Genomic DNA, 54,902 nt, shown 5'->3' on the forward strand with positions numbered 1-54,902 from the left:
GGCCGCGGCCGGCCACCGGTCACCCCCGCCGGCCGTGGCCGGCGCCGCTAGCGCGCGTCCGCCGGGAACGCGATGCCCGCGGACTCGCGGGCCCGCGTCTGCACCCTGCTCACCGCCAGGCCGAGCTCCGCCATGCGCCAGCAGTCCTCGAGCCCCTCGTCGCCGCCCTCGGCAAACGCGCGCAGCGCGTCGAACTCGCCCCGGTACTGGTCCTGCTCCGGCGGAACGTACGTCTGGACGGAGCCGTCGTGCAGGCGAAGCTCCACCGTGCCCAGGCCGTTGGGCTTGCCGTCCACGCGGATGTAGCCCGCGGTGCCCTGCACGATCTGGTAGCTGGGCGCGTCGCAGTCCTTTGCCGCGATGGACATCGCCTTGAAGTTGCCGTAATCCAAAAGCGCCACGCCCGACGTGTCGATGCCGCGCTCCACGTTCGCCGCGTACGTGACGCCGCGCGGCTCGCCAAACATGCGGCACAGCCACGACACGCAGTAGTGGCCCAGGTCCATGAGCGCGCCGCCTGCGTGCGCTGGGTCGAACGCAGGGGCGATGTCGCCGCGCTTGAAGCGGTCGTAGCGGCTGGAGTACTGGCTGTAGTTCGCCACCGCGAGCTTCACGTCTCCCACGAGCGGCAGCCACTCCGCCACCTTGCGCGTGGTGGGCAGGTAGAACGTGGTGGTGGCGTCAAACAGCAGGAGGCCGCGCTCGCGCGCCAGGTCCAGGATCTGCTGCGCCTCCCCGCTGTTCGAGGCCATCGGCTTCTCTAGGATCACGTGCTTGCCGGCCCTAAGCGCGCGCATGGCGTAGTCGTGGTGAAGGTCGTTGGGGACCCCCAGGTACACGGCGTCCACGTCCTCGCGCGCGAGCACGGCGTCGTAGTCGCAGCCCGCGCGGGCGCCAAGCGGCCCCGCAAGCTCCTTCGCCTTCGCAAGCGAGCGCGGCGTCGACACCACGTCCGTCACCGTGTAGCCCCACCGCGCGATCTTGGGCGCCACCAGCGTGCTTATGAAACCCGTACCGACTACCGCGACCCTCATGCGTGCCTCCCCGTCCGGAGCGTCTCCTGCCGATGCCGTCGATTCTACGCCATGCGGGCCGGGGTTTTGCGCGTGCCCCCGACCGGGGGCGCGGCCCTTCTCGCCAGGCGACCCGCGCGGTTGCGGCGGGGCGCCGGGCGGCCGCGCGCGGGATTTTCCCAGCGGCAAAACGGGCATACTCCGTGGCAGGGCACACGTCACTTGGAGGCATCATGGAACTGAGAGAGGCACTGAACCGCCGTCGGTCCATCCGCAGCTACACGGGCGAGCTCGCAGACCCGGACCAGTTGGAGGCGATCTTCGCGGCCGCGTACGAGGCGCCCGTGGGCATGGGCAGGTACGAGGGCATCCACCTGACCGTCGTCACGCGGCCCGGCCTGCTTGCGGCCATCGACGCCGCGGCGGCGCGCATGTTTGGCAACCCGGACGCGCACCCGCTGTACGGCGCGCCCATGCTGGTGGTGGTATCGAGCGACGCGGAGGGCAACGTCGCGAGCGCGAACGCGGCGGCCGTGATCCAGAACATGTCGCTCGCGGCCGTGGAGCAGGGCGTCGGCAGCTGCTACATCTATGGGGCGACGCGCGCGCTGGCGCAGGACGCAGACCTCCTGGCCCAGCTCGACCTGCCGGAGGGCTTCGCGCCGCTGGGCTCCATCGTCCTGGGCAAGACGGACGAGAAGTACGGCCCGCGCCAGGTGCCGGCCGACCACCACTTCGCGCAGAACGACGTGGCGTAGTCCCGGGTGCGCGGCGGAGGTGCCGGATCCGTGCCGAGCAGGACGTCCCGAAGCGGGTGAGGCTGGGCTGACAACGCAAAGGCGCCAGCCACCAAAAGCGGACGGCCGGCACCTCTCGTGCTCACCACATCGATTGGTAGGCTACGCCACCTGGCGCTGCCGCTGCATCACCTACCAGGACAGCAGCTCGTAGCCCGTGTCCGTCACGACGAGCTGGACCTCCCACTGCGCGGAGTCGCTGCCGTCGACCGTGCGCACGACCCAGCCGTTGCCGCGGTCGATGTAGATGTCCGGGTCGCCCGCGTTCACCATGGGCTCGATGGTGAAGCACATGCCCGGCATGAGGATGGGGCCCGTGCCCGCCTCGCTCGTGAAGCTCACGAACGGGTCCTCGTGGAACTCGCAGCCGATGCCGTGGCCGCCGTACTCCTCCACGACGGAGAAGCCCGCGTCCAGCGCGACCTGGTGGACGGCAGCGCCCACGTCTCCCAGGTGACCCCACGGCTTCACGGCGGCAAGGCCCGCCTTGACGGACTCGTGGCATACGTCCACAAGACGCTTGCGCTCCGGGCTCACCTCGCCGATGCAGTACATGCGGCTGGAGTCCGAGAAGTACCCGCCCTTTATGGTCGACATGTCCACGTTGATGATGTCGCCGTCCTTCAGCACGGCGTTCTCGTCCGGAAAGCCGTGACAGACGACGTCGTTGATGGAGGTGCACACGCTGAACGGGTACCCCTCGAAGTTGAGGTCGGCGGAGACGGCGTCGTGGGCGGAGAGGTACTCCTCCACCCAGCGGTTGATGTCCATGGTCGTGGTGCCGTCGCAGATGTGCTCGCCCACGTAGTCGAGCACGCCCATGTTCACCGCGGCCGAGGCCTTGATGCCCTCGACGTCCGCCGCCGTCTTGATGAGCGAGCGCGGGAGGACCTCCTCGCCCGCGTGGTACAGCTGGTCGAGGCGGTCGTCCTCCGCCGCGTGGCACTTCTTGTACTTCCTGCCGCTGCCGCACCAGCAGGCATCGTTGCGTCCGGGGACCGGAAGCTTGTCATACATGAGGAGTCTCCTTATAAGGCCGTGCGTTTTTCTCAACCTCACAATAGCGGTTAGGCAGAATCACTGCTCGCGAAAGACGATCCTGCCCGTCTTCGGGTCCATCTCGTCCACGATCGCCAGCGACCGGAGGTCGTACCCGCGCTCGCGGAGGCTCTTGCCGCCCGGCTGGAAGCCCTTCTCGATCGCGATGCCGATGCCGGTGACCGAGACTCCCGCCGCGTCGCAGATCTCGAGCAGGCCGTCGAGGGCGCAGCCGTTTGCGAGGAAGTCGTCTATCACGAGCACGTGCTCGCCCGGGATGAGGAAGCGCTTCGCCACGATCACGTGGTAGTCGCGGCCATGCGTGTACGAGTGAATCTGTGTGCGGTACTGCGAGCCGTCGAGGTTGATGGACTCCGTCTTGCGCGCGAAGACCACGGGCACGTTGCCGAAGTGACGGGCGGCGACGCAGGCGATGCCGATGCCCGAGGCCTCGATCGTCAGGATCTTGTCGACCGGCTTGCCGGCAAACAGGCGCGCCCACTCCGCGCCCATGTGGTCGTACAGGGCGACGTCGCACTTGTGGTTCAGGAAGCTGTCGACCTTGAGCACCTCGCCCTCGCGGACAATGCCCTCCTGGATGATGCGCTCCTCTAGTTCCCTCATGAGTTCCTCCCGTTACATGTACCTGTCGAGCAGGGCGTCGACTTCTGCGTAGCGCCTGACGCGCGGGTGGCGCTGGAGCCTGCCGCGCAGCGCGACCATGCGCACGTCGCGCAGGGCCGACAGGTCCTCGAGCGGGTTGGAGCCGACCACCAGGAGGTCCGCGCTCTTGCCGGGCTCGAGGCTTCCCGTCACGTCCGACACGCCCGCGATCGCGGCGTTGCCGAGCGTGGCCAGGTGGAGCGTCTGCGCGTTGGAGGCGCCCACGTACCTGTGGAAGTAGCAAAGCTCTCGCCAGAAATTGTAATGGGTCACGAACGGGCAGCTCACGTCGTTGCCAAGGCCCACGGGAATTCCCTCCGCGAGGCAGGTCCTCGCGCACGCCACGATGCCGTCCATCACGATGCGCCCGTTGCGCTTTGCGACGGGCTGCGCGTGCGACTCGCCCAGGTCGAACTCCGCGTACGGGAGCGCGGGCGATATGGTGCAGACGTCCGCGGCCCCACGCCTCTTGAACAGCGCGATGGCATGGGCGTCCAGGGGTGCGCCGTGCTCGATGGTGTCCACGCCGCCCTCCAGCGCGACGCGCACGCCCTCGGAGCTCTCCACGTGGGCCGCGACCCTGAAGCCAAGCCGGTGCGCCTCGTCGCAGGCGGCGCGCACCACCTCGGGCGGCATGCGCAGCACGCCGGGCTCGCCCTCCTCCGACGCGTCCATCACGCCGCCGGTTACCATGAGCTTTATCAGGTTCGGCTTCGTCTGGGCGATCTTGTCCACGTGCTCCACCGCCATCTGCGGCGAGTCGGCCTCCGTCGCGATCGAGCCCGCGAAGTGCCCGCCGGGGACGGATATGCCCATGTTGGACGCGAGGATGCGCGGGCCCACGAGCCTGCCGGCGTCTATCTCGTCACGCACCCGCGCGTCGAAGTCCAGCACGCCGCCGACCGTCCGGATGGTGGTGACGCCGCTCATGAGCTCCGTGCGTGCAAAGCCGGCCACCCTGCGCCTTGCCGCGGCCCTCAGGAGCGCGTTGGACGTGAGCGCGTGGTAGAGCCTGGCGTAGTCGACCGGCCTCTTGCTCGCCTTTGGCGGACGGCCGTCCATCGCAAGGTGTACGTGCAGGTTCACGAGGCCGGGCAGCAGGTAGGCGCCGGAAAGGTCGATGGGGGCAAATCCCTGCGGCACGCGGTCCGCGGGCACGATGTCCACGATCTTCTCGCCCTCCTGAAGGAGGGCCATTCCCTCGAGGGGCTCCATCGCCCACGTGCCGTCCAGGATCGTCCCGTTGGTGTACGCGTATCCCATGCTCGCCTCCCAAGGCGTTGTCTGTCCATGGCCCCGCGCGCCACCTTGCGCACGGCGCGCGTGTTGCTAGCCTATCATCAGACGCGGCCGCACGAGGTCGTCGCGTGCCGCGAAGGCGGTGTCCATCGGGTCGATTGGGGTGTCCATGGCAGACGACGGCAAGGTTTTTGGCATGCGCTTTGGCAAGGTGTGGCCCCTGCTGGTAAGGAAGGCCGAACGCAAGGGCCGCACGGCGGACGAGGTGTTCGCCGTCGCGGAGTGGCTCACGGGCTACTCGCGCCAGGCGATCGAGGCAATGGCGGAGGGCGACGCCACGTATGGGGACTTCTTCCGGAACGCCCCGCGGATGAACCCCGCGCGGATGCAGGTGACCGGCCGCATATGCGGCGTTCGCGTGGAAGAGATCGAGGACCCGCTCATGCGCGACGTTCGCGTGCTGGACAAGATGGTGGACGAGCTTGCCCACGGTAAGGCGTTGGAGAAGGTCCTGCGCTCGTAGTCGCGGCGGGCCCGCGACGGCGCCGTCGCGCCGGCCGGCACCGCTTTGCGGCGGCGGTACCGTCGCGCCGCAGGCTGGCGCCGCTTTGTTACAAGTAATATCCCATCTTTATGGTAGGAATATGTGTTGGCGGGCCGATGCCTACAATGGCCGTGCATCGGCATTCGCACCAGCTTGGAGGACCACATGACGCGCTCGCAGCATGGCATCGGCAGCATCGACCTTGACAGGAGGAGATTCCTCGGCCTCGTGGCCGCAGGCTCCGTCACCGTGATGGGGGCGCTCGCCGGCTGCGGCGCCGGCGGCTCCGCCGCGGACTCGTCCGCATCCGCGGCGGGCACGTCGAAGAAGGCGCTTTCGGGTAGGCACCTCACGTTCGTGGGAGACGACGCGTTCGCCCCCTACCGCTACGTGCAGAAGACGAAGTCCGGCAAGAAGAAGGTCGTCGGCCTCGACATCGCCGTGGCGGACGAGCTGGCGCGGCGCCTGGGCTTCACCTACGAGTTCGAGGCGCAGGAGTTCTCCGCGACGCTCGCGTCCGTGCAGTCGAGCGACGCGTCGTTCACGATGGCGATGTCCTCGAACAAGGAGCGCGAGAAGACCTTCGACTTCACCCGTGGCTACTACGAGCCCCGCGTGGGCGTGCTGACCCTGGGCGGCAGGGCCGTGACCTCCGTGGACGACCTCAAGGGCAAGAGCATCGCCTGCACCACCGGCACCGTCCAGAACAAGTTCATCGAGGCCGTGCTGCCCGACGGCGACATCCACACCTACGACGGCGGCACGCAGTGCCTGCAGGAGGTCCTTGCCGGCCGCATCGACGCGTACCTGTGCGACGGCGCAGAGGGACAGTCCATGCGCAACGCGAACAAGGGCCTGGTGCTTGGCCTGTTGGACCGCAAGGACACCCAGGACTACGTGGGCGTCTACCGCGTGATGGCCACGAAGGGCGCCACGTTCGTGAAGGCGTTCGACCAGGAGATCGGCAAGATGCTGAAGGACGGCACGCTCGACAAGTACATCAAGAGGTACGTGGGCGCGGACTTCGCCTGGGGAGACGACGTGAGCGCCGCCGGCACCGCGACCGAGGGCGTGAAGTAGAATAGGCGTCGCACGGCGTCCGGACGCGCCCGCGCGTGGGGCGGCCGGACGCGACGACGACGGGCGCGCATCCCGCGGGCGGAAGAGCCAATGGACCTGAACTTCTCGATAATAGAGCCATACTATCCACTGTTTTTGAGCGGCCTCGCCGTGACCCTCGAGGTGACGGCGGCCGCGCTTGTGCTTGCGTTTGTCTTGGGCTTCGTGATTGCCCTGCTCAAGGTTGCGGGCAACCGCCCCCTGCGCGCGATTCTGGACTTCTATACGTCCCTCTTCCGTGGCATCCCGCTCATCGTGCTGCTGTTTATTGCATACTTCGCAACTCCGCAGATCACGGGGTACAAGATCTCGATGTTCGTCGCGGCCGTCGTCACGCTGGGGCTCAACGGCTCAGCCACCGTGTCCGAGACGCTGCGCGGCGGCATCCAGGGCGTGAGCCAGGGCCAGTACGACGCGGCGCGCTCCATCGGCATGCGCTACGTGCCCATGATGGTTCACGTCATCCTTCCGCAGGCGCTCATGTCCGTGGCGCCGGCGCTCGTGAACGAGGTCATCACCGTGCTCAAGAGCTCCAGCCTCGTGGCCACCATCGGCCTCGCGGACATGATGCGCGCGGCCGAGAGCGTGCAGGCGCTCACCTACCGCGCGTTCGAGCCGTTCGTCGCCATCGCCGTGGTGTACTACGTGATTGTGATGGCGCTCGTGGCGGTGGGACGGCGCCTGGAGCTGCGCGTCCGGCGCATGCAGACGGGCGAGAGGAACGCGTAGCCGCACCTCGCGCCTCCCCGTGCGCCCCGGCGCGCGCCGCCCGCAACGCCGCAGCTAACGGTCACCGCCGCGCCACACCAAATACGAGTAGAGCATCGTCCACCCGCTGCCGCCAAGCACCACGGCCAGCAGCACCGCAAACACGACCTCGCCTGGCATGGCCTGCGACACCAGGCCCAGCGCCATGAGCGCAATCCCCATGATCACAAACGTGATGCCGCCCATGCGCTGCGACTTCTGCCAGGTGCGCTCGTCCGCGAGCGCCCACGACGTCCTTACGCCAAACGTGTAGTTGCGACGCACGCGCGGAAGGTAGTTGCCGACCCAGACAAACAGCAGCCCCACGCCCAGCGGCACCGCGATGCCCACGAAGCCCGAGCCCTCGTGGGGTATCACCCCAAGCGCCGCCAGGTCCGCCATCCACGAAAGCGCGCACATAAACACGGTCAGCACCACCACAAACCCCTGGTAGAAGCCCCAAAAGTCCTCGAAGTTGCCTCCGTTTGGGTCGATGCGCGGCACAAGCCAGAACAGCCCCGCCATCGGGAGCGGCAGCAGGTCCAACACAAGGGACAGAGCCTTCGGGCTGCGCTGGTCCACGATGCCGGCCGCGTTCCAATGCGTGGGAACGACGTCCGGCAGGTGCGGGTACACCAGCAGGTGCCCCACGACGCTTGCCGCCATGATGACCACGAGGGCAACCACCAAGCGCCTGTCAAAGCGCGGCACGCGACCTCCGCGGCCCCCGCGACCGTCCCTCCGCTCACGAGCGACCATGACCCCCATCCTTTCCGGACGCGTGGCCCAGCCCCGCGATCCACTGCATAAGCTCTTGGAAAACCGTCGTGTTCAGGTGATAGATGATGCTCTGCCCGCTGCGCCGGTTCGTCACGAGCCCCGCCGACCGCAGCACCCCCAGGTGGTTGCTCACGGACGGCTTCGATATTTCGAAGTTGTCGGCAATCTGCCCGGCCGTGAGGTCACCGTCCGCAAGAAGCTCCAGGATGCGCCGGCGCGTCGGGTCTCCCAGCGCCTTGAACGCGTCACCCACCATGGCACCCCTCCCTTCGTCACGAAGATGCTACCCCGAGGGTGCGTTCTTCTCCTCTGTATTTAGATATTTGTCTAAATTTCTACACAAGGGCGCCGGGCGAGAAGGGCGCGGCACCCCGGCCATCACGGCTTTCCCATCGCACCTGCCCCACCGCGGCCCAGTCGTGCGCTATCCTGTCTTCGCACGGCGCACAGGGTGTGCGCGGAATGTGCGCAGGACGAGCCGAGGGGGCATCGCATGGACAAAGGGCGCATGGAGGCGTTCAGCGATGGCGTGATCGCCATCATCATCACGATCATGGTGCTGGGGATTGCCGCGCCCGAGGGGGCGACGCTGCGCGACCTGCTGGGGCTGCTGCCCGCCATCGCCGCGTATGCCGTGAGCTTCGTCGGCGTGGGCACGTACTGGAACAACCACCATCACCTCCTGAAGCTCGTCCGCCACGTGGACGGGCGCATGCTCTGGTCCAACCTCGCGTTTCTCTTTGTGCTGTCGTTCTTCCCGCTCGCGACGGACTGGATGCAGAAGACGTCTTTCGCCTCCCTGCCAACAACGTGCTACGTCGTGCTCAACATGCTCGTGTCACTCACGTACATGAACCTCGAGCGCGTCATCCGCCACGCCCTGGGCCACGGCTGCCGGACGACGGCGCCTTCCGAGGAAGAGCTCTCGCGTCGCGCGGTGGTCGAGAAGCGCTCCCTGGTCAAGGAGCGCTTCACCCTTGGGCTCGAGCTGGCCGCGTTCGTGCTGGCGCTCGCCCTGCCCGCAACGCACCTTGCCTTGGTGGCCATGGTGCTCGCGTTTGCGCCGTGGATAGTGCCTGACCTGCGCATTGTCCGTCTGCTCGACTTTCTGGCCGAAGACGAGTCCCAGCAGGAGCCAAAGGAGTAGGCACTAGTTTGCGCCACCGCATGGCGAGACAGGGGTTCCGTGGGTAAAGGCCTCTGCAATATAAGAGTCCTACCATATAAAAGTGAAATATCTGCAAGTGCCTCCGAGTATCATGTGGCCTCACCTTTTGGCCCTGCGACGAGGGAGGCTGACCTACGATGCGCGACAAGATCGACTTTGACAGGCTGGGGATCACCGACGACTTGATGTTTGGCACGGTGTTCCAGGACCCGAACCTGTGCAAGGGTCTCATAGAGCTGCTGCTGGGCATAGAGGTCGAGGAGATCGAGTTTGTGGAGCGCCAGGGCCTGCTGGACGCGGGCCCGCTCTCGCGCGCGGGCATCGTCGACCTGCTGGTGAGGGATGCCGCCGGCAACGAGTACGACGTCGAGATGCAGAACGTCGCCACTCCCGGCATCGCAAGGCGCGCGCGGCGCTACCTCACGCTCGTGGATACGAACATGCTTGACCGCGGGCAGCGCTTTGAGGACGCGGGGAACGCAATCGTTATCTTCATCTGCGCGAACGACCCGTTTGGCCGGGGCTGGAAGCGCTACGACTTCACGCGGGCCTGCGCTCAGGACGGGCAGCCCTTGGACGACGGCACCAGCATCGTGTTCGTGAACGCAGCGGGCGAGCGAGGGGATTACGGCGACGGATTCGATGCCTTCCTGCACTATCTCTCGAATGATACTGTTATCGAAAGCGACTATGTAAGGCGCGTGGACGACGCGGTCCGAGGGGTTCGCGACAACCCCCAGTGGAGGAGGTACAGGATGCTCTGGTCCGAGAAGTACCGCGACGAGATTGCCGACGCCATGGACGAGGGCCGAGCCGAGGGCGAGGCGATCGGTGCGCGGAGGCGCGACGAGCAGCTCGCCAGGCTCGCGCGGGCGCTCGAGGACGCGGGTCGCGCGGGAGAGCTCGCCGGCGCGCTCGGCGACGAGGCCAGGCTCGGTGCGCTGCTGAGGGAGTACCACCTGGAGTGAAGTCCGCGGCGTGCGTCGCTGCGGCGTGCATGCGTCGTAGATACCCGCTACTCGTCCATACCGGGACGGCGCCGCATGCGCTTCAGCTGCGAGCGCCTGCCCTTCTCGTCCAGACGCCTGCGGACGGAGGCGCGCGTGGGCTTTGTCGCATGCCGGGTCTTTGGCTTGCGAGCTCGTCGGGCGAGCTCCGCACGAATCTTCTGCAGGCAGCGCTCGCGGTTTTGCAGCTGGCTGCGCGACTCGCGGCTGACCACGGTGATGCCGGTGGGGACATGCCGCATGCGCACCGCGGAGTCCGCCGTGTTCACGCCCTGCCCGCCCGGGCCCGACGCGTGGAACGCCTCCGCGCGGCACTGTCGCGCGAGCTCGTCCGCGGACAGGCGCGAGAAGCGCGCATAGTCATCGTATGTGAGGTCCCTCTGCATGCGCTCACCTTACGCCATCGCGGCCGGCGGGCGCAAGCTCCCCTCGTACGCGCAAGAGCACGGGCTGTCGCCCCGAGAGCGCGATGTGCTGCGTCTGGTGCTCGAGGGGATGGACAATCAGAACATGGCAAGCACACTGGGAATCGCTCCGTCCACGGTCAAGGTCCACGTGCACAACGTGCTCAAGAAGTGCGGTGCGCAGAACCGCACCGAGCTCACACACTCGTTCTGGAGCTCGTAGCCGGAGCCGTTGGCTCGCCCCCACGGCGACAACGCCTAACGATACGATTACCCTGGGATGAAGAGAGCGCCCCAAACCGAGAGGTATCGTGGGGACGCAGCACTTCCGCGTGGAACAGCTCGCCGCGGTGATGGGTCCCACGAAGGCCGACTAGCCACGCCAACCCATCGCGAGGTTGCCCCCCACGTACGCGAAATTCGCGTACCATGGTGCGAAAACGCGTTGACAGGAGGGCGCATGGCCAGCTCGAAGTACATCTGCCCGTGCAAGCACGTGACGGAGGAAGGCATACGCAAGGCGGTCGCCGACGGAGCCACCAACTTCAAACAGGTGCGCAAGGCGACAGGTGCCGGCAGCAAGTGCGGCAAGTGCAAGCCCGCGGTGAAGAGTCTCGTGAAGAGCCTGCTCACGGAGCAGGTGGAGAAGGACGCGGCCAAGGCGGGCACCGCCGCGGACGGCGCACCCACGACCAAGGCCGCAGCCAAGGCCGCCGCGCCCTTCTCGCCCGGCGGACGCGCCGCGGAGGAAGGCGATGTCCGCGAGGTCCGCCGCGGAGGCGTGTACCGTCACTTCAAGGGCGACTACTATCTGGTGGAGGACGTGGCGCGCCACTCCGAGACCGGCGAGGAGCTCGTGATATATCGCAAGCTGTACGGCGACGGCTCGCTGTGGGCGCGGCCGAAGGCGCTGTTCCTCTCTGCCGTGGACCGTGAGAAGTACCCTAACGCCACGCAGCGCTACCGCTTCGAGCTGCAGGACATTCCGAGCGTCGCCGGCCACTAGCCGCGCGGGCGCGTGGTCCCTGGCCGCGGCTGCGTGGCCCCGTAACAACAAATCGTGATTTGTTGTAAGCCCCAAAATCACGTTTCCGCAGCTAGAGGCGCAAACTGCCCAAACAACAAATCGCGATTTGTTGTTTGGGGCGTCGCGCGGCAGGCGGGAAGGCGCGATTTACCGCCCAGGTGCGGATGCGCAGCACGAACGCGAGGGGCGGGCCCGCGCCTATGCGACGGACCCGCCCCAGTGTCTCTGTAGGTGTGCCGCTTCCCTACCCCACGAGCACCTGCGCCACCAGGAGCAGCGCGTTGAGCGCGATCGTGGCAATCAGCAGCGGGTTGATGAACTTGAGCCAGCGGCTGAACGGAACGTCCACCATCGCGAGCGACGCGAGGATCAGGCCGGTGGGCGTGATGTACGAGATGAGGCCCTGGCCGTAGTTGTACGCAGCGATGACCGCGGCGCGCGATACGCCTACGGCGTCTCCGAGCGGCGCCATGATGGGGATCGAGAGCACGGCAAGTCCGGAGGACGAGTTGATGAAGAAGCCCAGGATGATGTAGACCACGAGCATCACGAGGATGAAGAGGATCGGCCCCATTCCCGTGACGGTGCCAGAGAAGAAGTGCAGGATGGTGTCGGAGATGAGGCCGTTCTCCAGCAGGATGTTGACGGCACGCGCGACGCCCACGACGAGCGCGACGCTCATGAGGTCACCGCAGCCGCCGATGTACTTGTCGAAGAACACCTCCTCCTCGAGCCCGGAGGTGAACGCGAGGATGATGGAGCACGCCAGGAACACGGCCGTCATGTAGTCGAACCACCACTGGTACGCAACGATGCCGTATACCAGCACCACGAACGCGAGGCCAAACGCCGCGAGCGACAGCTTCATGTGCCAGGTGAACTTGATCTGGTTGCCCTGCTGCCCCCAGCGCTCCTCGATCTTCTCCTTCATGTCGTAGCAGACGGACTTCGAGGGGTCCAGGCGCACCCGGTGCGCGTACACCATGATGTACGCAACCGCCATGACCGTGCCGACCACGAGCGCGATGAAGCGCCAGCTCATGCCGTCCGACATGGCGATGCCGGCCGCCTTGGTGGCGACGCCCGTGGCGAACGGGTTGATGGTGGAGTACATGGTGCCGACGGACGCACCCACGAAGATGACGGCGATGCACGTCATGGCATCGTAGCCGGCCGCTATGAACACGGGCATGAGGATGGGGTACAGGGCGATGGTCTCCTCGCCCAGCCGAACGTGGTGCCACCGATGACCATCAGGAGCGAGAGTATGATGATGAGCAGGTACTCCCTGCCATGCGTGATGCGCGACAGCGCGGCCACGGCGGCGTTCAGGGCGCCCATGTAGTTGAGCACGCCGATGCAGCCGCCCAAAAGGAACACGAACAGGATGATGTCGATCGTGTCGTACACGCCCTGGATCGGCCCGAGCAGGAACTCGACGACCCCCTGCGGCGCCTGCGTAACGCGCTCGTACGTGCCGGGGATGGCGATCGGCTTCGAGATCGAGCCGTTCTTGAAGTTCTCCAGCTTGCCAGAGACACCCAGCTTGTCGAGGGTCTTCTGCGTGGGAGCCATGAGCTCCGTGCTCTCGTCCGGCTTCGTCACGACGAACTTGTCCTGGCTCGCGTCGTACGTGAGCTTCGAGTACTCGCCGGCGGGCACGATGTAGGTGAGCGCCGCCGCGAACAGCATGACGATGAACAGCACGGTGATTGCCGTGGGAAAGTGCAGCTTGTGCCTCTTCTTGGGAGAGGGCGCCGTCTCCTCGACGGCCACTTCTTCTGCCACGATGATCTTCCTTTCACGATATGGACATGGCGCCGGGCGAGAAGCCCTTCTCGCCTAGGCTTCTGCGTAGACCTTGATCAGCTCCACCACGACGTCGGTCGCCGCGTTGATGCCCTCGACCGTCGCGTGCTCGTACGGTCCGTGGTAGCCTTCGCCGCCAGTCCCCAGGTTCGGGCACGGCAGTCCACAAAACGACAGCTGGCAGCCGTCGGTGCCGCCGCGGATGGGCGTGACCCTGGGCACGACGCCGGCGCGCTCGCACGCGACCTTCGCGTTGTCGATGGTGAACATGCAGCCCTCGATCACGCTCTCCATGTTCTGGTACTCGTCCTTGATGCGAAGCGTCACGGTGCCCTCGCCCCAGCGCTCGTTCATGACCTTCGCGATGTGCCTGAGCGTCTGCTTGCGGCACTCGAACGACGCCGCGTCGAAGTCGCGCACGATGTAGGACATGCCGCCGGCCGACTCGTCGCCGTGGATCTCGAGCAGGTGGTAGAAGCCCTCGTAGCCCTCCGTGTAGCGCGGCGCCTCAAGCGACGGGAGCATGTTGTTGATGTCGCAGCACACCTGCATGGCGTTCACCATAATCCCCTTTGCGGAGCCCGGGTGCACGCTGACGCCCCTGACCTCGAAATCGGCCTCGCACGCGTTGAAGTTCTGGTACTGGATCTCGCCCTCCGCGTCGCCGTCCATGGTGTAGGCGACGTCCGCGTCGAAGTACTCCACGTCGAAGTTGCCGGCGCCGGTGCCGATCTCCTCGTCCGGCGTGAACGCGATGCGCAGCGCACCGTGCGGCGTGCCGTCGCGAAGCACGCGCTCGAGCGCGCCCATGATCTCCGCGATGCCCGCCTTGTCGTCCACGCCCAGAATCGTGGTGCCGTCGCTCGTGAGCAGCGTGCGACCCCTCAGCTCCGCCAGGTGCGGGAAGTCGCCGACGGAAAGCGTGCGCCCGCTCGTGCCAAGCACGAGGTCGCGCCCGTCGTAGTCCTCGTGCAGCACCGGGGTGATCTTCCCGTCGCAGAACTGCGACACGGTGTCCATGTGCGCGATGAGCCCCAGCTTGCGCGCGCCCTCGCAACCGGCGGTCGCGGGCACCTTCGCGTACACAAAGCACTTCTCGCTCACCACGACGTCCTCGATGCCCAGCTCGCGCAGCTCCCCCGCCAGCAGGTTCGCAAGCTCGAACTGCTCCTTACTGCTGGGGCACGCGGCGTCGTTGTCCTCGTCGCTCGGCGTCTTGACCGCTATGTACTCAAGCAGCCGGTCGATAACCTCCATTGATACGGCCTCCCTCTTCGGCACAGGCAGGGGCCACGCCTTTTGGCATGGCCCCTCACCATTGCTCGTAACAATTTCGAAATATTAATATTTATTCTACTGCCTGCAAAGTACAATTATGCGAGCGGTATATACAATGCTATATTTCTGGCATTTCAATTCAGAATACCGAAACAGACTTCACATCATGGCAAGCAATTTTCATAAGAACGAAAGCCATGGAAAGAAGGAAGAGAGCGCGTTTTAACTGGTATATTGCATGCTCTGTTGCCTCTGACAGGTCATCGAACATAACGCATCTTACTACATCAAAGTGCATCGAACTTCGGCGCTCAGATTTGAGCATGTGCTTGATGCATACATAACTGCTTTGTTTATTTTCTCTTTCAATACATAAGATGCATCTTTCGTCACATAAGGCGTCTTTCTCGCCCAGGCGAGAAAAGCCAGGCGGCGCAGTCGGGGCCGTCTTCCAAACGTAAAAAGGGCCCGCGACCGCCGCGAGTGCCGATCCCGGCACCGCGGCGCCCGCGGGCCCCGCCCCCTCGCACGCCCCGCGACGGGGCGGTCCCGCTACCTCAGGAAGGAGCGGACGGACTCGGCGACGCCGGCGCCGTCGAGGCCGTACTTGGCCAGCAGGCCGACGGCCGGGCCGGACTCCCCGAAGACGTCCCGCACGCCGACCCTCCTGACCGGCACGGGGCACCTCTCGGCGAGCGCCTCGCACACGGCGCCGCCCAGGCCGCCGATGACGGAGTGCTCCTCCACCGTGACGACCCTGCCGGTCTTGGCCGCGGACTCGGCGACGAGGTCCACGTCGAGCGGCTTCACCGTGTGCATGTTCACGACCTCGCAGTCGATCCCCTCGGCGGCGAGCGCCTCGGCGGCCTCGAGCACTGAGGACACCATGAGGCCCGTCGCGACGACGGTGACGTCGGAGCCCGCGCGCTCCACGACGCCGCGGCCGACCTCGAAGCGGTAGCCGTCGCCGTGGATGACCGGAGCGGCGAGGCGCCCGAGCCTCAGGTACACGGGGCCGTCCGCCTCGTAGGCGGCGCGCACGGCGGCGCGGGCCTCCACGTCGTCCGAGGGCACGACCACGGTCATGCCGGGGATGGTCCTCATGAGGGCTATGTCCTCGTTGCACTGGTGCGTGGCGCCGTCCTCGCCGACGGAGATGCCGGCGTGCGTGGCGCCGATGACCACGTGCAGGTGCGGGTAGCCGATGGAGTTGCGAACCTGCTCGAAGGCGCGGCCGGCGGCGAACATCGCGAACGTGCTCGCGAAGACGCGGTGGCCGGTCGTCGCGATGCCGGCGGCGACGCCCATCAGGTTCTGCTCGGCGATGCCGCAGTCGACGAAGCGGTCCGGGTAGGCGGCCTTGAACCTCCCGGTCTGCGTCGCGGCCGCGAGGTCCGCGTCCAGGACCAGGAAGTCGTCGTGCTCGGCGCCGAGGGCGACGAGCTCCTCGCCGTAGCTCTGGCGGGTAGCGATCCTCTTAACGTCAGCCATTCCCTACGCCTCCCTCTCGAGCTCTGCCATGGCCTGCGCGAACTGCTCGTCGTTCGGGGCCTTGCCGTGCCACCCGACCTGGTTCTCCATGAACGAGACGCCCTTGCCCTTGACGGTGTGGGCGACGATGCAGGTCGGGGCGCCCTCGCAGGCCCTCGCGGCCGCGAACGCCCCGCGCAGCTGGCCGAAGTCGTTGCCGTCGGCGACCTCGACCACGTTGAACCTGAAGGCGCGGAACTTGTCCGCGATGGGCTGGGCGGAGTTGACCTCGTCGAGCGTGCCGTCGATCTGCAGGTTGTTGTTGTCCACGATCACGCAGAGGTTGTCGAGGGCGTGGTTGCCGGCCAGCATGGCGGCCTCCCAGACCTCGCCCTCCTCGATCTCGCCGTCGCCGCAGAGCGCGTAGACGCGGTAGGGGTCTCCCCAGTGCTTCGCGGCGATGGCCATGCCCACGGCCGCGGAGATGCCCTGGCCGAGCGAGCCGGTGGACATGTCGACGCCGGGCGTGTCGTTCATGTTCGGGTGGCCCTGCAGGCGCGACCCTATGTGGCGCAGCGTCCCGAGGTCCTCGACGGGGAAGAAGCCCCTCTGGGCGAGGGTGGCGTACAGTCCGGGCGCGCAGTGGCCCTTCGAGAGCACGAACCGGTCGCGGCCGGGGTCGCGCGGGTTTCTCGGGTCGACGCTCATCTCCTCGAAGTAGAGGTAGGTGAAGATCTCGGCGGCCGACAGCGACCCGCCGGGGTGGCCGGACTTCGCCGCGTGCGTGCCCACGAGTATGCCCTTGCGGACCTCCCGGGCGATATTGGCCAATTCTTCGTTGGTCATGTGGTGGTACCTCCCTCTTCGTCAAAAGCGGCAAGACGCACCTTTTGCGTCCTGCCGCTTAAGTCTACCCTAGTTCTCGGCGGTGACCTTCGCCCAGTCGGCGGCGAAGAGCTCGAGGCCGCGGTCGGTGAGCGGGTGGTGCACGCACTTCTTCAGCGCGCCGAACGGCACGGTCGCGATGTCCGCGCCGAGGAGCGCCGCCTGGGTCACGTGGTGCGGGGTGCGCACGGAGGCGGTGATGATCTCGGGGCCGCCCTCCTCGTCCCAGTAGCCGTACCTGAAGTTGTGGACGGCGGTCACCATCTCGGCGAGGTGGTCGAGGCCCTCGTCGCCGATGTCATCGAAGCGGCCGACGAACGGGCTGATGTAGCGCGCGCCGGCGCGGGCGCCCAGGAGCGCCTGGGTCGCGGAGAACACGAGTGTCATGTTGACGCGGATGCCCTCCTGCGCGAGGTGGTGGATCGCGGGCAGGGACTGCTCGGTCACGGGGAGCTTGACGACGATGTTGGGCGCGAGGGAGGCGAGGTGCTCGGCCTCGGCGATCATGCCCTCGGTGGTCTCGGCCGTGGACTCCGCGGAGACGGGAAGGCCCTCGCAGATGTGGCAGATCTTGACCATGTGGTCCTCGAAGTCCGCCAGCTTTCCGCCGGTCTTGGCGTACAGGCTCGGGTTGGTGGTGACGCCGGAGAGGATTCCCCAGCTCGCCGCCTCGCGGATGTCGTCCAGGTCCGCGGTGTCGATGAAGAACTTCATGTTCCTTTTCCTTCTCTAGTAGAGCCAGCGTCGGCGGCGCAGACCACCTGACGGCCGGCGTGGTTGTCTAAAGCAAGGCCTCGGCAGAGGGGGGCTGCCGGGGCCTGCCCAATGCTTAGGAGAGTCCCTCCATGGCGGAGTCGATCTTCTCCCTTACAAAGCTTGAGGCGTGTGCGACGTCCTGCTTCCACTCGGGGGAGCCGAGGTACCACATCTCGCACACGTAACGACGCACTCCCTGAGGAACCAGCTGGCTCAGCGCGCCCTCGTAGTCGGTCGTGCCCTCGCCGAAGAGCATGTCACGGTACTGGCCGGCCTTCGTCGCCTTCATGTGCGCGGCGAAGATGTGGCCGCGGCCGCAGGCGATGTCGTCGGCGACGGTGTTGCCGTAGAGGAGGGATGCGTTCGTGAGGTTGCCCACGTCGGGATAGACGCCCAGATAGGGGCTGTTCACCTCGTCGACATAGACCATGGCCTTGCGAACCGTGTCCATGAACGGCGTCTCCATGGTCTCGAAGCCGAGGACGACGCCGGCGGCGGCGGCCATCTCGGTCGCCTTCGCGAGGTTCTCGGAGAAGCACTCGCGCGAGCCGTCCCACTTGTCCTCGTCGTAGTACGCATCGTATCCGGCGAGCTGGATCACGTGGAGCCCAAGGTCGCAGGCGAGCTCAAGCGCCTTGTCCATCATCTCGAGGCTATAAGCCCTCTTCTTGGGGTCCTTGGCGCCGAACGGCCACTTGCGGTGCCCGGAAAGGCACATGGAGCCCAGGGGGATCCCGGTGTCGCGCATTGCCTTGACTACGGCCGCACGCTCCGCGGGCGTCCAATCGAGCCTGGCCTGGCGTGCGTCGGACTCGTCGACGGAGATCTCCATGTAGTCGAACCCGCACTCGGCCGCAACCTGGAGACGCTCCTCCCACGAGAGCTCCGCGGGAGTCGCCTTCTCGTATAGGCCGAGCCTGTATTGCCTGCTCATGTATGGTCCCTTTCTACAAGGGCGCCCCCATGGTCGTGCCATGAGAGCGCCCCTCCTCTCGTACTGCGCCTTATCAGTCCTATGCGCTACTTCTGTCCGTAGTAGGCGTTGGGGCCATGCTTGCGCATGTAGTGCTTGTCAAGCAGGTACTGCGGAGCCTCGGCCTCGGATATCGCGCGACCGGCGGCGACGCAGAGCAGCTCCGCGTCGCGGGACATCTTCGCGACCTCCTCGACTACGACGGCGTGGTACACGGCCGCCGCCGCGTCCTTGCCCCACGTGAAGGGGCCGTGGTTGCGCACCAGGCAGCCCGGCTGAGCCATGGGGTCCTTGCCCTTGAAGCCCTCGACGATCACGTTGCCCGTGTTCAGCTCGTAGGCCTCCTCGATCTCCTCCTTGGTGAGGCCCCTCATGCAGGGAACCTCACCATAGAAGTAGTCGGCCTGGGTCGTGCCGTAGCACGGGATGGAGCGGCCGGCCTGCGCCCAGGCAGTGGCGACGGTGGAGTGCGTGTGCACGATGCCGCCGACGTTCTCCCAGGAACGGTACAGGCACGCGTGGGTCGCGGTGTCGGAGGACGGGTTGAGGTCACCCTCGACCACGTTTCCGTCCATGTCGCACACGACCATGGACTCGGGCGAGAGGTCTTCGTAGGCCACGCCGGAGGGCTTGATCACGAACAGGCCCTTCTCGCGGTCGATCTCAGAGGCGTTGCCCCACGTGAAGACGACGAGCCCGTGCTTGGGAAGGTCCATGTTGGCCTCGTAGACCTTCTCGCGCAGTTCCTTGAGCATCATCTGCAGGACCCCTTAGAGGACAGAGCGGAACGGGACGTTCGGCTCGTGGTCGAAGCAGTCATGGAAGCCGCGATCGTACATGTACTCCTTCTTGTCCTTGTCGAGGGGGTACGTGTAGTCGCCGCCGGGCTGCCAGTAGTACGGGTGGAAGGTGTAGCCCAGACGGTCCTTGCGCATCTGGTAGAGAACCTCGATCTCGCGCTGGTCGGCCATGAAGTTGGTCCAGACGTCCCAGTGGATGGGGATGACGACCTTCGCCTGCAGGGCCTCGGCCATGCGCAGGATGTCGCTGGCCTCCATCTTGTCCTGGATGCCGACCGGGTTGCACCCGAAGGAGCCAAAGCAGACGTCGACGCCGCCGTACTCCTTCATGATGTCCTTGCCGTGCTTCGCGAAGTAGATGGAGTAGTGGGAGTCACCGGAGTGGTAGATGTTGCCACCCGGGGTGACGAGCAGGTAGTTCACGGCCTTCTCGTCCATGTCCATCGGGCACTTGCCCCAGAGGTCCTCGCGGTCGGGGCCCGTGGAGTCGGTCGTGGTGATGCAGGTGCGGTCGAAGGAGTCCATGGCGACGATGGTCATGTCCTTGATCTTGATCTTGTCTCCGGGCTTGACGACCCTGATGCGGTCCTCGGGCACGCCCCACTTGCGCCAGAACTCGGCGGACTTCTCCGGGCCGATGAACGGTACGGGAATCTCGTTGCCGTTCTCGTCGGTGGTGGTCATGCCGGACTTCACGACGTGGGCGGCCCACTCCTTGGACATGTGGTCCTGGTGGTAGTGGGTGGCCAGCACGGCGTCGACGTGCTTGAACGCGAAGGGGTCGAAGACATAGGGGATGTTGCGCAGGTTGGGCTGCATGGCGCGGACGCCGGCCATGTTGGCCATCTGGTGGCCGACCTTCATGAGGCCGTTGCCGTGGGTGCGCTTGCCGTTGCCGGTCCAGAGGTCGATGGTGATGTTGGCGTCACCGGGGGTCTTCACCCACATTCCGGTGCAGCCGAGCCACCACATCTTGACGTTGCCCTCGGGAACGACAGCGTTCTCGATGTCCTCGTTCAGCCACGTGCCCCACTCGGGGAACGTGTTCATGATCCAACCCTCGCGGGTGACTTCGTCGATAGCAGACATTGAAATCTCCTCTAAATACGTTCGTTTAGACGCCTGGGCGAGAAAAGCCGCTTTCCTACTCGGCGTGGACCGCGTAGAGCGCAACCTCGTTCGTCTCGCGGTTGGCCGAGATGATGTGGTCGACGCCACCGTCCTCGAAGGCCCACACGTTCGCGGGGCCGCAGTCGTGGTCGATGATCTCGACGCGGTACTCGCCGTTCTCGTAATACAGCCTCAGCAGGTCCCGGCCGTCCTTGCGGTTGCCCAGAAGCGCGCAGGACTCGCCGGCGAGCTTGCCAGACCAGATCGCGTGCAGGAAGGCGCGCTTCTGCGGGTCCTCCCAGACCTTCTCGTAGGTGTCGGGCTCCGCGCCCTCGTGCCAGACGGACAGGGTGTCGCCGTGGAACGTGGAGATGGTGACCATCTCCTCCTTGCCGTCGCCGTCCAGGTCGACCATGCACATGTCACTCGTGGGCTGGACGACGAGGCAGTCGATCTGCCACTCGTCGCCGTCGGACGCGGGCGGCACGTAGCGGAAGGCGCCGGCGGCCGTTCCCACGAGCGCGTAGCTGCGGTCGGGGGCGGTGTAGAAGCCGTGGTTCTGGAGCTGGCAGTTCGCGATGCACGTCAGCTCGAGCTGGTGGTCCTCGTCAAAGTCCTCGAGGTTGCCGGGAAGCTTCGCCGCGTATACGGCGCCCGGAGTCTTCCAGTCGTTCTTGAACTCGCGACAGGCGGACTTGATCGTGCAGGCAATGAGCCACTTCTGTCCGTCGGCACCCTCGAGCACGCCGAAGCGGTGCACGTAGGGAAGGTCACACAGGACCTGGCGCTTCCAGGAGCCGTCGCCCTGACGCGTGTACGTCACGATCTTCGCGTCGTCGCCACCAAAGTTCGGCGAGAAGAACTTGTACGTGCTCATGAGCTGGTCGGTGCGGCCAGGGGTCTGCATGACCGTCATGACGCCGCCAGGGCCGTCGCAGACGTTCTCCCTCTGGGTGCCATCGAGCGCGAAGCGACGGATGGGACCGTCCTTCTCGGTCGCGACGACAAAGCTCTTCTCGCCCGCCGCCTCGACCATGCCGATGGCATAGCACTTGACCATGTCGGTAGCGAGCACCTTCTTCTCGTACCTCATTGATAGGCCTCCTCAAGCCTCGATGCGAACGCGATGATTGCGGACGACCTACTTTGCGAACTTCTTGTCCAGACCGGCCTCGACGAACTTCTCCTCGATCTCCTTGTCGGAGAGGACGTTCTTCAGGGGGATGCAGACGACCTTGCCGGTATCGGCGGCGGACTTGAACATGTTCTCGAAGTTGCGCGGGAAGCAGGCGATGTCATAGTTGGTTGCCGTGGAGGTTCCCTCCGCAAGCGCGCAGTGGTGAACCTGGGAGACGTCCATGTTGAGCTTCTTGGCGACGCGCTCGACGGTGAGCTGCATCATCAGGGAGGTACCGGAGCCGTTAGCGCACGCGCACAGAATCTTTGCTGCCATTTTTACGACCTTTCGCTTTGCGGACGAATGCCGCGTCTTGACTTGAGAGTGGGAGTGCGGCCGACAACCTCAGGTCGTGTTGCCGGCCGCTTGGAACCATACGGACCGGAGGGGTGGCCTACTTGGCCTCTGCCTCCGCGACTGCCTTCTTCTCGGCGGCGTCACGGTACTCGGCGTACTTCTCGTAGTCCTCGACCTCGAGGAAGTAGGCGGAGTTGCCGTTCTCGTCCTTCGGGGCAGCCTTGTACTGGAGCTGCGGGATGATGATGAGGAAGGCGATGACGATGGCGGCGCCAATCCAGCCGAGGTACTTCATGATGACCGTGAAGATAGGCCAGACGGTTGCCCAGTCGAACATGCCGAGGTAGCCGCCGAACGCGTACATCTGGACCCAGGAGGCGATGAGCGCGGAGCCGAAGACCTGGCAGAGACCGCAGATGAACGGGATGATCAGGCAGGCCTTGAGACCACCCTTGTTGTTCGCATACACACCGAGGACGGCGTTGTCGAAGAACAGGGGGATGAAGCCGGCGACGACGAGGACGGGGCTCTTGGTCACGAGGAGGATGCCGATCGCGATGAACTGACCGACGGCACCGGCCATGAAGCCGAGGGTGACGGCGTTGCTGGAGCCGAAGCCGAAGGTGACGGCGCAGTCGACGCCAGGCACGGAGCCCTTGAGGAGCTTGCTGGAGATGCCAGTGAAGGAGACGGTGAGCTCGGCGACGAAGGTGCGGACACCAAGCTGGAGGATGGTCAGGTAGACGGCGAACTGGAAGCAGTTGTAGAGGATGTAGAAGACGAAGCTCTGGCCCTCGACAAGCGCGGCGCTACCGGTGAGGGTGCCCTCCTTGGTCAGCTTGATGAGGTAGTCCGGGCCGATGACGATGAAGATGATGCCGAAGAAGAGGGTCATCAGGATCGCCGTGGAGACCATGTTCTCGTTGAACATGGAGAGCCAGCCGGGAAGCTCGATGTCCTCGAGCTTCTTGTCGAAGACGGAGGTCTTGCCGGGCTTCTTGGCGCGACGGACCTCGTCGCGGCGGTTCATCCAGCCAGCGGCCTTGGAGGCGAGGAAGATACCGAACATCTGCTGGTGGCCGATTGCGAATCCGGCGCCATCGGTGAGCTCCTGGGTCGGCCCGATGGTGAGGTTGGAACCAACGGCCCAGTACAGGCCAAGGATGATCGTCATGAAGATGAGGGCGGGAACGCCAACGAGGCCCGGGAAGCAGAACATGATGAGCCACAGTGCGGTCGCGGCCTGCTGAACCTGGACGTTGCCGGTGGTGAAGATGGAGCGAAGCTTGGTGTGCTTCTTGGCGGCGACCAGAACGATGTTCAGGATGTAGGCGAAGAGCAGAAGCAGCATGTACTGCGAGATGTTCGCGCCCTTGAGGAACGAGACGTTCGCCAGCGAGAAGTCGCCCGCCTGAGCCGCCTTGACGCCCGCGTCGACGGCGTTGTTGCCGAAGTAGGGGTCGATGACCATTGCAGAGAGGTTGAAGCGACCCTTGAGGCCAACGATGACCGGGCGGAACACGTTAATAAGGCCGCTGGAACCAACGGACAGAATCATGTATCCGACGGAAGCCTTGATGAAGCCAGCGAGGACCTCGTACCATTTCTTGCCAAGCAGTGCGTAGCCAATCACGACGATGATGCCGATGATCCACGCAGGCTGGGACAGGATGGTCTTGGAGAACCAATTCACTGCTGCCAGCAAAATGTCCATGTACACTCCTTCTGATAATGAACTCCCACGCGGGGGTTGTGCTTACTCGTCGCCGACGATCGCGTCGATCTCGAGAAGATCCTCGGGCTTCTCGGCGCTCTTCAGGCGCTCGACAACCTCGGGGTTGGACAGGACGGCAGCAAGGTGCTGCATGTTCTGCAGATGGGAGTCCGCGTCGACATCACTGAGCGTGAAGAAGATCGTCGCGGTGGTGTCGGGATCGTCCTCGGCGCCAAAGTGGACCGGCTCCTTCACGTGCATGAAGCTGATGGCCTCACGGTTGGTTCCGACGGCGCCCTCGACCGCGTGCGGCATCGCGACGCCCGGAAGCAGGACGATGTAGGGTCCGTGCTTCTCGACGTTCTCAATCAGGCAGTCGGCATACTCGGGCTCGACGCTGCCATCTGCCAGCAGGGGATCGATGCACTTGCGAAGGGCATCCTGCCAGCTCATCGGCTCGTCCACGAAGTTGTAGTGCTTGAGCTCAAACAACTGACGAAGTAGCATGTGTTTCACCTCCTCCGCTTCTGCTCGCTGAAATGCCGGCACAGCGTTGCGACCGGCCTTCCGGGCTGCTCGCCTCTCCTCTGCGAGCCGCCCTTTGGAGGTGTTCCCACCTCCGATTTCGAGGTGAATACTACGCCGGTTTCATTTTGTTATGAACGTTTAACTATTTCGTATTTAACGTTATTAGTGATTGTATTGAACGTTATGTGTATTTGTTTGAACGTTCCTATTTTCTCTTGAGCCTTGGATTCGGCGACCATAGAATGTGCGCATGAACGTACGAACGCAGTTTTATTTGCTTGTTATCGTCCGTGAACGGTAGAATTATTCTGGTGAACGGTAGAAAGGGCCTTAAATGGGCACATCGAGGAGCCTTGTCGAGAGCCGGCGAGCCGAAATCGTCGAGACGCTGAGCGAACGAGGCAACACAAAGGTGACCGAGCTTGCGAAGGAGTTCGGGGTTTCGACGCTCACCATACGGCGCGACCTCGACTTCTTGGTCGAGAAGGGCATGGTCCGCAGGCTGCACGGTTCCGTGGAGCTGATAGACCCCCTCGGCAGCCCCATCAACTCCTCCGCAATCCTCGCGAAACGCAGCATCGCCGAGGAGGCGGCGCGCTTCGTGGAGGACGGCGACACCATCTTCATCAACACGAGCTCCACCGCGCTCTCCGTGATCGAGCACATCACGAGTCAGAACGTGACCATCGTCACGAACAACGGCAAGGCTCTGCAGCTCACCCCTCCCCCGGGCGTCTCGGTCATCCTCACCGGCGGCGAGATCCGCCAGCCCAAGTGGTCCATGTCGGGAGAGTTCGCCCTCTCCACCGTCAAGCACATCAACGCCGCGAAGGCCATCCTCGGCTGCTCCGGCTTTTCCGCGGACCGTGGAATCACCACGCTCGTCTCGCACGAGACGAGCATCAACTCGCTCATGCTGGAGCATTCGGACGCACATATATTAGTTGCGGATTGCACGAAGATCGGAACGAACTCGAGCTTCCGCTACGGCAGCGCCGCACAGGTGGACATCCTCGTGACGGACGAGAACTCCGACGAGGAGGAGATCGTGCGCCTGAAGAGGGCGGGCATGCGCAAGGTTGTGTACCCAGCCGAGAAGTAGCCCTTCTCGCCCGAGTGGCCCTTCTCGCCCGCTGGTCCTTGCCCCCGCGTTCTCGTCATGCGCGCACGCGGCGGAAGCCCATGTGCGAGCGGTGTTATGTCGTATTTCGATAACGACTTGCCACAATTTTCAATTTGTTATCAGCAGCCTCGGAGGCTACCCTATACAGACTGCATGTTCTTGCTGGTTCTCCCTGTTGGCGAACCAAGCGGCGACTATTTGCTCGTCGCATAAGACATGCACGCAAGACAGCTTGGTTCGATCGGAGCATCGACTTGATTTCAGTAGAGCACCTATCAAAGCGCTTCGGGGGCAGCACGGGGGTCCATGCGCTCGACAACGTCACCCTCACCATCCCCGACGGCGACGTCTTTGGCATCATCGGCATCTCGGGCGCGGGCAAGTCCACGCTCGTGCGCTGCCTCAACCTGCTGGAGCGCCCCACGTCCGGCAGCATCGTCGTGGACGGGACGGACGTCACGAACCTCAAGGGCGCCTCGCTGCGCGAGTATCGCCGCAACGTCGCCATGATCTTCCAGGGGTTTGGCCTCCTGGCTCAGAAGACCGCGCTGCAGAACGTCTGCTTCCCCTACCTCGCCAGCAACGGAAAGGTGACGGACGCGGACAGGAAGGAGGCCCTCGGCTTCCTCGAGCGCGTCGGCCTCGCGGACCGCGCGTCCTCCTATCCCGCGCAGCTCTCCGGCGGCCAGAAGCAGCGCGTCGCCATCGCCCGCGCGCTTGCCTGCCACCCCAAGTACATACTGTGCGACGAGGCGACCTCGGCGCTCGATCCCGCCAGCACGGCGTCCGTCCTCAGGCTGCTGCGCCGCATCAACGAGGAGACCGGCGTCACCATCATCGTGATTACCCACTCCATGCAGGTGGTGCAAGACATCTGCAAGAACGTGGCCGTCCTCGTCGAGGGCAAGGTGGTCGAGAAGGGCACCGTGTCAGAGGTGTTCGCCGATCCCAAGCACGAGGTAACGCGCCAGCTGTTGGGAAGGGAGAGCTGGGATGAGTAGCCTTTCTCTTTTGATGGACCAGTTCGGGGCCCTGCTTGGACAGGGCCTGGCCGATACGCTCGTGATGCTGTTCGCTTCGACCGCCGTCGCCTACGTGCTCGGCATCCTTCTGGGCGTCGTGCTCTGCGTCACGGCGCCGCGCGGACTGCGCCCCATGCGCACGCTGAACGCCGTCCTGGGATGGGTCGTCAACATCGGCCGCTCCATCCCGTTCATCATCCTGCTCGTCACGATGTTCCCGGTCACGCGCGCGCTCGTGGGAACCACGACCGGAGTCCGCGGCGTCATCCCGCCCCTCGTGCTCTCCACCACGCCGTTCGTGGCGCGCATGGTCGAGCAGTCGCTCGCGGAGGTCCCGCGCGACGCCATCGAGGCCGCCGAGGCCTGCGGCGCGTCCATCCCGCGCATCGTCGTGTCCGCGCTTCTCCCCGAGGCCCTGCCCTCCATGGTGCGCGGCGTCTCCATCACGCTCATCGCGGTCCTCGGCTACACCGCCATCGCCGGCGCCGTCGGCGCGGGCGGCCTGGGCGACATCGCCATCCGCTACGGCTACTACCGCTACCAGGACACCGTCATGATCGCGACCCTCGTCCTCATCGTCATCCTCGTGCAGCTCATCCAGAGCACGTGCGACCTCATCGCAAAGAAGATCGACCACCGCTAGCGCAAGACAGGCGCAACGCAAAGCAAAGGAGAAGAACATGCTCAGCAGAAGGTACTTCATCCGCGCGGGATTCGCCGCCATCGCCGCGGGCGGACTCGCCGCATGCGGCAACGGCTCCGCATCGTCCGCAGCCAAGAGCAAGAAGCTCACAGTCGCCGCGTCGCCCTCTCCCCACGCAGAGATCCTGGACAACTTCGCCGCGCCCAAACTCAAGAAGCAGGGCATCACGCTCAAGACGAAGGAGTACACGGACTACATCATCCCCAACCAGGTGACCTCCTCCGGCGAGGTGGACGCAAACTACTTCCAGCACATCAACTACCTCAACAACTACAACAAGGAGAACGGCACGGACCTCGTGGGCGTCGCCGCCATCCACTACGAGCCGTTCGGCATCTACGCCGGCAAGTCCAAGGACCTGAAGGGCATCCAGGACGGCGCGCAGATCGCCGTCCCCAACGACCCCACCAACGAGGGCCGCGCGCTGCTTCTGCTGCAGCAGGAGAAGCTCATCACCCTGAAGGACCCCGACAACCTGCAGGCCACGCCCGTCGACATCGCCAAGAACCCGCACAACCTCAAGTTCGTCGAGGTCGAGGCGGCCGCCGTCGCGCGCCAGCTTCAGGACGTGGACTTCGCGGTCATCAACGGCAACTACGCCATCGAGGCCGGCATGCACGTGAAGGACGCCCTCGCGGTAGAGGACAAGAACGGCAAGGCCGTCAAGCAGTACGCCAACTACATCGTCACGACGCCGGACAAGAAGGACGACGCGCGCATCAAGGCCCTGGTAAAGGTCCTGACCAGCGACGACTTCAAGAAGTACCTCGCAAAGACCTACGACAAGGACGTGCTCCCCGCGTTCTAGTTCCGCACCCGAACGCCGCCCGCACCCCACGCCGCCCGCACCTCGCATCCGCAGGCACCTGGCCCGCACCTCGCATCCGCAGGCACCTGGCCCGCTCCCGCACCCGCGGGGGCGGGCCTTCTCGCATGCGCCGGCGCGGTACGAAACGGGTGACCTGGTACCGAAAAAAATCCTACTTGCGCAGTGACATTTCTCTTCTTATAGTACTAGTCAAAGACATGGTACCGATTTGGTACTGCAAGGAAGGAGCATGGCCATGGGCGAGAAGAACATGCAGTCCAGGCAGCCGGCCATCTTCGTGGGCCACGGCGACCCCATGATGGCACTGCGCGACGACGACATCGCGCGCGGCCTGCGCAACGTGGGCGCACGCCTGCTGAGGAACAGGCCGAAGGCGATCCTCGCCGTGTCCGGGCACTGGTACACCCGCGGGACCCTGGTCCAGAGCGACCCCACGCCGCGCCAGGTAAACGACATGTACGGCTTCCCGCCGGAGCTGTACGCCATCAAGTACCGGCCCGCGGGCAACGCGGAGCTCACGCGGCGCGTGCGGGAGCTTCTGGGTGCGGACGTAGAGGTGGACGACACCTGGGGGATCGACCACGGCGTGTGGACGCCGCTCCACCACATGCTGCCGAACGCGGACGTGCCCGTCGTGGAGCTGAGCGTGAACGGCCTTGCCGACGCCCGCTACGCCTACGAGCTGGGAAGGCGCCTTTCTCCCCTGCGCGACGAGGGCTTCGTGGTGCTGGGCAGCGGCAACGTGGTGCACAACCTGCGCATGGCCGACTGGGACAACCCCGACGGCACGCCGCAGAACGTCGCGTTCGACGAAGCCGTGCTCGCCGCGGTCGCCGCGCGCGACGACGACGCCGCGATCGACTACCAGCACCTGCCCCATGCGGACTATGCGGTGCCGACGCCGGACCACTACCTCCCGCTGCTCACGGTGCTGGGCGCGGCCGAGGGCGAGCAGGCCGAGGTCTTCAACAAGGTCCGCAACCTTGGCTCCATCTCGATGACGAGCTACGCGTTCGGGCTGGGTAAGTAAGAGACGACGCAAGGACGGCGCAGACGCGCAAGAGCAACGCAGAGAAGTGCAAGAGCAACGTAAGGAGAAGAACATGTCTGACAACAAGAACGTGCTGATCGTGGTGGGAACCCTTCGCAAGGACGGCTACAACCTGCAGCTTGCCGACCACGTGAGGCAGCTTCTGGACGGGCGCGCCAACGTGAGCGTGCTCGACTACTCGCAGCTGCCCCTCATGAACCAGGACCTTGAGAACCCCGAGCCCGCCGCCGTGGCGGCCGTGCGCGAGGCCGTGCGCGAGGCCGACGGCGTGTGGTTTGTGTCGCCGCAGTACAACGCGTCGTTCCCCGGCCACATCAAGAACCTGGTCGACTGGCTCAGCCGCCCGCTTCCCGGCAAGGGCCGCGACTCCGCCGCCACCAACGGCATGAGGGCCACGGTCAGCGGCGCCGGCGGACGCACCGCGACCGCCGAGATGCGCGCCGCGCTCGACTCGCTGCTGGAGTTCGTGGGCGTGCAGGTAATGCGCGAGGGCGAGACGGGCGTCGCGCTCTCCGGCGAGTCCTGGGCCTCTGGCAAGCTGGCGCTTTCCGCCGAGGACGAGGCCGCGCTCTCCGCACAGGCGGACGCGTTCCTGGAGTTCATCGCGTAGCGGGAGGACACATGGACACACAGGCGGCACACAGGGTCGCCCATGACGGGGGAGCGGACCTCTTTGGGGTCTGCCCCTTCGTCACGTCGCAGTCGATACTGCAGGGCAAGTGGGCAATCCTCATACTGCATCACCTGGCGGAGGGGCCGGTGCGCTTCAACGAGCTGCTCCGCCGCATGGACGTGGCGCAGGGCACGCTGTCGAAGCAGCTTAAGAACCTGGAGCACGAGGGGCTGGTGCGTCGCACCGTGCACACGGACGGGCCACTGCGCGTCGAGTACGAGCTGACGGACATCGGCCTGAAGTTCAGGGGCGTGCTGGACGCCATCGAGGCCTGGGGAAACGACTACATCGAGTTCCTCCACGAGCACGACGGGGGCGACGCGCACTAACATGGCGTGCCGAGTGCCATCGCGCGTCGATCGGAGGTAGGTGCGTGCAGAGTCCCAAGGTGCCCGAGGGCAAGAGTGTGATAGACGCCGCGCCCGCGCGCCCGGAGGGAGCGCGGCTCGCACGCGCGGGCATAGCGGGCGCAGCGCCTGCGACAGGGGCGCGCCGGAGCTACAGCGCGATGCCCAGCGCCACCAGGACGACGCCGCACGCGAGCACGACCACGTCAAGGGCGCGCATGGGGTAGCGCTTGTAGCTGCTGTCGCGCGTGCGCAGGTAGAACCCGCGCTGCTCCGCCGCGAGGGCGGTCGCGTCGGTCTTGCCCACGGAGCTCACCAGCAGCGGCACGCACAGCGGCAGCATCAGGGTGAGCTTGCGGATGGGGTTCTTCGTGTCGTACTCCACGCCGCGCGCGCACTGAGCCTCCATGATCGCATTCATCTGCTGGCCGAAGACGGGCACGAAGCGCAGCGCCGTCGTAAACGTGAACGCGTAGCGGTACGGCACGTGCAGCACCTCCACGCACGCGTTCGCAAGGTCGTTCAGCTTGGTGACGCTCAGCATCAGCACCAGCGGCAGCGCGACGCCCAGAAGCCTGAGGCTTGCCTTGCTGCCCGTGACCAGGCCCTTGCTCGTCATCCACAGAACCACGGGCGTCCCCTGGCGCATGAACGCCGTCTGCAGCACCAGCATGACCACGGCAATGGGCACCAGCAGCTTCAGCAGGCTCACGAGCTTCGACGTGGCGCGCGCGTACAGCCCCAGCGCGAAGGTCAGAGCGAGAAGGGCAAGAAGCATGGGGTAGGTGTCCGCCGTGAACGTGGCGATGATGATCGCCGCGGCGACGCCCAGCTTCGTGACCGGGTTCAGCCTGTGCAGCACGGTGTCTCCCGGGACGTAGTCGATCACGTTAACCACGGCGCATCATCTCCTCCGTCAGATCCACGATGCCGGACACCTGGCTGATTCCCGCAAACTCAGGCGACGTGGTGCGCGCGAGCACCTGCGAAAGCTCCGTCACCTGGGGCGCCCTCACGCATGCCCTGCGCATGAGGTCCGCGTCGCCAAACATCTGCTGCGTGCCGCCCCGGCCCAGGATGCGCCCGTCCGCCATGACCACGATGCGCTCCGCGAAGTCGCTCACGACCTCCATGTCGTGGCACACCATGATCACGGCACAGCCGCGCTCGGCCATGTCGCTCACCGTGTCCATCACGGTCATGCACTCTCGATAGTCCAGTCCGCTCGTAGGCTCATCCAGAAGCACGACCTCCGGCTCCATGACCACGACGGACGCGAGCGCGACCATCTGGCGCTGGCCTCGCGAAAGCGAGAACGGCGCCTCGTCCGAGGGAAGGCCGAAGCGCGCGATGACGGCTGCGGCCCGCTCGCGCGCGTCCTTCTCGCCCACGCCCTGCAGCGTGAGGCCGAACGCGACCTCGTCCAGCACGGTGTCCTTGCACAGCTGGTGGTCCGGGTTCTGGAACAGCGTGGAGCAATGGGCCGCGATCGCGCTGGTGGGGACCTCGCGCGTGTCGAGCCCCGCCATGCGCACCGTGCCGGACGCCGGACGCAAGAGGCCGTTCAGGAGCTTGGTCAGCGTGGTCTTTCCGGCGCCGTTCTGGCCGACGATGCCCACGACCTCGCCGGGATAGACCCGCATGTCCAGGTGGTCGACGGACGCCGTGCCGCCCGGATAGGCGAAGCTGACGTCCTCCAGGCTCACGACGGGGGTGGCGTCCACGGCGTGGGGACGCGGCACGGCGACGTGCTTGGACCCCGCGCGAATCGCCGCCGCGCGCACGTCGTCCGCGGCGTGTGCGGGGCCGCGGGCCGCGGACCCCACCAGGCCGCCGATGAGCTCTGCCGCCTCCGGCACCGTGAGGCACGGCGTCGCGCCGCGCACGAGGCCGTCGCGCGCGAGCGAGTTGTACACGCGCGCGACGCGCGGGCTGTCGACGCCGATGCGCCGAAGCTCGTCCGCGTGCGCAAACACCTCGCGCGGCGTCCCGTCCAGCACGAGCGCTCCCCCGTCCATCACCAGGATGCGGTCGCAGTACTCGGAAAGCAGCGCCACCTTCTGCTCTATCACAACGACGGTAACGCCCTCCTCGCGCACCTTGCGCAGCGTGTCGAACACGAGGGCGGAGGACGCCGGGTCGAGCGCCGCCGTCGGCTCGTCGAGCACGAGGACGCGCGGGCGCATGGCAAGAATGGCTGCGATGGCCACCTTCTGCTTCTGGCCGCCGGAGAGCGTCGCTATCTCGCGGTCCCGCAGGCCCGCGATTCCCACCGTGTCGAGCGTCCGAGCGATGCGGTCCTCGATCTGGTCGTGCGGGACACCGAAGTTCTCGAGCCCGAAGAGCAGCTCGTCCTCGACCACGGACGCTACCATCTGCGTGTCGATGTCCTGCAGGACGCTGCCGACGACCTGCGAGATGTCCGTCAGCGTGACGTCGCAGGTGTCGCGCCCGTCCACCAGCGTGGAGCCAAACAGCTCGCCACGGTAGTGGTGCGGTATCGCCCCGGACAGCACGGAGGCCAGCGTTGACTTGCCCGCGCCGGAGGGGCCGATGACCCCCACGAACTCGCCCTCGCCTATGCGAAGCGACACGTCGCGCAGGGCGGCGGGGACTTCCTTCCCCTGCGCTGCGGCCTCGCCGTAGCGAAACGTGACGTGGGACATCTCGATGATGGACTTGCTCTCTTGCATGTAATCGGATACCTCTCATGTGCGCCCGCCGGCGCGATCGTGTCTCGCACCCGTGGGGGCCGCCCCCTCGGACGGCCGCCACGGCACGCATGTCCTACTGCAGGAGTCTACTCGCTGATCTTGAGGGCCTTGCAGACGGGGATGTAGAGTGCCTGCACCAGAATCGCGTTGAAGACGCCGGTCGCGAAAACGACGGGAAGCATCGCCGCGGCGAGCTGGGCCACGACGCCAAGCATCGCCATCTTGATGACCATGAAGATGCAGCCGCTCACGACCGTGGTGACGAAGGTGCCGATGGCGGGAACGAACTTCTTCGCGCCGCCACGCATGCCGGCGTTCACGATGACGGCCATGAGCATCGCGGCGATGCCCTCCGCCGCGAAGTCGATGAACGGCGAGGTGGTGGTGATCTGGATGACGGCGGCGGAGATGAGGCCGATCACGAGGGCCTGGGGAACGTTCGGGCGGACGACCAGGATCGTGAGGCAAAACGCCGAGATGATGAACTCGGGGCTGATGACGCCACCGGACAGGCTCGAGATCGCCTTGCCCACGGTGAAGTTGAGGATGAATCCCGCCGCCAAGAGGACGGCGAGAAGAACGAGCGCTCGGACGTCGAGCTTGCCGTGGTCGACGACGTTGACGGTGCGGGCCTGCTGGGCGTTGGATGCGGTAGCCATGATTTTCTCCTTTGCGCCGCCTTGTGGAAAGGCGCTGTGTCTGTCTGTGTCATGAAATTTCGTAATTTATGTTCGTGATGCGCTCTTGCTAGCCCTGCCATCGAAGCGCGAAGGGGTTTGGGAACTTCATTCTTTCCTCCTGGAACGTACTGGCTCGTACTCGCCCGCAAAAGAAAAAAGGACTCCGGTCGAAACCGGAGTCCTTCAGTCTGCGCAGGTGTATGGCGCGTGAGACTCACGATCGACCGTTCGAAAGAGAGTTGTGCCACCACCAGTTGTTCATGACCGCATTAGCGTTGCCCATGGTGACCCTCCCCTCGAAGTCTCGTGCCGCATGCGCGGCTACGCGTCCGTTGCGTTGCACTATAGGCCAAGCACGCGCGCGGGCGCAAGGGTAAAGATGTAAACGTTTCGTTTCCCCAATGCCCTCCCGTCGTACAGGCAAGGCGTGATCACATGCACTTCCTTAGGTAGTACACGGCGATCTGGGTCCTGTTCCTCAAACCCAGCTTTGCCAGAATCGACGATATGTGGTTGCGCACCGTCCCCTCGCTCATGAAGAGCGTCGCGGCAACCTCCGCGTTCGTCATGCCGTCCGCAATCGCACGGACCACATCAACCTCCCTCTCGGAAAGCCCCTTGAGCGCGCTCTCGTCTCGGGTGGCCCGCGGCGCGTTCCCTCCCCTCGCGTTCGTGCCGATGGAGAGCTCCGCCGCACGCGCAAGGACCTCCCCCTCCAGCACGCACTGTCCGTTCATGACGGACCTCAGCGCAGGTGCGATCGTGGAGACGTCCTGCTTGATGAGGTAGCCTCGCGCCCCAAGCCTTAGCGCACGAACGATGTACTCGTCATCGGAAAACGTCGTCAGGAACACGATGCGTGCCGCCGGCTCCATGCCAAGTATTTCCTCTGCCGCCGTAAGACCGTCTCCGTCCGCCATCTGGATGTCCATGAGCACGACGTCCGGCTCGACGCGCGTGAAGAGCGACACCGCCTCGTGCCCGCTCGTACCCGTGCCCACAACGTCCACGTCAGGCTCCACGCCCAGTATCGTGGCCAGGGACCTGACCACGATCTTGTCGTCGTCCACCACGATCACCCTCATTGTCAAGCCCCCTCGTCCATCTCCCTCGGAACCGACGCGAACACGACGAACCTCTCACTCCCCTGGCTGCCGTCTACCCGGGCGGAGAACACGCCGCCCATCTCGAGCACGCGCGCCCGCATCGACCTCAGCCCCATGCCGCGCAGCTCAAGGTCAACCCCCGAAGGCGGCATGACGCCGTCGTTCGTGATGCGAAGCTGCCACAGCCCCGGAAGGCACGCTACCGCCACATGGGCGTCAGATGCGCGCGCGTGGCGGGCCGCGTTGGTGAGCGCCTCCCGAGCGACCATCAGAAAGCACCTGCTCACCGCAGCCGGAGGAACGACGTCCGGACTACATGCCACCGTCACGTTCTGGATGCCGCACTCCGACGATAGCCTGTGCAGCTCGCAGCCCAAGTCAAAGCCGGAGTCCTCCAGGGCGTGCACACTCTTGCGCATGGTCGAAAGCGCATCGTTCAGCCCGACAAGAACCTCGTCAAGATCCCTGATGACCTCGGCTTCGCCCCCGTGGATGACCTTGAGAGCCTCCACCTGCAAGACGAGCCTCGTGAGCAGATGTCCCACGGAGTCATGGATCTCCCTCGCAATCCTCGTGCGCTCGGACAGCGCCGCCGCATGCGTCTCGTACTCGCGAGCATCCACAAGCTCCGCGTTCTTCTCGCCCAACGCGATGAGCCTGTCGTTCAGGTCGTCCTGCAGGCGATGCAGCTGGGACCGCACCTCCAACGCGTCCGTCGTCCTCACGGAAAGCGCGAGCGAGAAGAGCGTGACCACCACGAGCCGGCACACAGCGAACAATCCCAGCCCACGAGCCGCCCCCATGCACGCCGCGAACGCAGGCGGCACCAAGGCCAGCCAGCGATTCTTGAGCCTCGCGGCGTCGTAGCCCGAAAGAGGGGCGACGGCGCAGGCGGCCGGCGCGAACGCGCACAGCACGAGAGGGGCAAGCGCGAGGGCCAGGGCCGCCTTCCGGCGCCGACCTCCCACCACCTCGAAGGCGGCGCTTGCGCACACGGCAACCAGCATCGCAACCACCGCCATCGCGAGGTCGGTCCGCGTCGACGCCGCCAAGGCCAGGCAGGCCCCGAGCACCAGAATCTTGTCAGTTATTCTCTCCATGGAGCAAGTATAGGGGTGCGACGGGCGCCTAGGGCGAGGTCATGACATTCGTCATGCCCGGCAGACCGATCGGTTACACAAGTCACTACCGCATCCGCAAGGCAGGTGCAAGAATCTGAGACGAAGGCTCGTACTCCCGTCAAGAGAAAGGACGACGATGCCGAACCCACAGGCGACAGAGTCCCCCATCCGTCCCTCGTCAGAGCCCGCCGTCAGCATCGGCAACCTCGTCAAGCGCTACGGCGGGGTCGTCGCCGTGGACCACCTCTCGCTCGACATTGCACAAGGAGAGGTCTTCGGCCTCCTTGGGCCAAACGGATCGGGAAAAACCACCACCATCAACTGCCTTCTGCAGCTGCTCGACTACGACCACGGGCACATAGAGCTCTTCGGGAAGCCGATGCGACCGGACAGCTACGACATCAAGCGCAAAATCGGGCTCGTCCCCCAGGAGGTCGCCGTCTTCGACGAGCTCACCGTAAGGGAGAACGTCGACAGCTTCTGCTCCCTCTACGTCCCGCAGTCCGGCCGCAGGCGCGAGCTGGTCGACCGCGCGATCGAGTTCGTGGGGCTGCAGAAGTTCCAGAGCTTCCGCCCAAAGAAGCTTTCGGGCGGGCTGCTGCGCAGGCTTAACATTGCCTGCGGCATCGCGCACCAGCCGTCGCTCATCATCATGGACGAGCCGACGGTGGCGGTCGACCCCCAAAGCCGCAACTCCATCCTCGACGGCATCGAGAGGCTCAACGGGGAGGGGGCCACCATCATCTACACCTCCCACTACATGGAAGAGGTGGAGCGCCTGTGCAAGCGCGTGCTCATCATGGACCACGGGCGCTCGGTCGCAAGCGGCACGCCAGACGAGCTCAAGGCGATGGTCGGCACGGGCGAGAGAATCTCCGTCGAGACGGGGACCATCTCTGAGGCGGCCATCGAGTCGGTGCGCATGCTCCCGCACGTTCGCGCCACGGAGTTCTCTGGAGGCATGCTGCACGTGCAGTGCTCGAATGGCGCGCACAACCTCTCGGAGGTCCTGGGCGCGCTCGCACGGGCGCATGTCGACTACGGCCGCGTCCTCTCCGAACCGCCCACGCTCAACGACGTCTTCCTCGAGATCACGGGGCGCGAGCTCCGCGACGAGTCCTAGGAGGCACCATGCTCGCTAGCATCAGGACGAGCGTGCTCACGCTCGTGCGCGACAAGTCCCTCCTCGTATGGACGCTCGCCTTCCCCCTCATCATGACCTGCATCTTCATGGCGATGTTCTCCGGGCTTGATGACGCGTACTCCCTCATCGGCTCAAGGCTCGGCGTCGTCAGGAACGCCCGCTACGAGTCCGCCAGGGGCCTGGACGAAACGCTCTCCTCCCTAGCCAAGGCTCCCAGGAAAACTCGTGTCTGCACCCTCAGGTACTACGCAAGCGAGAAGGACGCGCGTGCCGCCGCCGCGGACGGAGCCATAGACTCCTACCTTACCGTTGGCTCGGACGGGATTCCCGCGCTGCACGTCAGCCAGGCAAGCATAGCCGCCAACGGCTCGCGTCCCGCGACTGTCCTCGCCGCGGCGATCAACTCGTATGTCCGAACGTCCGACGCGATCTCATCCGCCTCGAAGAAGAGCCCCGCGCTTGCGGCAAGGGGAACGGTACAGGCCGCCTATCTTGGCGATTCCGTGCAAATCAGGCACTTCTCCGCCACGAAGAACGCACCCGACAGCAACGCCTCCTTCTATTTCGCCCTCCTTGCCATGACCGCGGGACTGGGGGCCACGTCAGCCATGCTCACCACGAAGAACCTCCTGCCCACCACAAGCGCCCTTGGCGCGCGGCAGACCGTTTCTTCCACGCCACGGTGGCGTATGCTCGTCGGCGCCCTCTTTGGCGCATGGATGTGCCAGTTTGCCTGCATGCTGGTCGCGCTGCTGTTCATGGCAACGGTCGCCCGCGTGGACTTCGGAAGCGGGATGGCGCCTCTCTTCCTCGCGGTGGCGGTCTCGTCTCTGGCGAGCTGCGCGATGGGGTCCCTCCTCGGCACGATCCCCCACATGCAGGTGGGAATGGTCTCGGGGATAACCTGCCTGCTCTCGCTCTTCACGGGTCTCTACGGCCCCGGTGCGCAGGAGCTGACCTATGCGCTGGAGAGCGCCGCGCCCGCAATCGCCCACGCAAACCCCCTGCGGCAGATAGCGCACTGCTTCTACTCGCTCCTCTATTACGACACCTACGACTCCTTTCTGCGTTCCTGCCTCGCGCTGTTGCTCATGACCCTGGCCGCGCTTGCCCTTGCGGGCCTGCGCATGAAGAAGGTGTCCCATGCCCACCTTTAAGACGTACATGAGGATTCTCCTCGCCCACCGCGCGTACATCATCGTGTACCTCGTCATCGTCTCGATAACGGGAATTGCGATCGGGCTTTCGACGGCGTCGGGCTCAAATCAGCGCTTCACAGCAACCTCGTCGAGGGTCGCGATAGTCGACCGCGACGACTCGAAGCTCTCTCGAGCGCTCTCCGCCCACGTGGCGAAGGACAACACCTTGGTCCCCCTTGCGGACGACAAGAAGTCGGTCCAGGACGCGCTCGCCCAGGACGCGGTCTCGTATCTCCTCGTCATCCCGAGGGGCTGGGGGCACGGTCTCATGGCCGCAGCTGCCGACGGGGGCGCCGCCCCCGCCCTGGAGGCCTCCGTGTCGTATCGCTCCGGCGAGGGTTTTCTCGTGGACCAGGAGGTAAAGAGCTACGTCCAGGGGCTCTTCGGCTCGGCATCGCTCGGAGGAAGCCAGTCGGACGCGGTACGTGCGACCGACGAGTCGTGGGGCAAGAGCATCGGCGTCTCGACCATCGGCCAGCGCGCGACGCCGCTCTCCAGCTCCCTCGTAAGCGCCGCGCTCTTCTCCTCGTATCCCATCTTCGCCAGCGTCACCGTCTGCATCGCCCTCCTGATGAGAGCCCTCAACGCACCGGCGGTACGCGGGCGCAGGCTCGCCTCCCCGCAATCGCCTAGGGAGCGCAACGTCGCCCTTGTGGCCGCGTGCGTCTGCATGGCCCTCATCGCCTGGGCGTGGAACTTCGGGCTCCAGGTCGCCATCCTCGGACGCGACGCAATCGCACGGTCCCCCGCGCAGCTTGCGATCGTGGGACTGGCGCTTCTCGCCTACTCTCTGGTGTCGGCAAGCGTGGGGTTCCTCGTTGGGCAGCTGGGCGTCTCGGAGAACGCCGCGAACGCCGTCGCAAACATCCTGGGCATGGGGCTCTCGTTTCTTGGCGGGGCGTGGACGGGCCTGTCCCTGCTCCCGGACGCACTTGTCGCCATCGCCCACTTCACCCCGCTCTACTGGGCGTATCGCGCCATCGAGGGCGCGTCGGGCATGAGGGTCGTATCCAGCTCGAGCGTGCTGCCACTCGTGGGATGCATCGGCGTCTGCACGCTGTTTGGCATAGCCATACTGCTCGTTGGCATTGCGCTCGGACGCGCCAGAGCCAAGGGGTAGCTCGGATGGGCGGGGCGTGGATAGCGGCCGCCCATCACGGGGGGATGCCGCGCGCGACGCGAAACCCCTGGGGCTCTTGGCAATGTTGCGGAGTTTTAGCAGGTCTCGGCTTTATGCGCTATCGTTTCTGGGTCACAGTCAATGCGTGGCTGCCTAAGGGATGAGCTCGCGCAAGACGTCAGCCCACGCAAGGAAAGCGAGACTCAGATGAAGCTCACCGGCAGCCAGATACGCCAGCTCCGAAGCATGTGCAACCAACTCAAGCCAACCGTCTCCATCGGCAAGGCGGGCGTGGAGGCCGTCGTGGCCTCGACCGAGGAGGACCTCGAGGCGCACGAGCTCGTGAAGTGCACCGTCCAGGGAACGTCCGGCCTCGACACGCGCGAGGCGGCAGATGCCCTGGCAGAGCTCACGGGTGCCACGGTGGTACAGGTGATTGGCCACAAGTTCTCTATCTACCGCGAGACCAGCCGCAAGGACGTGGAGAAAATCAGGCTCCGCTAGCGGCAGCACAGTCGTACGAGTAAAACTTGTTCGGCCGGGACGCCTCGGGCTTTGGGGCGTCCCGGCCGTCTTTTGTGCACAGGGAGCCGTAACACACGTGAACTCTGCACGCTGGTCCGCGCGCTCCCTTGCATATTGCGTGCCAATCGCTCACGATGGGCTGCAATCACCAAGCACCGGAAACAGAGGCCAAGATGCAAGCACCACACCCCACCGGAGGCAGCCCGGAGCCGCAGGACACGATCCTCGTCGTCGAGGACGACCCTGACATCGTGGAGATACTCCGCCTCTACCTGGGAAGCAGCGGATATCGCTTCCTCTCCGAGGGCGACGGCGAGCGCGGCCTCGACGTCCTGCGCAAGAGCGACGTGTCACTGGCGCTCGTAGACCTCATGATGCCCTCCATGAACGGCTTCGACTTCATCAAGGAGGCCCGCTCCTTCACGGACATCCCCATCATCATCGTGTCCGCGCGCAACCAGCCGTCGGACAAGGTGCTCGGCCTTGACCTGGGCGCGGACGGCTACGTAACCAAGCCGTTCGACCCCACGGAGGTCCTCGCGTACGTGCGCGCGGCGCTGCGCCGCTACCGTCAGGGCATGGCCGCCGAGCACGACGGGGGCGAAAGCGCCGCCACGGGCGAGAAGAACGTCCTTTCCGCCGGCGACCTCGAGCTTGACCTCGATACCCTCGTGCTCCGCAAGCGCGGCAACGTGATGCCGCTCACGGCGTCCGAACTGAAGATACTTCACAAGATGATGTCCGCTCCCGGACGCGTTTTCACGAAGGCACAGCTGTACGAGGCCATAAGCGGCAGCTCCTACGGCGGAGCGGAAAGCATCATGATGCACGTCTCGAACATCCGCTCGAAGATCGAGGACGACCCGGGCAAGCCGGCCCACATCAAGACCGTGCGCGGATTGGGGTATCGCTTTGACGAATAGCGAGAAGAACGACAAACGCACCAGGCACACCAGGCTGCGGGCTGCGTTTCGCAACGCTACGACGAGCCTCACCGTGAGGTGCCTTCTGGTAGTACTCGCCTACATACTCGCAATGGCGGGAGTGCTGCACGTCACAAACAAGCTCGCAACCGAGGAGCTCAAACGCACTTCTCCGTACATAGAGATGTTCGACGACGGCTCGACCATGATGCAGACTGATGACTTCAATCAGATGGCGTCGCTTGTCTCACCGCCAAGTGCACTTCTGGTGTTCGACGGGAAGGGAGGGCTGCTCTTCTCGACCAGCCAGAAGGTCGCCCAGAAGATCACCGCAAAGGAGCTCCCGCTCATCGCGGGCGACGAGGACGATGGCTCTGTGTACGTGATGCTGGACCGCAAGGACGACCGCGGAAGGACCGTGCACGAGATCAACCTCTGCAAGCCCGAGTCCACTCCGGACGGCTACGCCATCAGCGTCAAGTCCACCTGCACGTATCTCTCGGACGGCACCATCGTGGGCGGCGACCTCTTTGGCGATAAGACCCGCCTGACCAAGCGCGAGATGTCCCTGCTCCAAGGCGTCTACAGCCGCCGCATGATGATCGCGAAGCACAGCTACAAGAACGAGAAGGGCCAGCGGCGCATCCTCGTGCTGCTTTCGCCCACGGAGTCCGGCAAGGACTTCAGGGCAGCCGTCGACCGCTCGAACACCTACCGCATCGCGTCGGTACCCATCGCCGTCGCGCTCACGGTCCTGGCGATCGCCGTCCTCGCACGGGTCGTGCGCAGGTCCACCCGACCGCTGGACCGCGCCATAGACGCGCGCCGCAGCGGCGTCGGCAACGCGCCGGACCCGTCCGCCATGCCCGTGGAGCTCAGGCACACCTACGAGGACTTCCTCGGCCTCATGACCGAGCTCGACCACGCGCAGGACGACAAGCGCCGCATGATCGCAGACGTCTCGCACGACCTGAAGACCCCGCTTTCGGTCATTCGCGGCTACGCCCAAGCGTTCGAGGACGGCCGCGTTCCGCAGGAAAGCGCCGAGAAGTACCTGCACGCCATCGCCGCGAAGGCCGACCTTGCGTGCGAGCTCATAGACTCGCTGCAGTTTTTTGCGAAGACCGACCACCCCTCGTACCAGGCGACGCTCGAGAACCGCGACCTGTGCGAGGACCTGCGCCTCATGCTCATCGACAAGCAGCCCGACATCGAGCAGGCGGGCGGCACGCTCGTGGTGGAGCTCCCGGACAGGCCCATCCTCGCCCGCGCGGACGTCGAGCTCCTCAGGCGCGCCGTCAGCAACGTGATAGACAACGCCTACAAGCACAACCCCCGTGGCGTCACCATCCGCGTCGCATGCGCGGCAACGCGCGACGGCGCCCTCGTCTCGATCGCGGACGACGGACAGGGCGTGCCCAAGGACATCCGAGCGCACGCGTTCGAGCCGTTCGTCACCAGCAACAAGGCGCGCTCCACCGGCAAGGGCACGGGACTGGGCCTTGCCATCGCAAGCACGTGCATGCAGGTGCAAGGCGGCACGATTTCGTTCGCGGAGCACGCCGAGTCCCCGTACTCCACGGAGGTCCTCATGACCCTCCCGGCCGCGCAGAAAGACTAAAGGTTCCTTTAGGCGGCGTTTAGGTAGACAAAAGGTTGTCCCCATAGCATGGGTTCCAACGTCAGCAAGACGAAAGGCATCCATGCTCACAAGAACGAACGTCCTCACCTACCTAGAGGACTCCGCCAGGCGCGACCCCAACGCAATCGCCGTCATCGACGAGACCGGCACGTACACGTACGCAAGGTTGCTGGAAGACACGCAGCACGTCGGCAGCGCGCTCGCAAGGCGCGGCGCGTGCGGGTCGTCCGTCATCATCATGCTGCGCAAGAGCGAGCTCGCACTTGCCTGCATGCTCGGCATTCTGCAGGCCGGCGCGTGCTACGTGCCCGTCGACACCAGCGCGCCCGCCCACAGGCTCCAGCACATGGCCGCGACCCTCGGAGACGCCCTCGTCGTCGCAGGCGAGAAGAACGCGGACGCCGTGCGCCAGGCCCTTCCGGGTCGCGAGGTGCTTGTGGCAGAGGAGCTGCTCCGCCACCCGGTGGACCCCACGGCGCTCGAGGCGGCCCGCTCCCGCACCCTCTCGTGCGATCCGGCATACGTCATGTTCACCTCCGGCTCCACCGGCACGCCGAAGGGCGTCGCCGTCAGCCACGGCGCCATCGCGAGCTTCGTGGACGAGTTCGTCCGCACCTTCGGCTTCACGAGCGAGGATCGCTTCGCGAACCAGGCCCCGTTCGACTTCGACATCTCCGTGAAGGACGTATACGGGTCGCTCGCCGTGGGCGCCACGCTCGTGCTCGTCCCGCGCGAGCTGTTCATGCAGCCGCAGGCACTTGTCGACTGCCTCGAGAAGAACCAGGTCACCGTCATGGTCTGGGCCGTGGCCGCCCTGTGCATCGCCAGCGCGTACCACGTGCTTGCGCCCGGCAGGCTCCAGAGCGTGAGGCAGGTCCTCTTCAGCGGCGAGGTCATCCCCAGAAAGCACCTGGACGCCTGGCTCAGATGCCTGCCCGACGCCCGCTTCGTCAACCTGTACGGCCCCACGGAGATCACCTGCAACTGCCTGTACCACGTGGTGGATCGCACGGCCGCATACCCGCACGGCCTTCCCTTGGGCAAAAGCTTCGGCCACTGCGAGGTCCTTCTCCTCGACGAGGCGGACCACCTGGTGACGGAGCCGGGCAGGCTGGGAGAGCTCGTCGTGCGCGGCCCGTCCGTCGCCCTCGGCTACGTGGGCAACCCCGAGGCCACGGAGCGCTCCTTCGTGCAGAACCCGCTCAACGGCCTGTACCACGACCGCGTGTACCGCACCGGCGACCTCGCGGAGCTGCTTGATTCCGGCGACCTCGTCTTCCGCGGACGCCGTGACAACCAGATCAAGTACATGGGCCACCGCATCGAGCTCGAGGAGGTCGACAAGGCGTTCGAGGACCTCCCCGGCGTGCAGAGGTGCCGCTGCGCCTTCGACGCACGGCGCCAGCGCCTGCGTGTGTTCTTCGAGGGCACCGCAAACGAAGCCGCGCTGCCCCGCCTCGTGGCAGACACGCTCCCCGCAAGCATGAGACCCTCCAGCATCACCAGAGTGGATTCCATGCCCCTCAACAAGAACGGGAAGGTCGACCGGGCAGAGCTGCTCAGGACGTACTTCCCCACCAAGTCCAAGGAAGGAAGGTAAGCCGGCATGAACGCAGAGGAACTCAGGCGCGTGGGCGAGTTCTGCCAAACGCCGTTCTACGTCTTCGACGAGCGCGAGCTAGCAGACCAGGTCAGCCGCATCCGCGAGGTCCTGCCCCCGCGCACCAACATCTGCTTCGCCATGAAGGCGAACCCGTTCGTGGTGGGCCCCATCTCGAAGCTCGTCGACAGGCTCGAGGCCTGCTCCACGGGAGAAGTGCGCATCTGCCAGGCCGCGGACGTCGACCCCAGCCAGATCGTCGTCTCTGGCGTCGCGAAGGACCCCGCCCTCATGCGCGAGCTCATCGCGGGCGACGCGGGCATCGGGCACTTCACCTGCGAGTCCCGCCTCCAGTTCGACATGCTCTCCGGGCTGGCGCGCGAGACGCACACGCACATCGACCTTCTGCTCCGCCTCAGCAACGGCAGCCAGTTCGGCATGGACGCAAGCACGATCATGAAGCTCTCAGCCGCATGCGCCAACGACCCGTACGTCACCATCCGCGGCATCCAGTACTTCACCGGCACCCAGAAGACCTCGTCCAAGCGCATCGCGCGCGAGGTCGCGAAGCTCGATGGGTTCGTGGCAGAGGTCGGCCGCGCCTACGGCTGCCCCCTCGCCGAGATGGAGTACGGCGCGGGCCTTCCCGTCGAGTACTTCGAGCGCGACCCTAAGGCCGTCCGCCAGACGGAGCTCGAGCCTGCGCTCGCGCTCTCCCGCGCGCTTACCGACGCGTCATTTTCCGGCCAGGTCACCATCGAGCTCGGCCGCCGCATCGCCGCGACGTGCGGCACCTACGTCACACGCGTGGTGGACGCAAAGCAGATCGACGGCCAAAACGTCGCCATCGTCGACGGGGGCATGCACCAGATCACGTACTACGGCCACGCCATGGCCATGAAGCAGCCACCGTGCCGGGCGCTCACCCCCCACGGAGACCCCGACCTCCGCTGGACGGTCTGCGGCTCGCTCTGCACCACGAACGACATCCTCGTGAAGCAGATGCCCCTGGGAGACCTCGCGGTGGGCGACCTCGTCGCCTTCGACAAGGCGGGCGCGTACTGCATGACAGAGGGCATGTCGCTCTTCCTGAGCCGCGACCTCCCCGCCATCGTCTGGCGCGACCGCGCGGGCAAGCTCACGCTCCTTCGCGACCGCATCGAGACCGCACCCCTCAACAGCGTTCGCCCGCTCTGACAGAGCGTAACGACATATCGCAAGACCACGCATGCAACGTGCAGACAACACAAAGGAGAAGAACATGAGGACCGTTACCGAAATCCTTCAGGAGCTCAAGCCCGGCGTTGACTTCGAGGGCTCGACCACGCTGATCGACGACCGCGTCATCGACTCGCTCACCATGGTCGCGCTCGTGGCCGAGCTCGAGGACGAGTACGACATCGAGGTTCCGCCCGTCGAGATCGTCGCCGATAACTTCAACTCAGTCGAGGCGATGGAGATGCTGGTCAGGCGCCTGCGCGAGGAGGAGCTCGACTAGCTCCCATATGCGCCAAGACGCCCCCGCCGACCCAAGCACTCGTGTCGCCGGGGGCGTTCTCTGTAGGTCCCAACCCAGGGGATAGCATGACTTCCTATTTTTCCATCCTGTTCTTCGCGGTGTTTCTGCCCCTTGTGGTGGCCGCGTACGGCATCGCCCCCAGAAAGGCGCGCTGGGTCGTGCTGCTCGTGGCGAGCTACGCGTTCTTTTGGATCCTCAGTGGCAGGCTCATCGTGTTCATACTGGCCTCGACGGTCTCCGTCTACGGCCTTGCCCTCGCACTCGACGCCCAGATCAGGCAGAGGGACAAGCGGCTCGCCGGCGCCACGTCGGGCAAGCGCGCCATCCGCGCCAGCGCGAAGCGCCGCATGCGCGCCATCCTCACGGCGGGCGTCCTTCTCAACGTGGACATGCTCGTCGCGCTCAAGTACGTGAAGTTCTTCGGCGAGGCGCTCTCCGGCCTGTTTGGGCTCTTCGGCCACGGCTTCGTGGTCAACGTGCCGCCGCACGACCTCCCCATAGGCATCTCGTTCTACACGCTCATGGCGGTGTCCTACCTGGTGGACGTCTATCGAGAGTCCGTGCGCGCGGACAGGAGCCTTGGCCGCGTCGCGCTGTACCTGAGCTTCTTCCCGCAGATCATGGAGGGGCCAATCTGCCGCTACAACCAGACGGCGGAGTCCCTCACCGCAGGCGAGCCGCTTGACCGCAGGTCCATGTACGCGGGCACGGTCCGCATCCTGTACGGATTTGCGAAGAAGATCATCGTGGCGGACAGGCTCAACGCGTTTGTGCGTCCGGTGTTCGGCGGTCACTACCTCTTCGACGGCGGTGTCACGGCGTTCGCGGCCATCCTGTACACGCTGCAGCTGTACTGCGACTTCTCGGGCACGATGGACGTGGCCCTGGGAATCGCCCAGATCTTCAACGTTCGCCTGCCCCAGAACTTCAGGCAGCCGTTCTTCTCGCGCACCGCGTCCGAGTTCTGGAAGCGCTGGCACATCACGCTGGGCACGTGGCTTAAGGACTACGTGTACTACCCCGTCTCGCTCAGCGCGCCGTGCAAGCGCCTGACCAAGCGGGCGCGCAAGGTGTTCGGCAACCGCTACGGACCGCTTTTGGCCAGCTCCGTCGCACTACTGTGCGTGTGGGTCATCAACGGCCTGTGGCACGGCGCCGGCAGCCAATACCTGTTCTTCGGCATGTACTACTTCGTCCTCATCATGGCGGGCGGCCTCATCGAGCCCATCGCCGCGCAGGCGGCCCTGCGCCTGGGCATCAATCGAACGTCCGCTCCGTACCGCGCGTTCCAGACCGCGCGCACCCTCGTCATCGTCTTCGTGGGCGAGATGTTCTTCCGCGCGGACGGCCTTGCCGCCGGCCTCGCCATGTTCCGCAGGATCGTGACGGACTTCTCGCTCGGCGCGTTCACAAGCGGCGCCATATTTGCCGTGGGACTCGACGGCCCGGACTACCTGGTGGTCTGCCTGGCGCTTGCCGGCGTGCTCGCCGTGGGCATCGCGCGGGAACGCAGCTGCGACGTGCTGGGCGCCCTGTGCGAGCGCGGCACCGTCGCCCGCTGGGCCGTGGCCATAGCGCTGTTCATGGCAATCGTGATCTTTGGCGCGTACGGCGCAAGCTACATCCCCATCGCTCCCATGTACGCGAAGTTCTAGGAGGCACGCATGAGAAACCAGAAGCTCCGCGCCCGCCTGGGCGTTGCCCTCACGGCGCTGGCCGTCTTCCTTGTGGTCGCCGGCCTGCTTGCCGTGACGTCATGGGCGTCCTTGCCCAAGGCGGACGCGCACGAGGAAGGAACGGTGGACGCGACCTCGCATGACGCCACGGGCGAGAAAAACGGCGGCCTCGACGTGCTGTTCATTGGCGACAGCGAGGCGTACAGCGCGTTTTCGCCCCTGGAGATGTGGGGCAAGAGCGGGTTTGCCAGCCGCGTGATCGCCTCGCACGGCCAGAGGCTCCCGTACGGCTACACGCTGCTGCGCGAGGCCCTCGCCACGAGCTCTCCGCGCGTGGTGGTGATAGAGACCAACTCTGTGTACTCGTCCTTCTCGACGCTTGACCCGTCGCTGAGATTCCTGCAGGACCACGTGCCCATTTTCGAATACCACGACCGCTGGAAGCGCATCCTCACGCACGACCTTGCGAAGTCGAGCGACTCGCGCGCGTACCTGAGGGGCTTTGTGCCCAACCGCGAGGCAAAGGCGGCACACAACGTCAACTACATGACCCACACGCGCAAGGTAAGCGTCGTGCCGCGGGAAAACCAGGAGTACCTGCGTCTGATGGTCGACTACTGCCGCGCGCACGGCGCCACTCCCGTGCTGGTGAGCACGCCCTCGACCGTCAACTGGAGCACGCCGCGCCACAACGGGATCGCACGCCTTGCGCGCAGGATGCATGTTGGCTACATAGACCTGAACCGCGGACGGCACAAGGTCGACATCGACTGGCGCACGGATACGCGCGACCGCGGCGACCACCTTAACCTGAGCGGCGCCACGAAGGTATCGCGCGAGCTGGCACTGCTGCTGAGCAGGCGCTACAGGTTGCCCGACCACCGCGATGACCCCACGTACTCCACCTGGGAGGAGGACCTGGACCTCTACCGCACCACCGTGGGCGAGTAGCGCGCCGCACGCCGCGACGCATACGGCGCACACGCGGCGCAAGCGCGGGGCAATCACGCAAGCAGGTCTAGAATGGGCACTGTCGCCAGAGCATTGGCGGCGGTGCCCATCGCCATAGGGAGGCCCATGACCAGGCCCTACATAGACGCCGCGTGACGAGCGGACACCACATGGCGGGCAGACAACTGTCAGCAATCCAGACAAATAGCCACGACGAAAGGCTCCGCATGCAGAGAAGAGCAAGCACCATCGCCGGCACGCCCTGCGTGACGTACATCGAAGAGCGCCCGCGGCACATACTTCTGCAACCCGTAGACCACCGCGACCTCGACGACGTGGACCGCGAGGCCCGGCTGCTGCAAGATTCCTGCAAGACGCCCGTCGCGCTCGTCGCGTTCGAGGTGCCGGAGTGGAACGACGACCTCTCGCCCTGGGAGGCGCCGCCGGCGTTCGGCAAGCGCGGCTTCGGCAGCGGCGCCCAGCGCACGCTCGGCCTCGTCCTGAACGGCATCCTGCCCGAGCTGCCATCCGCCCTCAAGCCGCAGCCCGGCCGCGACGCGATCCTGGGCGGCTACTCGCTCGCCGCGCTCTTCTCGCTGTGGTGCTCGTACCAGACGGATACGTTCGCAGCCGTCGCCGCCGCATCGCCGTCCGTGTGGTTTCCCGGGTGGCTCGGCTACGCGCAAGGCCGCCAGCCGCTTTCGCGCGCCGTCTACCTAAGCCTGGGGGATCGCGAGGAGAAGACGAGAAACGCCGTCGTCTCGACCGTGGGGTCGTGCATACGGCGCCAGCACGAGCTGCTTCGGGCGCAAGGCGTGCCGTGCACGCTGGAATGGAACGCAGGCGGGCACTTCCAGGAACCTGGCGAGCGCACGGCAAGGGCATTCCTGTGGTGCATCGACACGCTCGAGGCCGAGCGCACGCACCGGTACCACTAGCCCCTTGGCCAGGACATGCGGCGGCGCATGGCGAGGGCGGCGTTCACCAGGAGTATGAGCGATGGCACCTCGATGAGGGGGCCAACGACGGCCGCGAACGCCTCGCCGGACGCCAGGCCAAACGTCGCCACCGCCACGGCGATCGCGAGCTCGAAGTTGTTGCCCGTGGCCGTGAACGCGATGGCGCTTGTCTGCGGGTAGCCGAACCCCGCCGCGTGCGCGAGCACGAAGCTGCAGAAGAACATGACCACGAAGTAGATGACGAGCGGCACGGCGATGCGCACGGTGTCAAGCGGAAGGTGCACGATCTGCTGCCCCTTGAGCGAGAACATGAGGACGATGGTGGCGAGAAGCGCCGCGAACGAGATTGGCGACACGCGCGGGAGGTAGGTGCCCTCATACCAGTCGCGACCCATGAGACGCTCGAGCGCCAGGCGCCCAAGCGCACCCGCGGCGAACGGTATGCCGAGGTAGAACGCCACGGTTCCCGCCACGTCGCCCACGGAGAGGCTGACGGAGACCGAGGGCGCGCCCACAAGCGTGGTGAGGCGCGTGGCGAACAGCCACGCCATGGGTCCGTACAGCAGCACCTGCAGGATGGCGTTCACCGCCACGAAGCCGGCGCACCACTCCGCGTCGCCGCCGGCAAGGCCGTTCCACACGATGACCATCGCGATGCACGGCGCGATGCCTATGAGGATGAGGCCCGTCATGTACTCAGGTTGGTCGCGCAGGAACGTGGTGGCAAGCAGGAACATGAGGAGCGGCCCCACGACCGCGCAGAACAGCAGCATGAGGCCGAGCGCGCGGACGTTGCGGAAGACCTTGGGGAGCTCGGAGTAGCGCACCTTCGCGAGCGGCGGGTACAGCATGAGCATCATGCACACGGCGAGCGGCACGTTGGTGGTCCCCACCGAAACCGCGTTCAGCGCCCCGGACACGCCCGGCGCCACGGCGCCCAGGGCGATGCCCGCGGCCATCGCCAGAAAGATCCACAGCGTGAGCAGCCTGTCCTTCACGCCCAGACGCGAGCCCACGCCCTCCGTGGCCGTCCCCGTCTCGGCTCCTGCACTTCTCGCCATGCCATTCTCCCTCCGCCCCTTGCGGGACTATCACATCGATATTTGTCTATCTGTTACCGATGATATCGTAACATTCACCGATGTCAATGTGATGGGAGGGCTACTGTAGGCAGTGTTCTTGGAGGCGGAATAAGATACTCCAAAGTAACTTACTCGCAAGTATCTTAACGATCGATCACAGCCGGCCGACGAGCTCCATCACGGAGGCGGCAAGGCCTCCCCCACCCGTCTGGTCTTCCCTCGCGCAGAGGTAGAACGTCGCGTGGGCCTCGGCATCGCGTATGGGCACGAAGACCCTCCGGACCTGCCCTTCTCCCTCCGCCGCCTCCCCGGCGACATCCGGGCGCATGAGCACCGGCGCGTCTGACGAGAAGCCCAGCATGCGGGTCGTGCGCATGAGCTGGCGCCAGACCTCGCGATCCTCCTGCACGACCATGCGAGCGTGCGGCGTCATGCGCCGGTGGATGTCTTCCCAGAACCCGATGCCGCCAAAGAGCAGGAAGGTCTCGCCGTCGAGGTCCTCGAACGAGACGCTTTCGCGCCGCGCAAGGGGATGTCCCTCTGGTGCCGAGAGGTACAGGTTCTCCCTCATGAGGAGGACGCTCCGCATCCCCGGTACCTTGCGCGTGCAGACGGCGAGGTCGATGAGGGAGTCGAACAGGGCACGCTCCACATCCGCCTCGTCACCCACCATCTGCGAGCTCACGAGCGCACCGGGCATACGCTCCACGATGAGCGAGGTGAGGTACCACAACGGCGCGGGGGCGATGGTGCCGACGCGCAGCACGCGCTCGCGACGCGACGCGTCGAACGACGCCTGACGCATCCGCCGCTCCGCGGCAAGAAGCTCCTCTGCATGCGGCAGCAGCTCGCGGCCGGCGCGGTTGAGCACGAGCGAGTTCTTCCCGCGGTCGAAGAGCGTCACGCCGAGCTCGTCCTCGAGCCGCCGGATGGAACGGCTGAGGGCAGGTTGCGAGACGTGCTGGTCGCGCGCGGCGGCGGTGACCGATCCCGTACGAGCGACGGCGACGAAGTGGCGTACCTGGTCGGTGTTCATGCTTCCCCTTAGTTTTACCATGCACTCTGGGCATGGCTTTCCGACACAGATGCATTGTACTTCTCGCCTGCGCAACCGCATGATTGATCGTGGGAAGGAAGCACCAGGCAAGCGCGCAAGCGCCATGTAGCGAAAGGTATGCGAAAGATGAAGCAGACCGCTGGCAGAGATCAGCTGGGCACGATTGCCCCGCTCTTTGCGCATCTGAACGACGACGTGCTGTTTGGGGAGGTGTGGGACCAGACTGCCATCGACGCCAAGACGAAGTGCATCGTGACGGTGGTCACGCTCATGGCGTCCGGCATCACCGACTCCTCGCTCGAGTACCACCTGCAGAACGCCAAGGCGAACGGCGTGAGCCGAGAAGAGATCGTGGCCGTGGTGACGCACGCCACCATGTACTGCGGCTGGCCGAAGGGCTGGGCCGTGTTCCGCATGGTGAAGGAGGTCTGGGGCGAGGGCGAGAAGGACGAGCCGCGCGGGCTTTCGACCATCTTCCCCATGGGCGAGCCTAACGACGCGTACGCGCAGTACTTTGTGGGCAAGAGCTGGCTGGCGCCGCTGGGCGATGCGCAGCTGGAAGCCGCGAACGTGACCTTCGAGCCGGGCTGCCGCAACAACTGGCACGTGCACCACAAGGGCGGACAGGTGCTCATCTGCATCGCGGGTCGCGGCTGGTACCAAGAGTGGGGCAAGCCAGCGCAGGAGCTGCGCCCCGGCGACGTGGTGAGCATTCCGCCCGAGGTGAAGCACTGGCACGGCGCCGCGCGCGACTCGTGGTTCCAGCACATCGCGCTGGCCGTGCCGGCCGAGGGCGCAAGCGCAGAGTGGCTGGAGCCCGTGTCCGACGACCAGTACGCGCGGCTGGCATAGCGCCCGGCCTTACGCGTACCGACGCGCGATGGAAAGCGCCAGGCCCACGTAGTCTGCGCCAAACAGCACGCAGTGCAGCAGCACCGGCACGAGCTGGTGGATGGCGACGCGTTCGCGCCAGCCATCTGCCAGCGGGGACGCCTCGTCGTACGCGGCGAGAAAATCGTGGAGGTACGCGCAGCCAAACAGCTGCAACATGGCAAGGTCGGTCTCCGCGTGGCCGCCGGACGCCATGGGGTCGATAAGTGCCGCCCCCGTCGCGGCGGCCCGGGTTCCGTCCGCCGCCCACAGCAGGTTTCCGGCCCAGAGGTCGCCGTGGATGCGCGAGCACGCATGCCCGCCCGCGCGCACGAGCGCCGGTTCCGGCGAGTCGAAGTCTCCGGCCGCCATGCGATTCGCCACGCGCGTGAGCAGGCGCGCCTCGCCCGCATCCACCAGCCCGTCGTCGCGAACCGCGCGAACGTGCGGCATCACGCGCCGCTCCGCGCACGCGGCGCCCCAGCCCCGGGCCCCGTCCCGCGCGGAGGCGGGCACCACGGGCGTGAGCGAGCGGCCGATCGCATAGCCGGCGCCGTCCCAGCCGGGCGGCGGGCAGCCATACCACGCCGCGCCCGCAGCATGCGTGCGCGCCAGGGCCGCGCCGGCCCGTCGCGCCTTCTCGCGCGTGGGTACGCCCTGGAATACGCGCTCCTCCACCAGCCGGTGCGTGCTCGCGCTCACGACGCGCGCGCACGAAAGGCCGCCGTCCTTCTCGGCCGCGCCCAGCCAGCGCAGGCCGGCCGCCTCGCCCGCAAGGTCCGCGCGGGGACTTCGGTCGGTCTTCTCGTACGTCGCAAACGAGTCCTCCCGCATGGCGCACCCCCCATGTCGTCACATCTCCAAACCCCACGTGGCAATCATAGTCGCGCCAACGAGTGTCGTGACGGGACGTTTCGAGCGTGCCACGAGCCATTGACACGCCCGCGGGCGGGCGCAAGAATTGGCAACCAAGCGCGCGGCACGCGGCCGGGCTGCAGACGAACGGAGGAGTGGCGATGGCGGTATTTCAGACGCTCGCGATCGGGGCGGGCAAGGACGCGACGAAGGCCGAGGGCATCATGGTTCCCGAGCTGGCGGGGGAAGGTCATGCCTCGCTCATCGTGGTGCGCTGCGCGCGCGGCTTCCTGATGTGCGGCTATCTGAGCCTCGAGAAGGCCGAGCAGCTGGGCGACGTTGCCGTGCGCGTCGCGGGTGCAAGCTTTGCGGACGTCCTGGCGAACAAGATCACCGGCATGACGCCCAAGGCCGCAAAGCTCGGTGTGACGCCGGACATGACGGGCGAGCAGGCAGCGGCGGTCCTGAACCGGTAGGTCCCTGCCGCCGCGGTGCGGCGCGGGCGTCCACGCACGGGTTGTGGAGTGTTTGTACTCCGGCACAAACGTAGCCTCTTGTAATGGTGCGACGCGTGGTAACGTGCACGCGTCACATTTCTTGCAGGTATCCTTGGAAACGCACACCCTCCCGGGTGATAACGAACAACACTGCACGCAGCCGGGAGGTATACATGCCGCAAAGCCGCACTCAGAAGCTCGTCTTCACCATCATGATGGTCCTCGTTATGGTGTATGGCATGATCTGCTACAACGTCTCGCTCGAGGTCGGCGGTCTTTCCAACTTCGTCTTTGTCGCCGGTCTGCCAGAGCTCGCGTTCATGGGGCCGGTCGCGCTCGTTCTTGACCTGTTTGTGGTATCGCCCATGTCGGCCGCCGCGCGGCCAAGCTCGTTGGCCCCAACCCCAAGACGCCGTTTACGATGGTCGCGGCGATCTCTGCGCTCAGCGTGCAGATGATGTGCCCGCTCATGAGCCTGGTCGCCACCCTCGCCATCAAGCGCCCCGCCGCCCCGAACATCGTCTCCACGTGGATCCAGACGGCCATTCTCAACCTGCCGATGGCGCTGCTGTGGCAGTTCTTCGTGGCCGGCCCCGCCGTGCGCGGCGCGTTTGGCGCGCTGTTTCGCCCCAGGGCCGTGACCTCCGGCAACGAGGCCAGGTAGCCGCGCGGACGAGAAGATCGCACACGCCACGGCCGCAACAGAAGACCAGCCGCAACAACGTACGACACCGGGCCCGCGCCAAGCTAGGCGTGGGCCTCGTCGTACAGCGCCCGCACGTCCTTCGGCAGCCCGTCGGGGACCATCGCGTCCAGGCGGTCCTCGTTGCCGTCGGCCAAGGCGACCTTGTAGTACCAGCACTTGAACTCGAGCATGGCGAGGGTCCTTCTCAGCTGTCCCATCTGCTCGAGCACGGCCTCTCGCCGACGCTCAAACAGCTCCTCGCGCTCGGCGTAGGTGGACGGCCCCTCCTCGCACCACTGCATAAAGCGCTTGATTTCCCTGATCTCGAGGCCAGAGTGCTTCAGGCACTCGATCACGCGCAGCGCCTCGAGTTCCTGGTCCCCGAACCTCCTGATGCCGCCCTCGCGCGACATGCTTGGAAACAGCCCCTCCTTGTCGTAGTAGCGCAGGGTCGATATGGGCAACCCAAACATCTTCGAAACCTGCCCGATTGTGTACATGCGGCATCTCCCGTGCGTTTTGTCAATTTACCATTGACCTAAAGTTAGGTTTAGGCCTTACGCTTCCCTTGATGTTAGCAAACGAGCACGTCCGAGTCACGGGAGGCAACAAGATGATGCAGACCCAGGAGTTAAGGCTTACACAGGAGTGGGACAAGACGTTCCCGCGCGACGAGCGCGTGGACCACACCAAGGTGACCTTTGCCAACCGCTACGGCATCACGCTCGCGGCAGACCTGTACAAACCAAAAGACGGGCGAGAAAAGCTTGCCGCCATTGCCGTGAGCGGCCCCTTTGGCGCCGTGAAGGAGCAGTCGAGCGGCCTGTACGCCCAGGAGATGGCGGCGCGCGGCTTCCTGACCATCGCGTTCGACCCGTCGTTCACG

Annotated in this window: 57 protein-coding genes and 2 pseudogenes (1 of these 59 running past the window's edge); 31 read left to right on the forward strand and 28 right to left on the reverse strand. The window is 65.6% G+C overall.

The annotated features are described in order from the left end of the window. Positions 1–47: 47 nt before the first annotated feature. Positions 48–1,034 (reverse strand): Gfo/Idh/MocA family protein, encoded by a 987-nt coding sequence (locus ACTQWE_RS05935; protein WP_441856922.1) that lies wholly within the window; start codon positions 1,032–1,034, stop codon positions 48–50. A 212-nt stretch (positions 1,035–1,246) separates the two neighbouring features. On the opposite strand from ACTQWE_RS05935, the gene ACTQWE_RS05940 reads away from it, so the two are divergent. Further along, positions 1,247–1,771, forward strand: coding sequence for a nitroreductase family protein (locus ACTQWE_RS05940; RefSeq protein ID WP_441856921.1), 525 nt, complete (start codon positions 1,247–1,249; stop codon positions 1,769–1,771). A 171-nt stretch (positions 1,772–1,942) separates the two neighbouring features. Here ACTQWE_RS05940 and ACTQWE_RS05945 read toward each other — a convergent pair whose 3' ends face one another. Genes ACTQWE_RS05945 through ACTQWE_RS05955 form a run of 3 tightly spaced genes read right to left on the reverse strand, consistent with a single transcriptional unit; the run spans position 1,943 to position 4,774 of the window. After that, positions 1,943–2,827 carry a methionyl aminopeptidase gene (locus tag ACTQWE_RS05945; protein ID WP_441856920.1) on the reverse strand — a complete coding sequence of 295 codons (885 nt, stop codon included), beginning with the start codon at positions 2,825–2,827 and terminating at the stop codon, positions 1,943–1,945. Positions 2,828–2,887: 60 nt separating this feature from the next. Further along, positions 2,888–3,472 (reverse strand): xanthine phosphoribosyltransferase, encoded by a 585-nt coding sequence (locus tag ACTQWE_RS05950; protein WP_441856919.1) that lies wholly within the window; start codon positions 3,470–3,472, stop codon positions 2,888–2,890. Between the two features lie 12 nt (positions 3,473–3,484). Beyond that, entirely contained in the window at positions 3,485–4,774 is a 1,290-nt protein-coding gene (locus ACTQWE_RS05955; RefSeq protein ID WP_170103703.1) for an amidohydrolase family protein, read from the reverse strand. Positions 4,775–4,919: 145 nt separating this feature from the next. Between ACTQWE_RS05955 and ACTQWE_RS05960 the strand changes: the two genes are divergently transcribed. From ACTQWE_RS05960 to ACTQWE_RS05970, 3 genes are all read left to right on the forward strand, one after another. Then, on the forward strand, positions 4,920–5,273 hold the full coding sequence (locus ACTQWE_RS05960; protein WP_441856918.1) for a DUF2200 domain-containing protein: 354 nt from the start codon (positions 4,920–4,922) through the stop codon (positions 5,271–5,273). 186 nt (positions 5,274–5,459) lie between these two features. Next, positions 5,460–6,374: a substrate-binding periplasmic protein gene (locus ACTQWE_RS05965; RefSeq protein WP_441856917.1), complete on the forward strand. Its 915-nt coding sequence runs from the start codon at positions 5,460–5,462 to the stop codon at positions 6,372–6,374. A 90-nt stretch (positions 6,375–6,464) separates the two neighbouring features. Beyond that, positions 6,465–7,142, forward strand: a complete 678-nt coding sequence (locus tag ACTQWE_RS05970) for an amino acid ABC transporter permease (protein WP_441856916.1) — start codon at positions 6,465–6,467, stop codon at positions 7,140–7,142. Between the two features lie 54 nt (positions 7,143–7,196). On the opposite strand, the gene ACTQWE_RS05975 is transcribed toward ACTQWE_RS05970, so the two are convergent. After that, positions 7,197–7,919: an SdpI family protein gene (locus ACTQWE_RS05975; RefSeq protein ID WP_170103699.1), complete on the reverse strand. Its 723-nt coding sequence runs from the start codon at positions 7,917–7,919 to the stop codon at positions 7,197–7,199. Further along, a complete protein-coding gene (locus ACTQWE_RS05980) occupies positions 7,906–8,196 on the reverse strand; it encodes an autorepressor SdpR family transcription factor (RefSeq protein ID WP_441856915.1) in 291 nt (96 codons plus the stop codon). The genes ACTQWE_RS05975 and ACTQWE_RS05980 overlap by 14 nt, the downstream gene beginning before the upstream one ends. Before the next feature lie 237 nt (positions 8,197–8,433). Between ACTQWE_RS05980 and ACTQWE_RS05985 the strand changes: the two genes are divergently transcribed. Together ACTQWE_RS05985 and ACTQWE_RS05990 are read left to right on the forward strand one after the other, a co-directional pair. Further along, positions 8,434–9,087: a TMEM175 family protein gene (locus ACTQWE_RS05985; RefSeq protein ID WP_441856914.1), complete on the forward strand. Its 654-nt coding sequence runs from the start codon at positions 8,434–8,436 to the stop codon at positions 9,085–9,087. A gap of 158 nt (positions 9,088–9,245) precedes the next feature. Beyond that, a complete protein-coding gene (locus tag ACTQWE_RS05990; RefSeq protein WP_441856913.1) occupies positions 9,246–10,076 on the forward strand; it encodes a hypothetical protein in 831 nt (276 codons plus the stop codon). A gap of 47 nt (positions 10,077–10,123) precedes the next feature. Here the strand turns inward: ACTQWE_RS05990 and ACTQWE_RS05995 are convergent. Beyond that, positions 10,124–10,426, reverse strand: a pseudogene (locus ACTQWE_RS05995) (peptide chain release factor-like protein); the annotation flags it as partial. Between the two features lie 73 nt (positions 10,427–10,499). On the opposite strand from ACTQWE_RS05995, the gene ACTQWE_RS06000 reads away from it, so the two are divergent. Both ACTQWE_RS06000 and ACTQWE_RS06005 read left to right on the forward strand, forming a co-directional pair. Beyond that, positions 10,500–10,742: a helix-turn-helix domain-containing protein gene (locus tag ACTQWE_RS06000; protein WP_170103694.1), complete on the forward strand. Its 243-nt coding sequence runs from the start codon at positions 10,500–10,502 to the stop codon at positions 10,740–10,742. 237 nt (positions 10,743–10,979) lie between these two features. Beyond that, complete coding sequence (locus tag ACTQWE_RS06005) at positions 10,980–11,525, forward strand: DUF1653 domain-containing protein (RefSeq protein ID WP_441856912.1); 546 nt, start codon at positions 10,980–10,982, stop codon at positions 11,523–11,525. A gap of 265 nt (positions 11,526–11,790) precedes the next feature. Here the strand turns inward: ACTQWE_RS06005 and ACTQWE_RS06010 are convergent. The 12 genes and pseudogenes from ACTQWE_RS06010 to ACTQWE_RS06065 form a co-directional block, all read right to left on the reverse strand. Continuing rightward, positions 11,791–13,238 (reverse strand): annotated as a pseudogene (locus tag ACTQWE_RS06010) (YfcC family protein). A 150-nt stretch (positions 13,239–13,388) separates the two neighbouring features. After that, entirely contained in the window at positions 13,389–14,612 is a 1,224-nt protein-coding gene (gene pepT, locus ACTQWE_RS06015; protein ID WP_441856911.1) for a peptidase T, read from the reverse strand. Positions 14,613–15,185: 573 nt separating this feature from the next. Beyond that, positions 15,186–16,124, reverse strand: coding sequence for a transketolase family protein (locus tag ACTQWE_RS06020; protein ID WP_441856910.1), 939 nt, complete (start codon positions 16,122–16,124; stop codon positions 15,186–15,188). A gap of 3 nt (positions 16,125–16,127) precedes the next feature. Further along, positions 16,128–16,949 (reverse strand): transketolase, encoded by an 822-nt coding sequence (locus ACTQWE_RS06025; RefSeq protein WP_441856909.1) that lies wholly within the window; start codon positions 16,947–16,949, stop codon positions 16,128–16,130. Positions 16,950–17,018: 69 nt separating this feature from the next. Continuing rightward, on the reverse strand, positions 17,019–17,702 hold the full coding sequence (locus ACTQWE_RS06030) for a transaldolase family protein (RefSeq protein ID WP_154539126.1): 684 nt from the start codon (positions 17,700–17,702) through the stop codon (positions 17,019–17,021). 115 nt (positions 17,703–17,817) lie between these two features. Beyond that, on the reverse strand, positions 17,818–18,678 hold the full coding sequence (locus tag ACTQWE_RS06035) for an L-ribulose-5-phosphate 3-epimerase (RefSeq protein ID WP_441856908.1): 861 nt from the start codon (positions 18,676–18,678) through the stop codon (positions 17,818–17,820). An 86-nt stretch (positions 18,679–18,764) separates the two neighbouring features. Beyond that, positions 18,765–19,475, reverse strand: coding sequence for an L-ribulose-5-phosphate 4-epimerase (locus ACTQWE_RS06040; RefSeq protein WP_441856907.1), 711 nt, complete (start codon positions 19,473–19,475; stop codon positions 18,765–18,767). A 12-nt stretch (positions 19,476–19,487) separates the two neighbouring features. After that, the gene (gene ulaG / locus ACTQWE_RS06045; RefSeq protein WP_441856906.1) at positions 19,488–20,606 is read right to left on the reverse strand and encodes an L-ascorbate 6-phosphate lactonase; all 1,119 of its coding nucleotides are present in this window, start codon (positions 20,604–20,606) and stop codon (positions 19,488–19,490) included. Positions 20,607–20,661: 55 nt separating this feature from the next. Continuing rightward, positions 20,662–21,720, reverse strand: a complete 1,059-nt coding sequence (locus tag ACTQWE_RS06050) for a hypothetical protein (RefSeq protein ID WP_170103686.1) — start codon at positions 21,718–21,720, stop codon at positions 20,662–20,664. 48 nt (positions 21,721–21,768) lie between these two features. Continuing rightward, complete coding sequence (locus tag ACTQWE_RS06055) at positions 21,769–22,080, reverse strand: PTS sugar transporter subunit IIB (protein ID WP_170103685.1); 312 nt, start codon at positions 22,078–22,080, stop codon at positions 21,769–21,771. Positions 22,081–22,198: 118 nt separating this feature from the next. After that, positions 22,199–23,815, reverse strand: coding sequence for a PTS ascorbate transporter subunit IIC (locus ACTQWE_RS06060; protein WP_170103684.1), 1,617 nt, complete (start codon positions 23,813–23,815; stop codon positions 22,199–22,201). A gap of 42 nt (positions 23,816–23,857) precedes the next feature. After that, complete coding sequence (locus ACTQWE_RS06065) at positions 23,858–24,322, reverse strand: PTS sugar transporter subunit IIA (RefSeq protein WP_441856905.1); 465 nt, start codon at positions 24,320–24,322, stop codon at positions 23,858–23,860. A gap of 355 nt (positions 24,323–24,677) precedes the next feature. Here ACTQWE_RS06065 and ACTQWE_RS06070 point away from each other — a divergent pair, with 355 nt between their 5' ends. The 7 genes from ACTQWE_RS06070 to ACTQWE_RS06100 all read left to right on the forward strand — a co-directional run bounded on the left by ACTQWE_RS06070 (position 24,678) and on the right by ACTQWE_RS06100 (position 30,073). Then, the gene (locus ACTQWE_RS06070; protein WP_441856904.1) at positions 24,678–25,445 is read left to right on the forward strand and encodes a DeoR/GlpR family DNA-binding transcription regulator; all 768 of its coding nucleotides are present in this window, start codon (positions 24,678–24,680) and stop codon (positions 25,443–25,445) included. A 275-nt stretch (positions 25,446–25,720) separates the two neighbouring features. After that, the gene (locus ACTQWE_RS06075) at positions 25,721–26,467 is read left to right on the forward strand and encodes a methionine ABC transporter ATP-binding protein (RefSeq protein WP_170103681.1); all 747 of its coding nucleotides are present in this window, start codon (positions 25,721–25,723) and stop codon (positions 26,465–26,467) included. After that, on the forward strand, positions 26,460–27,131 hold the full coding sequence (locus tag ACTQWE_RS06080) for a methionine ABC transporter permease (protein ID WP_441856903.1): 672 nt from the start codon (positions 26,460–26,462) through the stop codon (positions 27,129–27,131). The genes ACTQWE_RS06075 and ACTQWE_RS06080 overlap by 8 nt, the downstream gene beginning before the upstream one ends. Positions 27,132–27,168: 37 nt before the next feature. Beyond that, on the forward strand, positions 27,169–27,999 hold the full coding sequence (locus tag ACTQWE_RS06085) for a MetQ/NlpA family ABC transporter substrate-binding protein (protein ID WP_441856902.1): 831 nt from the start codon (positions 27,169–27,171) through the stop codon (positions 27,997–27,999). Positions 28,000–28,255: 256 nt separating this feature from the next. After that, positions 28,256–29,050, forward strand: coding sequence for a dioxygenase family protein (locus ACTQWE_RS06090; protein WP_441856901.1), 795 nt, complete (start codon positions 28,256–28,258; stop codon positions 29,048–29,050). Positions 29,051–29,123: 73 nt separating this feature from the next. Further along, a complete protein-coding gene (locus ACTQWE_RS06095; RefSeq protein ID WP_441856900.1) occupies positions 29,124–29,681 on the forward strand; it encodes an NADPH-dependent FMN reductase in 558 nt (185 codons plus the stop codon). An 11-nt stretch (positions 29,682–29,692) separates the two neighbouring features. Next, positions 29,693–30,073, forward strand: a complete 381-nt coding sequence (locus tag ACTQWE_RS06100; RefSeq protein WP_441856899.1) for a winged helix-turn-helix transcriptional regulator — start codon at positions 29,693–29,695, stop codon at positions 30,071–30,073. Between the two features lie 169 nt (positions 30,074–30,242). Here the strand turns inward: ACTQWE_RS06100 and ACTQWE_RS06105 are convergent, their stop codons facing one another. The 5 genes from ACTQWE_RS06105 to ACTQWE_RS06125 all read right to left on the reverse strand — a co-directional run bounded on the left by ACTQWE_RS06105 (position 30,243) and on the right by ACTQWE_RS06125 (position 35,691). Next, positions 30,243–30,989: an energy-coupling factor transporter transmembrane component T family protein gene (locus ACTQWE_RS06105; protein WP_441856898.1), complete on the reverse strand. Its 747-nt coding sequence runs from the start codon at positions 30,987–30,989 to the stop codon at positions 30,243–30,245. Continuing rightward, a complete protein-coding gene (locus ACTQWE_RS06110; protein ID WP_441856897.1) occupies positions 30,982–32,784 on the reverse strand; it encodes an ABC transporter ATP-binding protein in 1,803 nt (600 codons plus the stop codon). Before ACTQWE_RS06110 ends, ACTQWE_RS06105 begins: the two co-directional genes overlap by 8 nt. 107 nt (positions 32,785–32,891) lie before the next feature. Continuing rightward, the gene (locus tag ACTQWE_RS06115; RefSeq protein ID WP_170103674.1) at positions 32,892–33,464 is read right to left on the reverse strand and encodes a hypothetical protein; all 573 of its coding nucleotides are present in this window, start codon (positions 33,462–33,464) and stop codon (positions 32,892–32,894) included. 452 nt (positions 33,465–33,916) lie between these two features. Beyond that, positions 33,917–34,570 carry a response regulator gene (locus tag ACTQWE_RS06120; RefSeq protein ID WP_441856896.1) on the reverse strand — a complete coding sequence of 218 codons (654 nt, stop codon included), beginning with the start codon at positions 34,568–34,570 and terminating at the stop codon, positions 33,917–33,919. A 2-nt stretch (positions 34,571–34,572) separates the two neighbouring features. After that, positions 34,573–35,691: a sensor histidine kinase gene (locus ACTQWE_RS06125; protein ID WP_441856895.1), complete on the reverse strand. Its 1,119-nt coding sequence runs from the start codon at positions 35,689–35,691 to the stop codon at positions 34,573–34,575. 157 nt (positions 35,692–35,848) lie between these two features. On the opposite strand from ACTQWE_RS06125, the gene ACTQWE_RS06130 reads away from it, so the two are divergent. From ACTQWE_RS06130 to ACTQWE_RS06185, 12 genes are all read left to right on the forward strand, one after another. After that, positions 35,849–36,835 carry an ATP-binding cassette domain-containing protein gene (locus ACTQWE_RS06130; protein ID WP_441856894.1) on the forward strand — a complete coding sequence of 329 codons (987 nt, stop codon included), beginning with the start codon at positions 35,849–35,851 and terminating at the stop codon, positions 36,833–36,835. An 8-nt stretch (positions 36,836–36,843) separates the two neighbouring features. Beyond that, positions 36,844–38,013, forward strand: coding sequence for an ABC transporter permease (locus ACTQWE_RS06135; RefSeq protein WP_441856893.1), 1,170 nt, complete (start codon positions 36,844–36,846; stop codon positions 38,011–38,013). Beyond that, entirely contained in the window at positions 38,000–39,175 is a 1,176-nt protein-coding gene (locus ACTQWE_RS06140) for an ABC transporter permease (protein WP_441856892.1), read from the forward strand. Before ACTQWE_RS06135 ends, ACTQWE_RS06140 begins: the two co-directional genes overlap by 14 nt. 207 nt (positions 39,176–39,382) lie before the next feature. After that, positions 39,383–39,679, forward strand: a complete 297-nt coding sequence (locus tag ACTQWE_RS06145) for a YhbY family RNA-binding protein (RefSeq protein WP_170103668.1) — start codon at positions 39,383–39,385, stop codon at positions 39,677–39,679. A 194-nt stretch (positions 39,680–39,873) separates the two neighbouring features. Further along, positions 39,874–40,623, forward strand: coding sequence for a response regulator transcription factor (locus ACTQWE_RS06150; RefSeq protein WP_441856890.1), 750 nt, complete (start codon positions 39,874–39,876; stop codon positions 40,621–40,623). Next, positions 40,613–42,244, forward strand: coding sequence for a sensor histidine kinase (locus tag ACTQWE_RS06155; RefSeq protein ID WP_441856889.1), 1,632 nt, complete (start codon positions 40,613–40,615; stop codon positions 42,242–42,244). Before ACTQWE_RS06150 ends, ACTQWE_RS06155 begins: the two co-directional genes overlap by 11 nt. An 82-nt stretch (positions 42,245–42,326) precedes the next feature. Next, positions 42,327–43,865 (forward strand): amino acid adenylation domain-containing protein, encoded by a 1,539-nt coding sequence (locus ACTQWE_RS06160; RefSeq protein ID WP_441856888.1) that lies wholly within the window; start codon positions 42,327–42,329, stop codon positions 43,863–43,865. A gap of 6 nt (positions 43,866–43,871) precedes the next feature. Further along, positions 43,872–45,062 carry a diaminopimelate decarboxylase family protein gene (locus ACTQWE_RS06165; RefSeq protein ID WP_441856887.1) on the forward strand — a complete coding sequence of 397 codons (1,191 nt, stop codon included), beginning with the start codon at positions 43,872–43,874 and terminating at the stop codon, positions 45,060–45,062. Between the two features lie 64 nt (positions 45,063–45,126). Continuing rightward, positions 45,127–45,363 carry an acyl carrier protein gene (locus tag ACTQWE_RS06170; RefSeq protein ID WP_090847533.1) on the forward strand — a complete coding sequence of 79 codons (237 nt, stop codon included), beginning with the start codon at positions 45,127–45,129 and terminating at the stop codon, positions 45,361–45,363. An 86-nt stretch (positions 45,364–45,449) separates the two neighbouring features. After that, positions 45,450–47,039, forward strand: a complete 1,590-nt coding sequence (locus tag ACTQWE_RS06175; RefSeq protein WP_441856886.1) for an MBOAT family O-acyltransferase — start codon at positions 45,450–45,452, stop codon at positions 47,037–47,039. 9 nt (positions 47,040–47,048) lie between these two features. Further along, entirely contained in the window at positions 47,049–48,011 is a 963-nt protein-coding gene (locus tag ACTQWE_RS06180; protein WP_441856885.1) for a hypothetical protein, read from the forward strand. A 227-nt stretch (positions 48,012–48,238) separates the two neighbouring features. Continuing rightward, positions 48,239–48,949 (forward strand): hypothetical protein, encoded by a 711-nt coding sequence (locus tag ACTQWE_RS06185; protein WP_441856884.1) that lies wholly within the window; start codon positions 48,239–48,241, stop codon positions 48,947–48,949. Here the strand turns inward: ACTQWE_RS06185 and arsB are convergent. Together arsB and ACTQWE_RS06195 are read right to left on the reverse strand one after the other, a co-directional pair. Further along, the gene (arsB, locus tag ACTQWE_RS06190) at positions 48,946–50,031 is read right to left on the reverse strand and encodes an ACR3 family arsenite efflux transporter (protein WP_441856883.1); all 1,086 of its coding nucleotides are present in this window, start codon (positions 50,029–50,031) and stop codon (positions 48,946–48,948) included. The two genes, ACTQWE_RS06185 and arsB, sit on opposite strands and share 4 nt — an antisense overlap. Before the next feature lie 175 nt (positions 50,032–50,206). Beyond that, positions 50,207–51,088 (reverse strand): LysR family transcriptional regulator, encoded by an 882-nt coding sequence (locus ACTQWE_RS06195; protein ID WP_441856882.1) that lies wholly within the window; start codon positions 51,086–51,088, stop codon positions 50,207–50,209. 147 nt (positions 51,089–51,235) lie between these two features. On the opposite strand from ACTQWE_RS06195, the gene ACTQWE_RS06200 reads away from it, so the two are divergent. After that, the gene (locus ACTQWE_RS06200) at positions 51,236–51,961 is read left to right on the forward strand and encodes a carboxymuconolactone decarboxylase family protein (protein WP_441856881.1); all 726 of its coding nucleotides are present in this window, start codon (positions 51,236–51,238) and stop codon (positions 51,959–51,961) included. 9 nt (positions 51,962–51,970) lie between these two features. Here the strand turns inward: ACTQWE_RS06200 and ACTQWE_RS06205 are convergent, their stop codons facing one another. Further along, complete coding sequence (locus ACTQWE_RS06205) at positions 51,971–52,813, reverse strand: fructosamine kinase family protein (RefSeq protein WP_441921419.1); 843 nt, start codon at positions 52,811–52,813, stop codon at positions 51,971–51,973. Between the two features lie 182 nt (positions 52,814–52,995). Between ACTQWE_RS06205 and ACTQWE_RS06210 the strand changes: the two genes are divergently transcribed. Beyond that, positions 52,996–53,310 carry a DUF1805 domain-containing protein gene (locus tag ACTQWE_RS06210; protein WP_441856703.1) on the forward strand — a complete coding sequence of 105 codons (315 nt, stop codon included), beginning with the start codon at positions 52,996–52,998 and terminating at the stop codon, positions 53,308–53,310. 442 nt (positions 53,311–53,752) lie between these two features. Continuing rightward, positions 53,753–53,995, forward strand: a complete 243-nt coding sequence (locus ACTQWE_RS06215) for a hypothetical protein (RefSeq protein ID WP_441921421.1) — start codon at positions 53,753–53,755, stop codon at positions 53,993–53,995. An 83-nt stretch (positions 53,996–54,078) separates the two neighbouring features. Here ACTQWE_RS06215 and ACTQWE_RS06220 read toward each other — a convergent pair whose 3' ends face one another. Beyond that, complete coding sequence (locus ACTQWE_RS06220; protein ID WP_441856705.1) at positions 54,079–54,516, reverse strand: MerR family transcriptional regulator; 438 nt, start codon at positions 54,514–54,516, stop codon at positions 54,079–54,081. Positions 54,517–54,629: 113 nt separating this feature from the next. Here ACTQWE_RS06220 and ACTQWE_RS06225 point away from each other — a divergent pair, with 113 nt between their 5' ends. After that, a protein-coding gene (locus tag ACTQWE_RS06225) for an alpha/beta hydrolase (RefSeq protein ID WP_441856706.1) crosses the window boundary here: on the forward strand, positions 54,630–54,902 show its 5' portion. Its footprint extends 708 nt past the window's final position; 273 of the gene's 981 nt are visible here — the first part of the coding sequence; its start codon is at positions 54,630–54,632; its stop codon lies beyond the right edge, outside the window.

The organism is Parafannyhessea sp. LCP19S3_B1, from assembly GCF_052121955.1.
In the GTDB taxonomy this organism is placed as follows: domain Bacteria; phylum Actinomycetota; class Coriobacteriia; order Coriobacteriales; family Atopobiaceae; genus Parafannyhessea.

Coding starts and splice junctions, on each gene's coding strand:
- ACTQWE_RS05935 (WP_441856922.1), bottom strand. CDS start 1,034: ATGAGGGTCGCGGTAGTCGGTACGGGTTTCATAAGCACGCTGGTGGCG.
- ACTQWE_RS05940 (WP_441856921.1), top strand. CDS start 1,247: ATGGAACTGAGAGAGGCACTGAACCGCCGTCGGTCCATCCGCAGCTAC.
- ACTQWE_RS05945 (WP_441856920.1), bottom strand. CDS start 2,827: ATGTATGACAAGCTTCCGGTCCCCGGACGCAACGATGCCTGCTGGTGC.
- ACTQWE_RS05950 (WP_441856919.1), bottom strand. CDS start 3,472: ATGAGGGAACTAGAGGAGCGCATCATCCAGGAGGGCATTGTCCGCGAG.
- ACTQWE_RS05955 (WP_170103703.1), bottom strand. CDS start 4,774: ATGGGATACGCGTACACCAACGGGACGATCCTGGACGGCACGTGGGCG.
- ACTQWE_RS05960 (WP_441856918.1), top strand. CDS start 4,920: ATGGCAGACGACGGCAAGGTTTTTGGCATGCGCTTTGGCAAGGTGTGG.
- ACTQWE_RS05965 (WP_441856917.1), top strand. CDS start 5,460: ATGACGCGCTCGCAGCATGGCATCGGCAGCATCGACCTTGACAGGAGG.
- ACTQWE_RS05970 (WP_441856916.1), top strand. CDS start 6,465: ATGGACCTGAACTTCTCGATAATAGAGCCATACTATCCACTGTTTTTG.
- ACTQWE_RS05975 (WP_170103699.1), bottom strand. CDS start 7,919: ATGGTCGCTCGTGAGCGGAGGGACGGTCGCGGGGGCCGCGGAGGTCGC.
- ACTQWE_RS05980 (WP_441856915.1), bottom strand. CDS start 8,196: ATGGTGGGTGACGCGTTCAAGGCGCTGGGAGACCCGACGCGCCGGCGC.
- ACTQWE_RS05985 (WP_441856914.1), top strand. CDS start 8,434: ATGGACAAAGGGCGCATGGAGGCGTTCAGCGATGGCGTGATCGCCATC.
- ACTQWE_RS05990 (WP_441856913.1), top strand. CDS start 9,246: ATGCGCGACAAGATCGACTTTGACAGGCTGGGGATCACCGACGACTTG.
- ACTQWE_RS06000 (WP_170103694.1), top strand. CDS start 10,500: ATGCGCTCACCTTACGCCATCGCGGCCGGCGGGCGCAAGCTCCCCTCG.
- ACTQWE_RS06005 (WP_441856912.1), top strand. CDS start 10,980: ATGGCCAGCTCGAAGTACATCTGCCCGTGCAAGCACGTGACGGAGGAA.
- pepT (WP_441856911.1), bottom strand. CDS start 14,612: ATGGAGGTTATCGACCGGCTGCTTGAGTACATAGCGGTCAAGACGCCG.
- ACTQWE_RS06020 (WP_441856910.1), bottom strand. CDS start 16,124: ATGGCTGACGTTAAGAGGATCGCTACCCGCCAGAGCTACGGCGAGGAG.
- ACTQWE_RS06025 (WP_441856909.1), bottom strand. CDS start 16,949: ATGACCAACGAAGAATTGGCCAATATCGCCCGGGAGGTCCGCAAGGGC.
- ACTQWE_RS06030 (WP_154539126.1), bottom strand. CDS start 17,702: ATGAAGTTCTTCATCGACACCGCGGACCTGGACGACATCCGCGAGGCG.
- ACTQWE_RS06035 (WP_441856908.1), bottom strand. CDS start 18,678: ATGAGCAGGCAATACAGGCTCGGCCTATACGAGAAGGCGACTCCCGCG.
- ACTQWE_RS06040 (WP_441856907.1), bottom strand. CDS start 19,475: ATGATGCTCAAGGAACTGCGCGAGAAGGTCTACGAGGCCAACATGGAC.
- ulaG (WP_441856906.1), bottom strand. CDS start 20,606: ATGTCTGCTATCGACGAAGTCACCCGCGAGGGTTGGATCATGAACACG.
- ACTQWE_RS06050 (WP_170103686.1), bottom strand. CDS start 21,720: ATGAGGTACGAGAAGAAGGTGCTCGCTACCGACATGGTCAAGTGCTAT.
- ACTQWE_RS06055 (WP_170103685.1), bottom strand. CDS start 22,080: ATGGCAGCAAAGATTCTGTGCGCGTGCGCTAACGGCTCCGGTACCTCC.
- ACTQWE_RS06060 (WP_170103684.1), bottom strand. CDS start 23,815: ATGGACATTTTGCTGGCAGCAGTGAATTGGTTCTCCAAGACCATCCTG.
- ACTQWE_RS06065 (WP_441856905.1), bottom strand. CDS start 24,322: ATGCTACTTCGTCAGTTGTTTGAGCTCAAGCACTACAACTTCGTGGAC.
- ACTQWE_RS06070 (WP_441856904.1), top strand. CDS start 24,678: ATGGGCACATCGAGGAGCCTTGTCGAGAGCCGGCGAGCCGAAATCGTC.
- ACTQWE_RS06080 (WP_441856903.1), top strand. CDS start 26,460: ATGAGTAGCCTTTCTCTTTTGATGGACCAGTTCGGGGCCCTGCTTGGA.
- ACTQWE_RS06085 (WP_441856902.1), top strand. CDS start 27,169: ATGCTCAGCAGAAGGTACTTCATCCGCGCGGGATTCGCCGCCATCGCC.
- ACTQWE_RS06090 (WP_441856901.1), top strand. CDS start 28,256: ATGGGCGAGAAGAACATGCAGTCCAGGCAGCCGGCCATCTTCGTGGGC.
- ACTQWE_RS06095 (WP_441856900.1), top strand. CDS start 29,124: ATGTCTGACAACAAGAACGTGCTGATCGTGGTGGGAACCCTTCGCAAG.
- ACTQWE_RS06100 (WP_441856899.1), top strand. CDS start 29,693: ATGGACACACAGGCGGCACACAGGGTCGCCCATGACGGGGGAGCGGAC.
- ACTQWE_RS06110 (WP_441856897.1), bottom strand. CDS start 32,784: ATGCAAGAGAGCAAGTCCATCATCGAGATGTCCCACGTCACGTTTCGC.
- ACTQWE_RS06115 (WP_170103674.1), bottom strand. CDS start 33,464: ATGGCTACCGCATCCAACGCCCAGCAGGCCCGCACCGTCAACGTCGTC.
- ACTQWE_RS06120 (WP_441856896.1), bottom strand. CDS start 34,570: ATGAGGGTGATCGTGGTGGACGACGACAAGATCGTGGTCAGGTCCCTG.
- ACTQWE_RS06125 (WP_441856895.1), bottom strand. CDS start 35,691: ATGGAGAGAATAACTGACAAGATTCTGGTGCTCGGGGCCTGCCTGGCC.
- ACTQWE_RS06130 (WP_441856894.1), top strand. CDS start 35,849: ATGCCGAACCCACAGGCGACAGAGTCCCCCATCCGTCCCTCGTCAGAG.
- ACTQWE_RS06135 (WP_441856893.1), top strand. CDS start 36,844: ATGCTCGCTAGCATCAGGACGAGCGTGCTCACGCTCGTGCGCGACAAG.
- ACTQWE_RS06140 (WP_441856892.1), top strand. CDS start 38,000: ATGCCCACCTTTAAGACGTACATGAGGATTCTCCTCGCCCACCGCGCG.
- ACTQWE_RS06145 (WP_170103668.1), top strand. CDS start 39,383: ATGAAGCTCACCGGCAGCCAGATACGCCAGCTCCGAAGCATGTGCAAC.
- ACTQWE_RS06150 (WP_441856890.1), top strand. CDS start 39,874: ATGCAAGCACCACACCCCACCGGAGGCAGCCCGGAGCCGCAGGACACG.
- ACTQWE_RS06160 (WP_441856888.1), top strand. CDS start 42,327: ATGCTCACAAGAACGAACGTCCTCACCTACCTAGAGGACTCCGCCAGG.
- ACTQWE_RS06165 (WP_441856887.1), top strand. CDS start 43,872: ATGAACGCAGAGGAACTCAGGCGCGTGGGCGAGTTCTGCCAAACGCCG.
- ACTQWE_RS06170 (WP_090847533.1), top strand. CDS start 45,127: ATGAGGACCGTTACCGAAATCCTTCAGGAGCTCAAGCCCGGCGTTGAC.
- ACTQWE_RS06175 (WP_441856886.1), top strand. CDS start 45,450: ATGACTTCCTATTTTTCCATCCTGTTCTTCGCGGTGTTTCTGCCCCTT.
- ACTQWE_RS06180 (WP_441856885.1), top strand. CDS start 47,049: ATGAGAAACCAGAAGCTCCGCGCCCGCCTGGGCGTTGCCCTCACGGCG.
- ACTQWE_RS06185 (WP_441856884.1), top strand. CDS start 48,239: ATGCAGAGAAGAGCAAGCACCATCGCCGGCACGCCCTGCGTGACGTAC.
- arsB (WP_441856883.1), bottom strand. CDS start 50,031: ATGGCGAGAAGTGCAGGAGCCGAGACGGGGACGGCCACGGAGGGCGTG.
- ACTQWE_RS06195 (WP_441856882.1), bottom strand. CDS start 51,088: ATGAACACCGACCAGGTACGCCACTTCGTCGCCGTCGCTCGTACGGGA.
- ACTQWE_RS06200 (WP_441856881.1), top strand. CDS start 51,236: ATGAAGCAGACCGCTGGCAGAGATCAGCTGGGCACGATTGCCCCGCTC.
- ACTQWE_RS06205 (WP_441921419.1), bottom strand. CDS start 52,813: ATGCGGGAGGACTCGTTTGCGACGTACGAGAAGACCGACCGAAGTCCC.
- ACTQWE_RS06210 (WP_441856703.1), top strand. CDS start 52,996: ATGGCGGTATTTCAGACGCTCGCGATCGGGGCGGGCAAGGACGCGACG.
- ACTQWE_RS06215 (WP_441921421.1), top strand. CDS start 53,753: ATGGTCGCGGCGATCTCTGCGCTCAGCGTGCAGATGATGTGCCCGCTC.
- ACTQWE_RS06220 (WP_441856705.1), bottom strand. CDS start 54,516: ATGTACACAATCGGGCAGGTTTCGAAGATGTTTGGGTTGCCCATATCG.